At 65.2% G+C, this 56,427-nt stretch carries 56 protein-coding genes, 4 tRNA genes and 1 riboswitch (2 of these 61 only partly in view); of the genes, 27 read left to right on the forward strand and 33 right to left on the reverse strand.

All coding sequences use genetic code 11. The features are described from left to right. Both R4P57_RS14545 and R4P57_RS14550 read right to left on the reverse strand, forming a co-directional pair. Positions 1-243 carry the beginning of an MOSC domain-containing protein gene (locus R4P57_RS14545; protein WP_317803530.1) on the reverse strand. 393 nt of this gene lie to the left of the window's left edge, so only the first 243 of its 636 coding nucleotides appear in the window; it begins with the start codon at positions 241-243; its stop codon lies off the left edge, out of view. Continuing rightward, positions 240-1,361, reverse strand: a complete 1,122-nt coding sequence (locus tag R4P57_RS14550) for a folate-binding protein YgfZ (RefSeq protein ID WP_317803531.1) — start codon at positions 1,359-1,361, stop codon at positions 240-242. The genes R4P57_RS14545 and R4P57_RS14550 overlap by 4 nt, the downstream gene beginning before the upstream one ends. Positions 1,362-1,471: 110 nt before the next feature. Here R4P57_RS14550 and R4P57_RS14555 point away from each other — a divergent pair, with 110 nt between their 5' ends. From R4P57_RS14555 to R4P57_RS14580, 6 genes are all read left to right on the forward strand, one after another. Next, complete coding sequence (locus R4P57_RS14555; RefSeq protein ID WP_317803532.1) at positions 1,472-2,770, forward strand: dicarboxylate/amino acid:cation symporter; 1,299 nt, start codon at positions 1,472-1,474, stop codon at positions 2,768-2,770. A 34-nt stretch (positions 2,771-2,804) separates the two neighbouring features. Next, positions 2,805-3,671 (forward strand): aminodeoxychorismate lyase, encoded by an 867-nt coding sequence (locus tag R4P57_RS14560; protein WP_317803533.1) that lies wholly within the window; start codon positions 2,805-2,807, stop codon positions 3,669-3,671. A 131-nt stretch (positions 3,672-3,802) separates the two neighbouring features. Continuing rightward, positions 3,803-5,320 carry a cytochrome ubiquinol oxidase subunit I gene (locus tag R4P57_RS14565; protein ID WP_317803534.1) on the forward strand — a complete coding sequence of 506 codons (1,518 nt, stop codon included), beginning with the start codon at positions 3,803-3,805 and terminating at the stop codon, positions 5,318-5,320. A gap of 9 nt (positions 5,321-5,329) precedes the next feature. After that, on the forward strand, positions 5,330-6,367 hold the full coding sequence (gene cydB / locus R4P57_RS14570; RefSeq protein WP_317803535.1) for a cytochrome d ubiquinol oxidase subunit II: 1,038 nt from the start codon (positions 5,330-5,332) through the stop codon (positions 6,365-6,367). Beyond that, positions 6,364-8,052: a thiol reductant ABC exporter subunit CydD gene (cydD, locus tag R4P57_RS14575; RefSeq protein WP_317803536.1), complete on the forward strand. Its 1,689-nt coding sequence runs from the start codon at positions 6,364-6,366 to the stop codon at positions 8,050-8,052. Before cydB ends, cydD begins: the two co-directional genes overlap by 4 nt. Beyond that, positions 8,045-9,634: an amino acid ABC transporter ATP-binding/permease protein gene (locus R4P57_RS14580; RefSeq protein WP_317803537.1), complete on the forward strand. Its 1,590-nt coding sequence runs from the start codon at positions 8,045-8,047 to the stop codon at positions 9,632-9,634. Before cydD ends, R4P57_RS14580 begins: the two co-directional genes overlap by 8 nt. Positions 9,635-9,829: 195 nt before the next feature. On the opposite strand, the gene R4P57_RS14585 is transcribed toward R4P57_RS14580, so the two are convergent. Next, on the reverse strand, positions 9,830-10,471 hold the full coding sequence (locus tag R4P57_RS14585; RefSeq protein ID WP_317803659.1) for an FABP family protein: 642 nt from the start codon (positions 10,469-10,471) through the stop codon (positions 9,830-9,832). Positions 10,472-10,855: 384 nt separating this feature from the next. Here R4P57_RS14585 and R4P57_RS14590 point away from each other — a divergent pair, with 384 nt between their 5' ends. After that, a complete protein-coding gene (locus tag R4P57_RS14590; protein WP_317803538.1) occupies positions 10,856-12,412 on the forward strand; it encodes a cutinase family protein in 1,557 nt (518 codons plus the stop codon). A gap of 79 nt (positions 12,413-12,491) precedes the next feature. Here R4P57_RS14590 and R4P57_RS14595 read toward each other — a convergent pair whose 3' ends face one another. The 5 genes from R4P57_RS14595 to R4P57_RS14615 all read right to left on the reverse strand — a co-directional run bounded on the left by R4P57_RS14595 (position 12,492) and on the right by R4P57_RS14615 (position 15,599). After that, entirely contained in the window at positions 12,492-12,797 is a 306-nt protein-coding gene (locus R4P57_RS14595) for a DUF1416 domain-containing protein (protein WP_037194601.1), read from the reverse strand. Position 12,798: 1 nt separating this feature from the next. Then, positions 12,799-13,635, reverse strand: coding sequence for a sulfurtransferase (locus R4P57_RS14600; protein WP_068049880.1), 837 nt, complete (start codon positions 13,633-13,635; stop codon positions 12,799-12,801). A 38-nt stretch (positions 13,636-13,673) separates the two neighbouring features. After that, the gene (locus tag R4P57_RS14605; protein WP_317803539.1) at positions 13,674-14,150 is read right to left on the reverse strand and encodes a DUF4395 domain-containing protein; all 477 of its coding nucleotides are present in this window, start codon (positions 14,148-14,150) and stop codon (positions 13,674-13,676) included. 253 nt (positions 14,151-14,403) lie between these two features. Next, positions 14,404-14,823: a thioredoxin family protein gene (locus R4P57_RS14610; RefSeq protein WP_317803540.1), complete on the reverse strand. Its 420-nt coding sequence runs from the start codon at positions 14,821-14,823 to the stop codon at positions 14,404-14,406. Continuing rightward, on the reverse strand, positions 14,820-15,599 hold the full coding sequence (locus R4P57_RS14615) for an LmeA family phospholipid-binding protein (protein WP_317803541.1): 780 nt from the start codon (positions 15,597-15,599) through the stop codon (positions 14,820-14,822). Before R4P57_RS14615 ends, R4P57_RS14610 begins: the two co-directional genes overlap by 4 nt. Before the next feature lie 130 nt (positions 15,600-15,729). Here R4P57_RS14615 and R4P57_RS14620 point away from each other — a divergent pair, with 130 nt between their 5' ends. From R4P57_RS14620 to pstB, 6 genes are all read left to right on the forward strand, one after another. Then, positions 15,730-16,491, forward strand: coding sequence for a response regulator transcription factor (locus R4P57_RS14620; RefSeq protein ID WP_317803542.1), 762 nt, complete (start codon positions 15,730-15,732; stop codon positions 16,489-16,491). Next, complete coding sequence (gene mshD, locus R4P57_RS14625; RefSeq protein ID WP_317803543.1) at positions 16,492-17,397, forward strand: mycothiol synthase; 906 nt, start codon at positions 16,492-16,494, stop codon at positions 17,395-17,397. A gap of 202 nt (positions 17,398-17,599) precedes the next feature. Continuing rightward, on the forward strand, positions 17,600-18,700 hold the full coding sequence (pstS, locus tag R4P57_RS14630; RefSeq protein ID WP_317803544.1) for a phosphate ABC transporter substrate-binding protein PstS: 1,101 nt from the start codon (positions 17,600-17,602) through the stop codon (positions 18,698-18,700). Between the two features lie 87 nt (positions 18,701-18,787). Further along, on the forward strand, positions 18,788-19,825 hold the full coding sequence (gene pstC, locus R4P57_RS14635) for a phosphate ABC transporter permease subunit PstC (RefSeq protein WP_317803545.1): 1,038 nt from the start codon (positions 18,788-18,790) through the stop codon (positions 19,823-19,825). A gap of 3 nt (positions 19,826-19,828) precedes the next feature. After that, positions 19,829-20,737 (forward strand): phosphate ABC transporter permease PstA, encoded by a 909-nt coding sequence (gene pstA, locus R4P57_RS14640; protein WP_317803546.1) that lies wholly within the window; start codon positions 19,829-19,831, stop codon positions 20,735-20,737. A gap of 36 nt (positions 20,738-20,773) precedes the next feature. Continuing rightward, positions 20,774-21,550 carry a phosphate ABC transporter ATP-binding protein PstB gene (gene pstB, locus R4P57_RS14645; protein WP_037194618.1) on the forward strand — a complete coding sequence of 259 codons (777 nt, stop codon included), beginning with the start codon at positions 20,774-20,776 and terminating at the stop codon, positions 21,548-21,550. A 155-nt stretch (positions 21,551-21,705) separates the two neighbouring features. On the opposite strand, the gene phoU is transcribed toward pstB, so the two are convergent. From phoU to R4P57_RS14675, 6 genes are all read right to left on the reverse strand, one after another. Then, positions 21,706-22,380 (reverse strand): phosphate signaling complex protein PhoU, encoded by a 675-nt coding sequence (gene phoU, locus R4P57_RS14650; protein WP_094679884.1) that lies wholly within the window; start codon positions 22,378-22,380, stop codon positions 21,706-21,708. Between the two features lie 66 nt (positions 22,381-22,446). Further along, positions 22,447-24,387: an LCP family protein gene (locus R4P57_RS14655; RefSeq protein WP_317803547.1), complete on the reverse strand. Its 1,941-nt coding sequence runs from the start codon at positions 24,385-24,387 to the stop codon at positions 22,447-22,449. 118 nt (positions 24,388-24,505) lie between these two features. Then, complete coding sequence (gene dusB, locus R4P57_RS14660) at positions 24,506-25,645, reverse strand: tRNA dihydrouridine synthase DusB (RefSeq protein WP_317803548.1); 1,140 nt, start codon at positions 25,643-25,645, stop codon at positions 24,506-24,508. Positions 25,646-25,769: 124 nt separating this feature from the next. Next, positions 25,770-26,726 (reverse strand): acyl-ACP desaturase, encoded by a 957-nt coding sequence (locus R4P57_RS14665; protein WP_317803549.1) that lies wholly within the window; start codon positions 26,724-26,726, stop codon positions 25,770-25,772. A 271-nt stretch (positions 26,727-26,997) separates the two neighbouring features. Beyond that, positions 26,998-27,073, reverse strand: a tRNA-Lys gene (locus tag R4P57_RS14670). Between the two features lie 67 nt (positions 27,074-27,140). After that, the gene (locus R4P57_RS14675) at positions 27,141-28,394 is read right to left on the reverse strand and encodes a lipase family protein (protein ID WP_317803550.1); all 1,254 of its coding nucleotides are present in this window, start codon (positions 28,392-28,394) and stop codon (positions 27,141-27,143) included. A 652-nt stretch (positions 28,395-29,046) separates the two neighbouring features. Between R4P57_RS14675 and R4P57_RS14680 the strand changes: the two genes are divergently transcribed. The 6 genes from R4P57_RS14680 to R4P57_RS14705 all read left to right on the forward strand — a co-directional run bounded on the left by R4P57_RS14680 (position 29,047) and on the right by R4P57_RS14705 (position 31,245). Continuing rightward, entirely contained in the window at positions 29,047-29,715 is a 669-nt protein-coding gene (locus tag R4P57_RS14680; RefSeq protein ID WP_317803551.1) for a TetR/AcrR family transcriptional regulator, read from the forward strand. A gap of 79 nt (positions 29,716-29,794) precedes the next feature. Beyond that, a tRNA-Glu gene (locus tag R4P57_RS14685) sits at positions 29,795-29,867 on the forward strand. Between the two features lie 124 nt (positions 29,868-29,991). Beyond that, a tRNA-Asp gene (locus R4P57_RS14690) sits at positions 29,992-30,065 on the forward strand. A 56-nt stretch (positions 30,066-30,121) separates the two neighbouring features. Next, positions 30,122-30,198, forward strand: a tRNA-Phe gene (locus R4P57_RS14695). Between the two features lie 84 nt (positions 30,199-30,282). Further along, on the forward strand, positions 30,283-30,858 hold the full coding sequence (locus tag R4P57_RS14700; protein WP_317803552.1) for a DUF6584 family protein: 576 nt from the start codon (positions 30,283-30,285) through the stop codon (positions 30,856-30,858). Positions 30,859-30,942: 84 nt separating this feature from the next. Next, positions 30,943-31,245: a hypothetical protein gene (locus R4P57_RS14705; RefSeq protein WP_220709110.1), complete on the forward strand. Its 303-nt coding sequence runs from the start codon at positions 30,943-30,945 to the stop codon at positions 31,243-31,245. A 13-nt stretch (positions 31,246-31,258) separates the two neighbouring features. On the opposite strand, the gene R4P57_RS14710 is transcribed toward R4P57_RS14705, so the two are convergent. Continuing rightward, positions 31,259-31,558 (reverse strand): ANTAR domain-containing protein, encoded by a 300-nt coding sequence (locus tag R4P57_RS14710; protein ID WP_317803553.1) that lies wholly within the window; start codon positions 31,556-31,558, stop codon positions 31,259-31,261. Between the two features lie 90 nt (positions 31,559-31,648). Then, positions 31,649-32,233, reverse strand: a complete 585-nt coding sequence (locus R4P57_RS14715; protein WP_317803554.1) for an XRE family transcriptional regulator — start codon at positions 32,231-32,233, stop codon at positions 31,649-31,651. Positions 32,234-32,331: 98 nt separating this feature from the next. On the opposite strand from R4P57_RS14715, the gene R4P57_RS14720 reads away from it, so the two are divergent. Next, positions 32,332-33,459, forward strand: coding sequence for a hypothetical protein (locus R4P57_RS14720; protein ID WP_317803555.1), 1,128 nt, complete (start codon positions 32,332-32,334; stop codon positions 33,457-33,459). Here the strand turns inward: R4P57_RS14720 and R4P57_RS14725 are convergent. The 5 genes from R4P57_RS14725 to R4P57_RS14745 form a co-directional block, all read right to left on the reverse strand. Further along, on the reverse strand, positions 33,386-34,336 hold the full coding sequence (locus R4P57_RS14725; protein WP_317803556.1) for a pseudouridine synthase: 951 nt from the start codon (positions 34,334-34,336) through the stop codon (positions 33,386-33,388). The genes R4P57_RS14720 and R4P57_RS14725 overlap by 74 nt on opposite strands. An 89-nt stretch (positions 34,337-34,425) precedes the next feature. Then, positions 34,426-35,421, reverse strand: a complete 996-nt coding sequence (locus R4P57_RS14730; protein ID WP_317803557.1) for an NADP-dependent oxidoreductase — start codon at positions 35,419-35,421, stop codon at positions 34,426-34,428. Positions 35,422-35,430: 9 nt separating this feature from the next. Continuing rightward, on the reverse strand, positions 35,431-35,856 hold the full coding sequence (locus R4P57_RS14735) for an organic hydroperoxide resistance protein (RefSeq protein WP_317803558.1): 426 nt from the start codon (positions 35,854-35,856) through the stop codon (positions 35,431-35,433). After that, positions 35,853-36,314, reverse strand: coding sequence for a MarR family winged helix-turn-helix transcriptional regulator (locus R4P57_RS14740; protein ID WP_317803559.1), 462 nt, complete (start codon positions 36,312-36,314; stop codon positions 35,853-35,855). The genes R4P57_RS14735 and R4P57_RS14740 overlap by 4 nt, the downstream gene beginning before the upstream one ends. A gap of 99 nt (positions 36,315-36,413) precedes the next feature. Continuing rightward, positions 36,414-37,478, reverse strand: coding sequence for an iron-siderophore ABC transporter substrate-binding protein (locus R4P57_RS14745; RefSeq protein ID WP_317803560.1), 1,065 nt, complete (start codon positions 37,476-37,478; stop codon positions 36,414-36,416). A gap of 252 nt (positions 37,479-37,730) precedes the next feature. Here R4P57_RS14745 and R4P57_RS14750 point away from each other — a divergent pair, with 252 nt between their 5' ends. Continuing rightward, positions 37,731-38,822, forward strand: coding sequence for a 3-deoxy-7-phosphoheptulonate synthase (locus R4P57_RS14750; protein WP_317803561.1), 1,092 nt, complete (start codon positions 37,731-37,733; stop codon positions 38,820-38,822). Here the strand turns inward: R4P57_RS14750 and R4P57_RS14755 are convergent. Continuing rightward, the gene (locus tag R4P57_RS14755) at positions 38,819-39,439 is read right to left on the reverse strand and encodes an alpha-ketoglutarate-dependent dioxygenase AlkB (protein ID WP_317803562.1); all 621 of its coding nucleotides are present in this window, start codon (positions 39,437-39,439) and stop codon (positions 38,819-38,821) included. The two genes, R4P57_RS14750 and R4P57_RS14755, sit on opposite strands and share 4 nt — an antisense overlap. Positions 39,440-39,498: 59 nt before the next feature. Between R4P57_RS14755 and R4P57_RS14760 the strand changes: the two genes are divergently transcribed. Continuing rightward, complete coding sequence (locus R4P57_RS14760) at positions 39,499-39,924, forward strand: VOC family protein (protein ID WP_317803563.1); 426 nt, start codon at positions 39,499-39,501, stop codon at positions 39,922-39,924. Here the strand turns inward: R4P57_RS14760 and R4P57_RS14765 are convergent. After that, the gene (locus tag R4P57_RS14765) at positions 39,917-40,942 is read right to left on the reverse strand and encodes an AraC family transcriptional regulator (protein ID WP_317803565.1); all 1,026 of its coding nucleotides are present in this window, start codon (positions 40,940-40,942) and stop codon (positions 39,917-39,919) included. The two genes, R4P57_RS14760 and R4P57_RS14765, sit on opposite strands and share 8 nt — an antisense overlap. Further along, positions 40,939-42,111, reverse strand: a complete 1,173-nt coding sequence (locus R4P57_RS14770) for a pyridoxal phosphate-dependent aminotransferase (RefSeq protein ID WP_317803566.1) — start codon at positions 42,109-42,111, stop codon at positions 40,939-40,941. Before R4P57_RS14770 ends, R4P57_RS14765 begins: the two co-directional genes overlap by 4 nt. 62 nt (positions 42,112-42,173) lie before the next feature. On the opposite strand from R4P57_RS14770, the gene R4P57_RS14775 reads away from it, so the two are divergent. After that, entirely contained in the window at positions 42,174-43,160 is a 987-nt protein-coding gene (locus R4P57_RS14775) for an LLM class F420-dependent oxidoreductase (protein ID WP_317803567.1), read from the forward strand. 23 nt (positions 43,161-43,183) lie between these two features. Here the strand turns inward: R4P57_RS14775 and R4P57_RS14780 are convergent, their stop codons facing one another. The 3 genes from R4P57_RS14780 to R4P57_RS14790 all read right to left on the reverse strand — a co-directional run bounded on the left by R4P57_RS14780 (position 43,184) and on the right by R4P57_RS14790 (position 47,925). Beyond that, a complete protein-coding gene (locus R4P57_RS14780) occupies positions 43,184-43,852 on the reverse strand; it encodes a DUF3239 domain-containing protein (protein WP_317803568.1) in 669 nt (222 codons plus the stop codon). 37 nt (positions 43,853-43,889) lie between these two features. After that, positions 43,890-45,545, reverse strand: a complete 1,656-nt coding sequence (locus R4P57_RS14785) for a DNA repair helicase XPB (RefSeq protein ID WP_317803569.1) — start codon at positions 45,543-45,545, stop codon at positions 43,890-43,892. 88 nt (positions 45,546-45,633) lie between these two features. Then, positions 45,634-47,925 carry a helicase-associated domain-containing protein gene (locus R4P57_RS14790; RefSeq protein ID WP_317803570.1) on the reverse strand — a complete coding sequence of 764 codons (2,292 nt, stop codon included), beginning with the start codon at positions 47,923-47,925 and terminating at the stop codon, positions 45,634-45,636. A gap of 61 nt (positions 47,926-47,986) precedes the next feature. Here R4P57_RS14790 and R4P57_RS14795 point away from each other — a divergent pair, with 61 nt between their 5' ends. Continuing rightward, a complete protein-coding gene (locus R4P57_RS14795; protein ID WP_008719333.1) occupies positions 47,987-48,175 on the forward strand; it encodes a hypothetical protein in 189 nt (62 codons plus the stop codon). A 78-nt stretch (positions 48,176-48,253) separates the two neighbouring features. Here R4P57_RS14795 and R4P57_RS14800 read toward each other — a convergent pair whose 3' ends face one another. The 3 genes from R4P57_RS14800 to R4P57_RS14810 form a co-directional block, all read right to left on the reverse strand. After that, positions 48,254-48,865, reverse strand: a complete 612-nt coding sequence (locus tag R4P57_RS14800) for a resuscitation-promoting factor Rpf1 domain-containing protein (RefSeq protein ID WP_317803571.1) — start codon at positions 48,863-48,865, stop codon at positions 48,254-48,256. An 8-nt stretch (positions 48,866-48,873) separates the two neighbouring features. Continuing rightward, positions 48,874-49,081: riboswitch (cyclic di-AMP (ydaO/yuaA leader) on the reverse strand. Between the two features lie 269 nt (positions 49,082-49,350). Continuing rightward, positions 49,351-49,725 (reverse strand): YccF domain-containing protein, encoded by a 375-nt coding sequence (locus R4P57_RS14805; protein WP_037187421.1) that lies wholly within the window; start codon positions 49,723-49,725, stop codon positions 49,351-49,353. A 2-nt stretch (positions 49,726-49,727) separates the two neighbouring features. Next, on the reverse strand, positions 49,728-49,946 hold the full coding sequence (locus R4P57_RS14810) for a hypothetical protein (protein ID WP_082898830.1): 219 nt from the start codon (positions 49,944-49,946) through the stop codon (positions 49,728-49,730). A gap of 198 nt (positions 49,947-50,144) precedes the next feature. Here R4P57_RS14810 and R4P57_RS14815 point away from each other — a divergent pair, with 198 nt between their 5' ends. Further along, positions 50,145-50,561: a cold-shock protein gene (locus R4P57_RS14815; protein ID WP_008719325.1), complete on the forward strand. Its 417-nt coding sequence runs from the start codon at positions 50,145-50,147 to the stop codon at positions 50,559-50,561. A gap of 12 nt (positions 50,562-50,573) precedes the next feature. On the opposite strand, the gene R4P57_RS14820 is transcribed toward R4P57_RS14815, so the two are convergent. From R4P57_RS14820 to R4P57_RS14830, 3 genes are read right to left on the reverse strand one after another with little or no spacing between them, the layout of a single operon-like run. Then, a complete protein-coding gene (locus R4P57_RS14820; protein WP_317803572.1) occupies positions 50,574-51,086 on the reverse strand; it encodes a DUF2771 domain-containing protein in 513 nt (170 codons plus the stop codon). Next, the gene (locus R4P57_RS14825; RefSeq protein ID WP_317803573.1) at positions 51,083-52,825 is read right to left on the reverse strand and encodes an MFS transporter; all 1,743 of its coding nucleotides are present in this window, start codon (positions 52,823-52,825) and stop codon (positions 51,083-51,085) included. The genes R4P57_RS14820 and R4P57_RS14825 overlap by 4 nt, the downstream gene beginning before the upstream one ends. Before the next feature lie 4 nt (positions 52,826-52,829). Next, positions 52,830-53,660: a glutaminyl-peptide cyclotransferase gene (locus R4P57_RS14830; protein ID WP_411742361.1), complete on the reverse strand. Its 831-nt coding sequence runs from the start codon at positions 53,658-53,660 to the stop codon at positions 52,830-52,832. Positions 53,661-53,719: 59 nt separating this feature from the next. On the opposite strand from R4P57_RS14830, the gene R4P57_RS14835 reads away from it, so the two are divergent. Together R4P57_RS14835 and R4P57_RS14840 are read left to right on the forward strand one after the other, a co-directional pair. Next, a complete protein-coding gene (locus R4P57_RS14835) occupies positions 53,720-54,763 on the forward strand; it encodes a DUF3027 domain-containing protein (RefSeq protein ID WP_411742362.1) in 1,044 nt (347 codons plus the stop codon). A gap of 23 nt (positions 54,764-54,786) precedes the next feature. Next, positions 54,787-56,427, forward strand: partial view of a sacsin N-terminal ATP-binding-like domain-containing protein gene (locus R4P57_RS14840; RefSeq protein WP_317803576.1) — the 5' portion only. 1,080 nt of this gene lie beyond the right edge of the window; the window shows 1,641 of its 2,721 coding nt (coding positions 1-1,641); it begins with the start codon at positions 54,787-54,789; its stop codon lies off the right edge, out of view.

Here is a 56,427-nt window from a genome sequence, read left to right on the forward strand (position 1 = left end):
AGGAACGGGCGTCCCCAGCTGATCGGCCCAGTACCTCGCCTCGTCCTCGTCGTAGGCGTAGACGGCCTGATCGAGTCCGCCGTGGAACTTCGTGTCCCGGCAGTGATCACCGCCGATGCCGAGCTCGTGCACGTCCACAGGCCCGTCGACGGGCCGCTTGTCTATGCCGCTGTCGACCACCGCGCGGCGTCCGAACGGAACATCGGCGTGTACGACGCAGACAGCGAGAACGGTCCCGTTCACCGGCCGCGCAGGCGGTCCACCGCAGCGCGACCGGCCTGGACGTCGTCGTACGACGGGATCGAATCAGGATCGATCGACGCGGCACACGGTCCGGCCTCGAGGGCGGTGTCGACCGGAACGGTCCGCTTGAGAAGCGCCAACGCGATCGGCCCCAGCTCGAAGTGATCGATGACGGTGCCCAGACGACCCACGGACCGTCCGCCCGCGGTGACCGGGTCGCCCGTGCTGGGTCGACCGTCCGCGGAACCGTCGAGATGCAGCAGCACCAGATGCCGGGGCGGGCGACCGAGGTTGTGGACGCGCGAGACCGTCTCCTGCCCGCGGTAGCAGCCCTTCTCCAGATGCACCGCGCCGAACTCCGCGGCGCTGCCGATCCAGCGCACCTCGTGCGGAATGGTCTTCTCGTCGGTGTCCACGCCCACGCGCGGACGCAACGACTCCACCCGCAACGCGTCGAACGTCCAGGTTCCGGCCGGGGCGGCCCCGGCGTCGCGCAGTCGCAGGAACCAGTCGCTCAGGCTCGCGCGGGGGATCACCACGTCGTACGAATTCTCGCCCGGCCAGGGCATCCGCCGAACGAAACCGCCGCCGTCGATCGGCGACGCACCGTAGATCTCGGCAGGAGACGGCAGGCCGGCCTTCTCGAGCACCGACGCCGCGTCGGATCCCAGGACGGTGAGAACGGCGAGTTCGTCGGCCTGACGGGGTTCGGCCTTGGCCCAGAACACCATCTTCTTCAGGAACGAGAGCAGATCCGGTCCGGCTGCGCGCTCGGTGTCGATGTACGTGACGCCGGCCAGGTCGGTCTGCACGAAGTGATGCTCGATGCGGCCGTTGACGTCCAGGCTCAGGTTCTCGGCCGAGCTGCCGTCGGGCAGGTTCGAGACGAGTTGGCTCGAGATCGTGTTCAACCAACTGAGGCGTTCGTCTCCGCTGATGGCGAGCACGAAACGGTGGGAGCGATCGATGACGGCAGCGCCACTGACCCCGTCGCGTTGTTCACCGAACGGATTGCCGTAGTGCCAGGCCACCCCGGCATCGACGCTGTCGTCGGGGGAGGGCACTGCGCCGGGGAGTGTCAGAAGTGGGCTCGGGCTGATCGTGACTGTGTCGGACACATCTCCATAGTAGGAGCCCGTCGGCGAAGCAACTCGGTGACCGGTCCCTTTACACTCTCGAAACGACGACGACACGGCACTGCGACGACGCGGACCTAGCGTTTCTGTCCATGAAGAAACTGGCGCATCCGGCCGCGCAGATCGGCCTCGCAGCGATCGGCGGCATCGTGTTCGGGTTGGTGGTCGGGGAGTGGGCCGCGAATCTGAAGTTCATCGGCGATCTGTTCATCCGACTGATCCAGATGTCGATCGTCCCGCTGGTGATGGCCTCGGTCATCGTCGCCACCGGATCGATGGCAGGGGCGGGAACCGGCAAAATCGCCTTCCGCACCTTCAAGTGGATGATCGGATTCTCGGTCGTCGCGGCCGTGCTGGCCTGGGTGCTGAGCAGCATCATTCGCCCGGGCGCGGGCATGGTGTTCACCCAGCAGCTCGATCCGTCGCTCGAGGAATCGGCGAGCGAGGCGCTCGGCTGGCAGGACACGCTGCTCAACTTCGTCAGCACCAACGTGTTCGGTGCCATGTCGACGGCGACGATGGTGCCGATCATCATCTTCTCGCTGCTCTTCGGTATCGCGCTGCGCAGTCACATCACCAAGACCGGCAACACCCAGGTGCTCTCGTTCATGGATCAGATTCAGCAGATCGTCCTGACGATGATCCGGCTCGTCATGGTCATCGCCCCGGTCGGTGTGTTCTGCCTGCTCGCCGCTCTCGCCGGAGACGTCGGCTTCTCGGTGGTGTCCACCGCCCTGAGCTACCTCGGTACGACACTGCTCGGGGTGATCATTCTGTTCGCGCTCTTCGTCGTGGTCGTGACGATGCGGACCCGGTTGAGCCCGTGGAAGCTGCCCAGCAAGCTCACCGAACAGACGGCCGTCGCGGTGACGACCACGAGCTCGGCCGTCACGTTCCCCACGGTGCTGCGCAACACCGTCGAGAAGGTCGGTGTCAGTCAGAAGGTCGCCAACTTCACGCTGTCGATCGGGTTGACGATGGGCTCCTACGGCGCCGTTCTCAACTACATGATCGTGGTGATGTTCCTCGCGCAGGCAGGCAACATCGACCTGAGTCTCGGGCAGATCGCGCTGGGCATGGGCCTGGCGGTTCTGCTCAACATGGGCACCATCACCGTGCCCGGCGGATTCCCCGTCGTCGCGATGTTCCTCGCGACCTCGCTCGACCTTCCCTTCGAGGCCGTCGGCCTGCTGATCGCCGTGGACTGGTTCGCCGGGATTTTCCGTACCTTCCTCAACGTGAACGGAGACACGTTCGTCGCGATGCTCGTCGCCAACGCCGACGACGAGATCGACCGCGAGGTGTACAACGGCACCAAGGTCGTCGTCGCCGAGGATCTCGACCTCGACGAGTACGCCGACGCGATGGCGACGGCCGATCGAGCGGATTGATCGAACGTGTCCGCTCCCCTCTAGGGTGGCGGGCATGTCGGAGTCGGTAGTGGTGACGTTGGACGGCGGAGTGCACGACGCGAATCGGCCGTTGCTGTTCGCCGACGATCTGGCCGTGGTGCGCGGCGACGGGGTGTTCGAGACGCTGCTCGTGCGCGGCGGCGCGGCCTGTGCGGTCGAGTTGCATCTGGCCCGGCTGGTGGCGTCGGCGAGGGCACTGGATCTGCCCGTTCCCGATCTCGAACAGTGGCGCACCGTCGTGGAACAGTCCGTCGGTCTGTGGGCACGAGCGTCCGAGGACGAGGCGGTTCTCCGGTTGGTCCTCAGCCGCGGACGCGAGAGCGGTGGTGACCCCACCGCGTACGTGACGGTGGGACCGCTGCCCGAGCGAGTGCGAGCAGCGCGCACCGACGGGGTGTCGGTGATCACGCTCGATCGCGGCTACTCGGTGGACTTCTCGTCGGGAGCGCCGTGGCAGCTCGCGGGGGCCAAGACGTTGTCGTATGCGACCAACATGGCCGCGCTGCGGCATGCCGCAGCTCATCGTGCCGACGACGTGATCTATCTCAGCAGCGAGGGGCGGGTGCTCGAAGGTCCGCGCTCGACGGTGGTGCTCGCGCGCGGTAAGACTCTCGTCACACCGTCGGTCGAACAAGGCATCCTGGCCGGAACCACGGTCGCCGGGTTGTTCTCCGTGGCCGAGTCTGCCGGTTGGACCTGCGAACACGGGCACCTGTATCCGGCGGATCTCATTGCAGCAGATGGCGTTTGGCTGGTCTCGAGCGTCACTCTCGCGGCTCGGGTCACGGCGATGAACGGCGTTCCCCTCGGCACGCAGAGGCTCGTCGACGATGTTCCATCGATGGTCGATGCCGCCGTGGAGACGGTCGAAACTCGATAGGAGCCAAACGACCCTGCCGAAAGACTCTTCCCTACTACTACCCGTAGTAGTACTGTCGAATTCGTCGCGGGCCAACGCCCTGACCTGCGGTGTTACCCGTCACAGCACGGGTGGAAGAGTTCGGAGCTTTGATGGACGCCTTGGATGTCTCACGATGGCAGTTCGGTATCACCACCGTCTACCACTTCATACTCGTTCCCCTCACGATCGGCCTCGCTCCGATGGTGGCTGCGATGCAGACCATGTGGGTGATCACCGGCAAGGACTCCTGGTACCGACTGACCAAGTTCTTCGGCAAGCTGTTCCTCATCAACTTCGCCCTCGGCGTCGCCACCGGAATCGTCCAGGAGTTCCAGTTCGGCATGAACTGGAGCGAATACTCCCGCTTCGTCGGTGACGTGTTCGGCGCTCCTCTCGCACTCGAAGGCCTCGTCGCGTTCTTCCTCGAGTCCACGTTCCTCGGACTGTGGATATTCGGCTGGAGCAGACTCCCCAAACTCGTTCACTTGGCCACGATCTGGCTCGTCGCCATCGGAGTCAACGCTTCGGCATACTTCATCATCGCGGCCAATTCCTGGATGCAGCATCCCGTCGGCGCGATCTACAACGAAGAGACCGGCCGCGCCGAACTCACCGACATCTGGGCCCTGCTCACCAACAACACAGCGTTGGCAGCATTTCCACACGCCGTGGCCGGAGCGTTTCTCACCGCCGCCACCTTCGTGGCCGGCATCTCCGGTTGGTGGATGGTGCGCGAGGCTCGCAGAAAGAAGACCGAGAACGAGCTCGGCACGCTCGCGACCACCGGGGTCGCTGCGCAGGCTCCGCTCCCAGCAGCCGACTCGCGTTCGATGTTCAGATCGGCAGCACGCATGTCCTTCATCGTCATGATCGTCGCGGGCGGCGCGCTCGCCATCACCGGAGACATTCAGGGCAAGCTCATGTTCGAGCAACAGCCGATGAAGATGGCATCCGCAGAATCGTTGTGCGACACCGAGACCGGAGCCAGCTTCTCGCTCCTGACCGTGGGTACCCACAACAACTGCGAATCCGTGGTGCACCTCATCTCGATCCCCGGCCTCACCTCGTTCCTGGCGGAGAACGACTTCGGTGCCACCGTGCAGGGCGTCAACCAACTGCAGGAGCAGTACGAGCAGCAGTTCGGGCCGGGTAACTACAAGCCGAACCTGTTCGTCACCTACTGGGCATTCCGGATGATGATCGGACTGGCCGCAGGCTCGGCACTACTCGCGATCGCGGGTCTGTGGGTCACTCGGGGTGGCCGGATTCCCGACCAGAAGTGGTTCTCGTGGTTGTCCCTGTTGGCCATTCCGACGCCGTTCCTGGCCAACAGTGCCGGTTGGATCTTCACCGAAATGGGCCGACAGCCATGGGTTGTGGCACCGAACCTCTCGGGAGTCGATCAGATCCGGCTCACCGTCGATCAGGGCGTTTCCGACCATCCCGTCGGCCTCGTTCTCGCCTCACTGGTGACGTTCACACTGCTCTACGCCGCTCTCGGTGGTGTGTGGTTCTACCTGCTTCGGCGCTACGTCGTCGAAGAGCCTCTCGAACACGACGCGCATCCGCACGTCGACCCACCGGAATCGGAAGACGAAGAGCCCAAACAGCTCTCGTTCGCCTACTAGGGGATAGCAATGTCACTGCCCGAATTCTGGTTCCTCATCATCGCCTTCTTCTTCGTCGGCTACTTCGTGCTCGAAGGGTTCGACTTCGGCGTCGGTATGCTCATGCCCATTCTCGGCCGGCACCCCGACCCCGCGACGGGGGAGAAGCGCAGGCGGGCCGTCCTCAATACGATCGGCCCGGTCTGGGACGGCAACGAAGTCTGGCTCATCACCGCCGGCGGTGCCTTGTTCGCAGCGTTTCCCGAGTGGTACGCAACATTGTTCTCGGGCTTCTACCTGCCGCTGCTGCTGATTCTGGTAGCCCTGATCCTGCGCATCTGCGCCATCGAATGGCGCGGCAAGATCGACGACCCGGTGTGGCGCAAACGCTGCGATATCGGCATCGGCATCGGCTCGTGGGTTCCGGCGGTGCTGTGGGGCGTCGCCTTCGCCAACATCGTGCGCGGCGTCGCTATCGACGAGAACAAGAAGGTCACGGCCGGCTTCTTCGATCTGCTCAACCCGTATGCATTGCTCGGCGGAGCCACGATGGCCGTGGTGTTCGCGCTGCACGGCGCGGTGTTCATCGCGCTGAAGACCTCCGGCGACGTCCATGAGGATTCGGTGAAAATGGCAGTGTGGCTTTCAGTTCCGGCTGTGCTCGTCGGTGGAGCCTTCGCACTGTGGACCCAACTCGCCTACGGGAAGACCTGGACCTGGATACTCGTCGCGGTGGCAGCAGTGGCACTGCTGCTCGTCGTCGCGCTGACGGCGAAAGTACGCGAAGGCTGGGCCTTCGTGTTCACCAGTATTGCCATAATCTCGGTCGTGGTGCTGTTGTTCGCCTCCCTGTTCCCCAACGTCATGCCGTCCAGCACGGACTCCGCCTTCGATCTCACCATCGCGAACGCGTCGTCCAGTGCGTACACGCTGACAGTGATGACCTGGGCCGCAGCCTTCGCCGCACCCGTCGTCATCGGATACCAGGCCTGGACGTACTGGGTCTTCCGCCAGCGTATTTCGAGTGCCCAGATCCCGGACTCGATCGGACTGACGGTGAAATCGTGACCGCCCCTGCTCGATCGCGGGGACCGGTCGATCCCCGGCTGTGGAAATACTCTCGATCTGCCCGGGGCTACCTGATCGTCACGGTCGCTCTGTCGACCGTCGTCACGCTCTGCATCATCGTGGGCGCGTTGACCATCGGACGTGTGCTGGCAGGCGTCATCATCGAACCGACCGCCAGATCACTGTCCGCCTGGACGACGGAACTGGCCGTGCTGGCGGGCGCAGTGGCTGTGCGTGTGCTCGCAACCGGAGCCCAGTCCCGCTACGCGCACCGGTCGGCGTCGCGTGTGGTGGCCGAGCTCGAAGTCGAGGTGCTCACGGCCGCAACGCGATTCGAGCCTCGGGAGCTCGACCGCGAACGGGAAGAGTTGGCCGTCGTCGTGACCCGAGCCATCGGGGGTCTGCGGGCGTACCTGACCGGATACCTGCCGGCGCTGGTGTCGGCGGTCATCGTCACTCCGCTCGTTCTGATCGTCATCGTCACCCAGGACGTGACCTCGGCGGTGGTCATCGCGGTGACCTTGCCGCTCATCCCGATCTTCATGATTCTGATCGGGTTGCTGACCAAGGGGCGAGCCGCGGCGACGCTCACCACGATGACCCGGTTGTCTGCACAGTTGCTCGATCTACTGGCCGGTCTGCCGACCTTGCGCGCGCTGCGCCGCGAACACGGACCGGCCGCTCGCATCCGCGCACTGGGTGACGCCCATCGACGAACCACGATGCGCGCGTTGAAAGTTGCCTTTCTCTCGTCCATGGTGCTCGAGTTGCTTGCGACCCTGTGTGTCGCGCTGGTGGCCGTCGGCATCGGATTGCGCTTGGTCTTCGGGGAGATGACGCTCGAAGCAGGCATCATCGCGTTGATCCTCGCCCCCGAGGTGTACTTCCCGCTGCGCGCCGTGGGGACCCAGTTCCACGCAGCAGAGGACGGCGTCGAAGCCGCGGACCGAGCATTTCGAGTCCTGGATCGGCGTACGACACAGCCGATCGGCGGCCGGACCGCCGACGCGACGACCGCGGACATCGAACTCGTCGGCCTCACCGTCGCGAGCCGGGACGGCGACGCTCCGGCAGAACTGAGTGCGCTGTGCCGAACGGGCACCATCACGGTACTGACCGGCCCCAACGGCTCGGGTAAATCGACTGCGCTGCACGCGGTTCTGGGACTCACGACGCCCACGAGCGGTGCGGTTCTCGTCGGCGGTGTGCCCGTGGTCGATCTCGATCTCGACCGGTGGTGGGCTCAGGTCGCCTGGCTCCCGCAGCGGCCGGTGCTGCTTCCCGGCACTCTCTACGAGAACGTCACCCTCCACGGCGTGCCCGACGCCGATGCTCTGGACGCGGCCTGCCGTGCTTCGGGATTCGATGCCGTACTGCGAGATCACCCGGACGGCTGGAACACTCGCGTCGGGCAGGGCGGAGTGGGGCTGTCTCTCGGCGAACTGCAACGCCTGGCCCTGACTCGAACCTTTGTCTCCGACGCTCCGGTGATGGTGCTGGACGAGCCGACGGCGCACCTGGATGCGGCGAGTGAACAGACTGTGCTGCAGGCTATTCGAGATGCGGCCGACCGAGGGGTCACCGTGGTGATGGTCGGTCACCGGCGCGCGGTGCTGCACGCCGCAGATCGCGTCGTCGAGGTGCGAAGCAGTTCACCGGTGGTACGGGAGTTCGATCATGTCTGACCTACGACGCGCACTGGCCCTGTTCGAGCTTTCTCCGCGTCGGGTGGCACTGGCCGTGGCGGCCGGCGTGGCAACCCTCGGTAGCGCACTGGCTCTCGCCGCACTGTCGGCATGGTTGATCACCCGAGCCTGGCAGATGCCTCCGGTGATGGACCTGACCGTCGCAGTGGTAGCCGTTCGGGCGCTGGGCATTTCCCGCGGCGTGTTCCGCTACCTCGAACGATTGACCACGCACGACGCGGCCCTGCGCGGTACGACGGCAGCGCGCACGAGAATCTACGAGCAACTGGCGAACGGACACGGCGCGCTCGCTCTGCGGCGCGGTGACGTCCTGGCGCGCACCGGGGCGGACGTCGACGTACTCGGCGATGTCGTCGTACGCGCGATCGTCCCCATCTGCGTCAGCGTCGTGATGATGCTCGCAGCCGTTGGCCTGCTCGCCGGTATCGCGCCTGCTGCCGCGTCGATCCTGGCGGTGTCGTTGCTGATCGCCGGGGTGGGCGCACCGATTCTGGCGGCGCGGTCGGCACGGATTGCCGAAGAGGCCGGAGCCGACGCCGACGCGCGGTTCGCCGAGACAGCCGTCCGGGCACTCGATCACGCCGCAGAACTGCGGGTCGCCGGACGACTCGACGCGACGCTCGCCGAAGCCCGCGGGGCAGCACAGGATTCGGTGGTCGCTCGCGACCGGGCGGCGCGGCCGTCGGCGCTGGCCGATGCCGCCGGTCCGCTGTCGATCGGTGCATCGGTGATCGGGTCCTTGCTCGTCGGCATCGGGCTGTACGGACCGACCGGAGGAACCGCAGGCGGCATGACACCGATGGCCCTGGCGATCATCGTGTTGGTCCCATTGGCCGCCTTCGAGGCGACCGCAGGCTTGCCCGCTGCCGCCATCGCACTGATGCGAGGACGAATCGCGGCCACCCGAATCATGGCGATGCTCGATGCGGCTCCGCCGCCCCATGTGAGCGGAACTTCGACCCCTGCTACGAACTTCCGCGCACATGCGCGAAGCGCTCTCATCGGACCCAGCGGATCGGGCAAGACGACGATGCTGCGCGAGTTGGCCGAGGAATGCGGTTCGGACGCCGCACTGTTCGCCGAGGATGCGCATCTGTTCGACACGTCGATTCTGGAGAACCTGCGCGTGGTGCGCGGCGATGTCGACGAAGAACAGGCATCGGAGGCGCTGCGACGCGTGGGCCTCGGCCCGTGGCTCGACGCGCTGCCTCTCGGCGTGCACACCCCATTGGTCGGCGGCGCGCAGGCGGTGTCCGGGGGAGAACGCCGCAGACTGCTGCTGGCGCGCGCCCTGCTCAGTACGGCACCGATCGTGCTGCTCGACGAGCCGACCGAGCATCTGGACCGAATCTCCGGCGAATCGATACTGCGCGACCTGCTCACCACCGACGGAGGATTGTTCGGAGCCGACCGAACCGTGGTGGTCGTCACCCATCAACTGCCGGGGAACACCGACGCCGACCAGGTGATCGACCTCGGCTCGGACCGTGCGGAAAAACTCTTTGCCGACTCGCGAACTCGGGCGTACGTTGTGAAGTACACGAGAGAGGAGGTGGTCTGAAGTTGATGAACTCTAGGACGCGTGAGGTGGCTGTCAGCTAGCCGCAATCGCTGACGGATTCACTCAGAAGACCGCGCGAGCGGCAGGCGAATCCCAGGCAGCTACCCGGCCCCCGAGCCCCCGACCTGTCCGGTCGGGACCTGAAAGCAGGTATGGCTCGGGGGCCGTTCGCGTGCAGTGGGTAGTGAGAGAGAATCAGCCGATGTAGCGAGTCAGGCGCGCGGACAACCGCGGTGCCAGTGGGCCGTCGGCGACGACGCGTTCCTCGACGTATGCAAGGTCTCCGCCGTCGACGATGCCGTAGAGCCGCCTGGCCCCGCCGACCAACGCACCCGATGTGCTGCGAATGACGACATCGGTGGCCAGTTCCCAGGACGACTGGGTGAGCGCATGGCCGTAATACAGTTCGACGACGCCGGTGCTGTGTGTCAGCAGTAGCTCGACGACCTCTTCGTTGTCGGAACCCTTGACGCCGTCCCCTCCGCTCATGCGCCAGAATCCGGTTTCGCGGAGATCGGGATGTGCGAAGTTACCGTCGGAGTCGAGTCGCCACGAACGTGATTCCCAGCTCAGGTAGCTGCCGCCGTCGTGGGTGACGACGATCTGCTGACCGAAGGGGTAGTCGGTACCCGACTCGGGGTCGTGGCCTTCGCCTTCACCACGCCACACGCCGACGAGCGGCAACAGAGCGAGCATCGACGGGTGCAGATCGGGGCCGAGACGGACGTTGGCCGTGTCGTCGGGATGCGGGATGTCCGGCAGGACCGGAACGTTCCGCGTCGACGCGTCGGCGAACTTCTGCTCGGCAGCCGCAATCGCTTCGTCGCCACTGGTGATGGGGGTATCGAGCCCCTCGTCAGCACTGCGGGGTTGCCCCGCAACGGGTTCTGTCACGACTCGTCGTTGACCAGTCGGTAGACCACATACAGCGAAAACGCGATGATGGCTATTGCCGCAAGGACCAGCAACAACTCGAAGAAGATGACCACGAGTGCGAGTTTAACCCGCAGCGATCGTCGTCGAGAACAGCGGCCCGAATCCGGCCTGTGTCTTTGGTGACATCTAACCGAATTTGGGGTCGTGAGTGCGTTGGATCACTCGTATCGGTGGAGAATTCCCGTCGAGCAGGTACCTTCTTCGGGGGGCGTCGGGCGCTCGAGGGTGAATTTCCGACGTTGTTCACTGTGTTCTGTCACGAAGGCTGGGGAGGTCTCCGCAATAATGCTGCGTCGTAAACGGGCTCTGACATCGTCGTTCGGATCCGTGTTGTTCAGGTCGGCGGTGGTGACTCTGGCGTTGGCGCTTGCCGCTCCCGCAGCTGCGCTCGCCGCTCCCGACTCGGGATCGGCAGAGTCTGGATCGTCCGACTCCGGTTCCGCCGACTCCGGATCGTCCGACTTCGGGTCTTCACAGGGCCCGAACATCGACCCCAACAACTATGCGCAGGACTGCCCTGACGTACTGCTGCTCGCTGTCTCCGGTGCCACCGACTCGGACTCCGGTCGCAACCCACTGAACGAAATTTCGTCCACGGTCGCGTCGAATTGGGTCGGCAACGTGACTGTTCCAGTCGGTGAGGCCAATGCCGACAGTCCCGGCACGGTCGGCTGGCTGTACGTCCCGTACGCATCCACGTACGGCGTCGGTGTGATCGACGACGTGTCCACATACCAGCAGTCGATCGCCGAAGGCGTGGCTACGACCAATCGGTTGATGGACGAGTACAAGACCAAGTGCGGAGAGAAGACCAAATTTGCGCTCCTCGGTTACAGCGTGGGAGGCGAAGTGCTCGATCGGCTCTCGACGGAACTGGGCTATCGCGACCCGAATGCTCTGGTCACTGCCGACGACATCGCGGGCGTGATCATGATCGGATCGCCCTACCGCCCGGCCGGTGTGCCGAATTTCGGCGACGAGCCCGGTGAATCGCTCGGCGGATTCATGGACCAGTCGCCCCGGGACTACGGAGCGCTGACCGACAAGGTCACCTGGTCGTGCCGGCCCTGGGACCTCGCGTGCGACGCTCCGGACAACATCGAGTTCCTGCAGCTGGCTCTGGAGATCATCTCGCAGATGCGCCTGACGCTGCTGAACCCGGTGCAGTCGGTGGCGGACTTCGCGCGGGTGGTGACCACGATCGCCACTCGCGCGATCGTCGACATCGCGACCAACAAGTCCTGGCTCGAATCGGACGAGACCCTGCTCCAAGTTCTCGTGAAAGTGGCGGATGTGGACTACACGGTCGCCGATCAACAGGCGGCGGCCGCTCTGACACCGGATCAGTTGCTGGCCGATCTCAACTGGGCTCTCGGGCCCGGTGCCGAGACCGTGAAAGCCAAGCTGCGCGCCGAGGGCGAGGGCCTGCAGGAGAACAACAGGGGCATCGTCGACGTCGTGCTCGGGCCCTACCTCGCGCTGGGCTTCCTCCAGCATCTGTCGTACTGGTACAACGACCCCAACGACGGCTACGAGTGGGAGAGCGAAAAGATGGTCGCCTGGGTCACCGATTTGGCGCGCACCGAACGCGAGAAGAAGAATGCGCCCGGGCAGCAGACGTCGACAACGGAGACTCCCGTGCCACCGACGGCCACACCGGAACCCCCCGCCCCCGAGACCGCACCCGAACCTCGCCTCCTGCCGGAGCCCGGAACGGTCACTCGGGTCAGCGATCTCGGAGCGTTCCTCGAGTCCCAGGGAATTCCGGTACCGGAAGGGATGTTCCCGCCGCAGTACTCGACGGTTCCCGATCCCACCACCTCGGTGCCCGTCCCCAACTAGAGCCTCGGCTGGACCGAAAGAACCCCGCACCTGCCAGCAGGTGCGGGGTTCTTTTCTCGTTCGATGCGAGCGGGCCGAATCAGACTCCGACGGTGACGTTCGCCGAGTGCACGCCTGCGCCCTCGGGCGCGATGACGGTGTCGCCGTTGCCCGATGCCGACAGCGCACGCAGCGTCCACTGTCCGGGAGCGGCGAAGAACCGGAAGTCTCCGGTGCCCGACGCGACGACCTCTGCGGTGAATTCGCCGCTGCCGTCGAGCAGCCGCACGAACGCGCCTGCTACGGGCTCACCGTCGCCTGCGAGGACGCGGCCGGTGATGACCGTTTCCTTCTCGACGTCGACGCCTGCGGGGATGGTCTGGCCTTGTACGGGTGCTCCACACATATCAGTGAACCTCCAGCTCGATGGGTGCTCCGACGAGAGAGCCGTATTCGACCCAGCTGCCGTCGTAGTTCTTGACGTCTTCCTTGCCCAGAAGCTCCTTGAGGACGAACCAGGTGTGGCTCGAACGCTCACCGATGCGGCAGTAGGCGATGGTGGCCTTGCTGTCGTCGTAGCCCTTGGTCTTGTACAGCTCTTCGAGAGCCTCGTCGGACTTGAACGTGCCGTCCTCGTTGGCGGTGGTGCTCCACGGGATGTTGATCGCGGACGGCACGTGGCCACGCTGCTGAGCCTGTTCCTGCGGCAGGTGAGCCGGCGCGAGGATCTTGCCCGAGAACTCGTCTGGCGAACGCACGTCGATCAGGTTCTTGTTGCCGATGGCGTCGATGACCTCGTCGCGGAACGCGCGGATCGACAGGTCGGGTGCCTCGGCGCGGTACTGCGTGGTCTCACGGCTGACGACGTCCTTGGACAGCGCGCGGCCGTCGAGTTCCCACTTCTTGCGTCCACCGTCGATGAGCTTGACGTCCTTGTGGCCGTACAGCTTGAAGTACCAGTAGGCGTAGGCGGCGAACCAGTTGTTGTTTCCGCCGTACAGGACGATGGTGTCGTCGTTGCTGATGCCCTTGGCCGACAGCAGGTCCGAGAACTGTTCCTGATTGAGGAAGTCGCGGCGAACCGGGTCCTGGAGGTCCTTGCGCCAGTCGAGCTTGACCGCACCTTCGATGTGTCCGCCGTCGTAGGCGCTTGCGTCTTCGTCGACCTCGACGAAGACGGTCTTCGGTGCGTTCAGGTTCTGCTCGGCCCAGTCGGCAGAGACCAGGACGTCGGAGCGAGCCATGGTGTTCCTTTCGGTGATTCTCTATGGATCGGTGAAGGTCAAGCAGTGGTGCGCAGCCGCGCGGCGAGGGGGTAGATCATGCAGCCGAGGCACACCGCGAACGCGGCATTGAGGAAGGCCGCGAACAATGCGAAGCCTGCCGCCACGGTGCCGACGACGGGAGCGCCGAGCGCGAAGCCGAGAACTCCCACGGCTGCGAACACGAAGCCCACCAGTTGAGCGAACTTCAACGGTGCCACCGGCTCACGTTCGCTGGTGGGGGAGACCCGCGGTGCGACGAATGTCGCGTAGATCGTGCCGTACGGACTGCGCTTGGGTCCGCGGACGGCTCCGATTCCGAACACGATCGCCTGTAGCCCGAGCAGGATTGCCGCCGCGGGGACCGAGAACGTGGTCAGGAGGAGAACGACGACCAGAACGGCGGTGGTGATCCACGCTGCGAAGCGCGGACCGCGAACGTCGACCTGGTCGATCGTGGCAGTGGGGGTGGTGGTTCGGGTGTCGGGTGTCGACATCGAGAGGTACTCCTGTGCGAGGCCGGGGCACGCCGCATCGGCAGTGCTCGGACGTGGATTTCGATCATCGGGCCGTACATCACGCATGGGCGTGGCGGCAGAAGGAAATCAGCAGCAGCGACAGCAACAACCGCCCAGTCGGCACAGATCAACTGTGCGACGACTGGTGAGCATCAGCTCGCGGCGGGAGAACACGAAGAGCATTGTACCCGCTACCAGCGGCGCGTCCTACCGCCGGTCCGAAGAGGCGAGGTCACAGTGCGTCGAGCGCCGACCGTAGCGCCGCCGCAGACGGCACACCCGCAATTCTGGAGCGCCGTTGCAATGTGGTGTCGAGGACGAAAGTCGTGGGCAGTGACAGCACGCCCAGTTCGCGGGCGAGGATCGGATGGGCGTCGATGTCGAGTTCGAGTTCCCGGGCATCGCTTCGGTCGTCCAACACCTGCTGGACGACGCGTCGCACGGCTGCGCACGGTCCGCACCAGTCCGCCGAGAAGTGCAGCACGGTCGCGGAGTCGGTCGTGGCACCCGCGTCGAGCAGGAGCGGGTACAGAGAGTCGGTCTCGGAGTCGGTGTTCCGCACTTCCCGCACGGCACCCGATCGGCTGCGGAGGAACAATCCGGTAGCGACGGCAAGGATCGCCACGACGACAAGAACTGTGATCCCTGTCACGGCTTCTCGATCTCGTTGAGGTCGATGGTCACGTTCTCGCCCGATCCTTCGACGACGATCTGCGAGCCCTCCGCATAGACGTCGGTCGGCAGGAGCCCGAAGGGCAGGCTCTGACGCTCGATGGTCTTGGTGAACAGTCCGAGCACCGTGGGCTTGGCGAAATCGGGGATCGAGAAGTCTGCCTGACCCTCCGGGCCGAAATAGAAGTCCGACGCCACGATGGCCACGCTGTCGCCCTCGAGCAACAGGTCGGCCTGAACGCTCACCGTCGTCTCGAGGGGGCCGACCGGAACCGTTCCGGTCAGGACGACGCCCCCGGTCGTGGTCTTGCCCGACCCGCCGGAACCGCCGGTACCGTCCGACTTGTCGGCCGGCGGCGCGGAAACCTGCAGGTCGACGATGCCGAGGAACCGGCCGAGGTCCGTCGCTTCGATACGGACGCGGCCGTCGAGCTCGTCCACCGGGATCGCCCGCACGTTGTTGTCGATCAGGTCGGACAGCTCGATGTGCACGCCGCGGAGATTGGCCTCGATCGTCGTCGAGCCGACGTACTCGGTCGGCACATCCTGCGCTCGGATCTCGATGTTCTGGTAGCGGCCGTCCGCCGCCTGGGTGAGGAACGGGAAGCCGTGCACGATCACCTGAGGGTCCGAGGTGAGCTCACCGCCGGCGCGGATCGCGCGGGAGACTCGGTACTCCGAGTACGCCGCAGCGCCGAAATCCACCACGAGCGCGAGGGCCAGCAGGCTGGCGAGTCCGATGAGAAGTGTGCGCACGGATCCATTGTGACCGACGAATCGTCCACTGCCCTCTTCGGCCGGTTGTACGGACAAGCTAGTCTGTGTCCTTGACGATCACTCGAGTCCAGCCTGGGCTTGACCGGCCAGCAGTAAGAATGGAGACGTAGTGGAGCTCCTACTACTGACCTCCGATCCCAATCCGGAGGGCGTTCTGCCGTCCCTCGCTCTCCTGGCGCACCACGTACGCCCGGTGCCCACCGAGGTGTCCTCGCTTCTCGAAGCCGGTTCGGCAGACATCGCACTGGTCGACGCTCGCACCGACCTGGCTGCCGCTCGTGGCCTGTGTCGCCTGTTGGGCAGTACCGGGTCGGCCATCCCCGTCGTCGCCGTCCTCACCGAAGGCGGGCTCGTCGCGGTGAATTCCGACTGGGGCCTCGACGACATCCTGCTCCCCGGTACCGGTCCAGCCGAACTGGACGCTCGACTGCGGTTGCTGGTCGGCCGCAGCGGCGGAGTTGCCAGCCCGGAGACCTCGGGAAAGATCACGCTCGGCGAACTGGTCATCGACGAAGGCACTTACACCGCGCGTCTGCGAGGTCGTCCGCTCGATCTGACCTACAAGGAATTCGAGCTGCTGAAGTACTTGGCTCAGCATGCGGGTCGGGTCTTCACTCGCGCCCAGCTCCTGCAGGAGGTCTGGGGCTACGACTTCTTCGGTGGCACGCGCACCGTCGACGTCCATGTTCGACGCCTACGCGCCAAGCTCGGTACCGAGTACGAGTCGCTCATCGGGACGGTGCGCAACGTGGGATACAAGGCTGTTCGGCCTGCGCGCAATGCCAAGGGTGGACCGGTGGCATCGGACGCTGCCGGTGGGGATTCCGACGATGCGGATTTCGAGTTCGAGCAACAGAGTACTCTCTCGTAGATGAGTTCGGATTCTGCCTTCGACGTCCATTCGATCGACGGCGGCGCACCGTCTTCCCGTGTGTCCTACGAGATTCATCGAATCCTTTCCCGCGCAACGGAAATCGACGGTACTGCGCCCTTGTCGGAGCAGGCCGTGAAGGCTGTCGACGACGGCGACGAGGTCGTTCGTTTCGTCTCCACCGAGGGCGATCGTGTCGTCGGCTACGCCGGAATCGCCGACGGGATGGCCGAGACCGTTGTCGATCCTTCGTTCCGCGGTCGCGGAGTAGGGCGCGAATTGGTTTCTTGCGCACTCGATATCGGCTCCGATACCCGTATCTGGGCGCACGGCAACCTGCCCGCTGCGCAGTCCGTCGCGGCGCGGCTCGGGCTGCAGGTGGTTCGCGAGCTGCTGCAGATGCGTCGCGCGTCCGCGCATCCCGATCTTCCGGAAGTCGTTGTTCCGGATGGTATTTCACTTCGAACCTATCGAGGGCATCAGGACGACGCCGAACTGCTGCGCGTGAACAACGCGGCATTCTCCTGGCATCCCGAACAGGGCGGCTGGACCGATCGCGACATCGACGCACGACGAGACGAACCGTGGTTCGATCCGGCCGGCCTGTTCCTGGCTTTCGAGGAGGGCAGTGACCGCCTCCTCGGTTTCCACTGGACGAAGGTCCACCCGGCCGAAGGTGTGGAACCGGCCATCGGCGAGGTGTACGTGGTCGGGATCGATCCGCAGTCGCAGGGCCGTGGTCTGGGTCGAGTGCTCACGCTGGCCGGCCTGCACTACCTGCGCAGCAGAGAACTGGGCCAGATCATGCTCTACGTCGAGGCCGACAACACCGCTGCCGTGCACACGTATACCAAGCTGGGCTTCGAGAACTACCACGTGGACGCCGCATACGCGCGCAGCAGCTGAACGGACATATCAACTGCGGTGTTCATCTTCCGTTCACCCACGCGGGGGTAAACGTCTACCACCTGCCCTTACCTTTCTCGATGGGCGGCAACCTACGTCGCCTGGTGCGAGGTTTCTTTCGGAGCCGGCACCCACACAGTCACAGCGCGGCCGATCAGGTCCGAGCCGTGGACACGGCCTACAGATTCCCCGGAGGAAACAGGTGAACCTCAAGCGCAACGGTGCTCTCATGAGTGCAGTGGCCATCAGTGCCATGTTGCTGACCGCATGCGGTAGCGACGCGAACGTCGCCACCACGGACGGCGCATCCGAATCCTCGGCTACCTGCGAGGGCAAATCTCCGCTGACCGGCGAAGGCTCTTCTGCGCAGCAGAACGCAATGTCCAACTTCACCTCGATCTACTCGGGCGTGTGCGCCGGCAAGGCCGTCGAGTACACCACCAGCGGATCGGGCAACGGCCGCACGCAGTTCGTCGCCGGACTGGTCGACTTCGCCGGCTCCGACTCCGCGATCAAGGACGAGCAGGCAGTCGAGGCAGCCACCCGCTGCGCCAGCAACCCGGCGTGGAACCTGCCGCTGGTCTTCGGCCCGGTCGCAGTGGCCTACAACCTCGACGGCGTCGACAGCGTTTCGCTGAACCCGGACGTCATCGCGCGCATGTTCACCGGCCAGATCACCACCTGGAACGATCCCGCAATCGCCGCACTCAACGAGGGCGTCGAACTGCCGGCCACCGCGGTCACCCCGGTCTACCGCTCCGATTCCTCGGGCACCAGCGACAACTTCCAGCGCTTCCTCGCAGCTTCGGCTCCCGAGGCGTGGACCCTGGACCACAGCTCCGACTGGGCCGGCGGCGTCGGCGAAGGTGCCAACGGATCCTCGGGCGTAGCCCAGGCCGTGGCCGCTACTCCCGGCTCGGTCACCTACGTCGAGAAGGGCTTCGCCGACCAGGAAAGCCTCGGCACAGCTGCAGTCGACTTCGGCAACGGACCGGTCGAGCTCACCACCGAGTCGGCTGCCGCAGCGATCGACGCGGCAACGTTCTCCGGTGAGGGCAACGACCTCGTCATCGACATCGACGCGCTGTACGCCAGCAACGAAGCCGAGACGTACCCGCTGGTTCTCGCAACCTACGAGATCGTCTGCTCGGCGGGCTACGACCCCGAGACCTCGGCAGCAGTCAAGTCGTTCCTGCTCAGTGCAGCCAACGAAGGTCAGCAGGGCCTCGAGGAAGCCGGCTACGTGCCGCTTCCCGAGTCCTTCAAGGAGCGTCTGACCACCGCTATCGAAGCAATCGCCTGATTCGATGAGACGTGATCCTGCTTCGGCTCGCGGCAACGCGAGCCGAAGCAGGACCGTCCTCGACCTCGACACGAGACAGTGAGCGGTATGAGCGACACCCACTCGATGACCGGCGTCCCCTCCGCGGCTACCGTGCCCTCCGCGGGTGCCGCGCACAAACCGGAAGAACCACAATTGTCAGACAAGAAAAAATCGGGGACCGTCACACGTCCCGGTGACCGGATCTTCTCCGGCCTCGCCACGGGCTCGGGTATCTTCATCATCGCCCTGATCGCCGCCGTGGGTATCTTCCTGGTCTGGCGTGCCATCCCCTCGCTGTCGAACAACACGGTCAACTTCCTGACCTACAACGGTGCCTGGGACACGTCCAACACCTCGGCCATGGTGTTCGGTGTTCTCGATCTGTTCCTGGTCACCGTCACGGTGTCCTTGTTCGCGCTGATCCTCGCGATGCCCGTCGCACTCGGCATCGCCATCTACCTGACGAATTACGCACCCAAGCGAGTAGCGGGACCGCTCGGTTACGTCATCGACCTGTTGGCCGCAGTTCCGTCGATCGTCTTCGGTCTGTGGGGCCTGTACGTCCTCGCCCCCGCCATCAGCCCGTTCGCGGAATGGCTGAACTCGTCCTTGAGCTGGTTCCCGCTCTTCAGCACCGGCTCGGTCTCGATCGCCGGCGGCGGCACCATCTTCACCGGCGGCATCGTGCTCGCGGTCATGATCCTGCCGATCATCGCCGCCGTCACCCGCGAGGTCTTCATGCAGACGCCGAAGGGGCAGATCGAAGCAGCTCTCGCCCTCGGAGCCACCCGCTGGGAGGTCGTGCGCACCACGGTCATTCCGTTCGGCAAGTCCGGTTACGTCTCCGGTTCGATGCTCGGTCTCGGTCGTGCACTCGGTGAGACCATCGCGCTCTACATCATCATCCGCAGCACTCAGGCAACCTTCGGCGGAACATTGTTCGACGGCGGTTCCACATTTGCGACGAAGATCGCGCTGGCCGCGGGCGAATTCAACAACCCGCTCCAAGCCGGTGCCTACATCGCCGCGGGTCTGGTGCTCTTCATCCTCACCTTCGTCGTCAACGCCGGTGCCCGCGCCGCCATCGCCGGAAAGAAGGACTGACCCATGACCGCAACGATGGACAAGCCCGTCAAGGAACCCACGTTCCAGGGCGTCAGCGCTCGGCGTAAGGCGTCCAACCTCTCGGCGACGATCCTCGTCAGCCTCTCGGTTCTCGTCGCACTCGTGCCTCTCGTCTGGGTGCTGTACACGGTGGTCTCCCGCGGCCTGTCGGCAGTGGTCTCACCCACCTGGTGGCAGAACTCGCAGGCAGGCGTCACCCAGTTCATTGCGGGTGGCGGTGCTTACCACGCCATCATCGGAACGCTCCTGCAAGGACTGTTCTGCGCTGTCATCTCAATCCCGATCGGCATCTTCGTCGCCATCTACCTCGTCGAGTACGGGGTGGGCACGCGACTGGCCCGAGTCACCACGTTCATGGTCGACATCCTCACCGGTGTGCCGTCCATCGTCGCGGCCCTGTTCATCTACGCACTGTGGATCGCCACCTTCGGCTTTCAGCGCTCCGGCGTGGCCGTCGCATTCGCTCTCGTACTGCTGATGATCCCCGTGATCGTGCGCTCGGCCGAGGAAATGCTGCGTATCGTTCCCCAGGACCTGCGAGAGGCGTCCTACGCGCTCGGCGTGCCGAAGTGGAAGACCATCGCCAAGATCGTCATCCCCACGGCCCTGTCCGGCATCGTCACCGGAATCATGCTCGCCCTGGCCCGCGTGATGGGTGAGACGGCACCTGTGCTGATCCTGGTGGGATCGGCCACCGCCATCAACTTCAACATCTTCGAGGGGCCGCAGACGTCTCTGCCGCTCATGATGGTCGACCTGCAGAAAGCAGGAACCGGCGTGCTCACCGCTGAGCGCATGTGGGGAGCAGCCCTGACGCTGATCCTGATCGTCGCAATACTCAACATCGGCGCGAAGTTGGTCTCGAAGTTCTTCTCGCCCAAGAACTTCTGACCCACCCGACTCCAGCGAATTCTAAGGAACCAGAACATGGCAAAGCGTCTCGATCTCAAAGACGTCAACATCTACTACGGCAAGTTCCATGCCGTCTCCGACGTCACTCTGGCCGTACCGCCGCGCAGCGTCACCGCGTTCATCGGGCCGTCCGGTTGCGGTAAGTCGACCGTCCTGCGTTCGCTCAACCGCATGCACGAGGTCACCCCCGGTGCCCGCGTCGAAGGTTCGGTGCTGCTCGACGGCGAGGACATCTACGGCAACGGCGTCGACCCCGTGGGCGTGCGTCGCACCATCGGTATGGTCTTTCAGCGCCCCAACCCGTTCCCGACGATGTCGATCCGGGACAACGTCGTCGCCGGCCTGAAGTTGCAGGGCGGCCGCGGCAAGAAGGAACTCGACGAGATTGCCGAGCGCTCGCTCAAGGGTGCCAACCTCTGGAACGAGGTCAAGGATCGCCTCGACAAGCCCGGTGGCGGCCTCTCGGGCGGACAGCAGCAGCGTCTGTGCATCGCTCGCGCGATCGCCGTCTCGCCCGACGTTCTGCTGATGGACGAGCCGTGCTCGGCTCTCGACCCTATTTCCACCCTCGCGATCGAGGATCTGATCCAGGAACTCAAGCAGGACTTCACGATCGTGATCGTCACGCACAACATGCAGCAGGCCGCCCGCGTGAGCGATCAGACCGGCTTCTTCAACCTCGAGGCCACCGGTAAGCCCGGCAAGCTCATCGAGATCGACGACACCGAGAAGATCTTCTCCAACCCGACACAGAAGGCCACCGAGGACTACATCTCCGGCCGCTTCGGATAGCCACACACGAACCACAGAAGCCCCCGCTGAGCGAAAGCTCGGCGGGGGCTTTTTTCGTATCTGCGCTCTCTGCCCCGATACGGCTGGTGACTCCAGTACGAAAGCCGAGTAGCGCTGCAGCGCAGCGCTACTCGGCCTCGAGGAGTTCGAGGTTCCTACGAGGTGGGAATGTTGTTGTGGCTGAGGTCGACGGGCAGCTCACCTGTCACCAGGAAGATCACTCGCCGCCCCACCTCGACAGCATGGTCGGCGAACCGCTCGTAGAAGCGACCCAGCAGGGTCACGTCGACTGCAGCCGCAACGCCATGGCTCCACTCGCGGTCCATCAGCACCGTGAAGAGGTGACGGTGCAGATCGTCCATTGCCTCGTCCTCCTCCTGCAGCTTTGCCGCGCGCTCGGGATCGCGGGTCTCGAGGACCTCGCGAGCCGAAGCGCCGATCTGAACGGCGAGGCGACCCATCTCGGCGAAGTACCCGTTGACCACCTCGGGGAGGGCGTGGTTCGGGTGCCTGCGGCGGGTGATCTTGGCGACGTGCAACGCGAGCGCGCCCATGCGGTCGATGTCGGCAACGATCTGAATGCCGGCCACCACCGAACGGAGATCGCCCGCGACCGGAGCCTGCAGGGCGAGAAGCGTGAAAGCCTTCTCCTCGCACACAGCGCTGAGTTCGGTGATCCTGTCGTGTTCGGAAATGACCTGCTCGGCGAGCACCAGGTCGGCTTGGAGGAGTGACTGAGTGGCCTTTTCCATGGCCGAACCAGCCAGGCTCGCCATCTCTCCGAGGAGATCGGCAAGCTCGTTCATCTGTTCGTTGTAGGCGACGCGCATAGGCGAAGTTTAGTAGGTCACACCGACCAGTTCTCTGTCCCGAGGGTTAACGGAGCATGAATGAAGTCAGGCGCACGTGTCGTCGGCGGCATTGGTGAACGAGAGATCCTCCGGCAGAGGTGCGCCCTCGGTTGTGCCCTCCACCTGGGTGGGATCGATCTCGTTGCCGAACGCCGTCGGGAACTGCGTGTATCCGGGGTAGTTGGAGCCGAGCACCACCTCGACGACGTTGTTCAGGCTCGGTGCCAGTTCGATGGCGGCACCGGGGATCGCCGACGCGACGGTCGCCGCGGCCGCTTCCTGATCCTGCGAGTAGCGCACCACCGTCTGGGCAGCGCTGCCGGAGAAGTTGCCTACCGTCAGGATCTGGAATCCGTAGGTAGCCAGCTCGTCGGACGCAGTTTGAGCCATCCCGGCGATGTCGGACGCGTTGGACACGTGCAAGGACACGGTTCCCGGTTCGACGGCGAGCAACGATGCGTCGGGAGCGTCGACGGGGGCCGAGGATTCGGGCGTGACCGGCTCGGCTCGTTCCTCACCGGGAAGTGGATCGTCGTCGATGATGGCCTGGAAGATGGCACCGATCGCCTCGTCGTTGGGGATCTCGTTGCCGTAGTCGTTGGTGCCGGTGGTGGGGATGGTCAGGAAGGTCACTGCGCCGGCATCGACGTTCTGCAGCGATCGGCCCAGCGTTACCAGGTCCTGAGTCTTGACGTTCTCCACGAACGTGTCCGAGGTGAACGCATTGACGAAGCCGTTCAACTTGCCCGGGTCGAGCAACACCTGGTTGGACAGTGCAGATCTCAGCAGGGACGACAGGAATCGCTGCTGTCGCTTGATCCGGCCGTAGTCGCCGTTGCCCTCGGACTCGACGTTGCGTGCCCGAACGTAGTTCAGTGCAGTTCGGCCGTCGATGCGCTGTGTTCCGACGGTGGGGAGGACGTCTCCCAATTCGTAGTCGATCAGCGGTTGCGCGGTGCAGACCTCTACGCCACCGACCTCGTCGACCATGGACTCGAACCCAGCGAAGTCCATCCCGACGAAGTGTCCGATACGCAGGCCCGAGATCTTCTGGATGGTCTTGACCAGACATTTCGGGCCGCCGAGGGCGTAGGTGGCGTTGAGCTTGTCGCCGTAGGCCTCGGGGAACATCTCCCCGGTGTAGGTATTGGTGTCGTTGTCGAACTGCTCGCACTCGGGGCGCGTCACATCGAGATCGCGGGGAAACGAGACGGCGACGACGCGGCTGCGATCGGCCGGAATGTTGACGAGCATGACCGTGTCTGAGCGGGCTCCCTCGGCGTCGGCGACGGTTCCGGCACCCACCTCGCCGCTGGCCCCGGTGCGGGTGTCGGTGCCCACGATCAGATACGTCTCGTCGCCGTATTGGCCTTCGGCGTCGACGACGTCGGTCGAATCGGGGTCGAGAGCGGCGACCTGCAGAAATCCCTGATCGGTATTGCGTAGGTATCCCCACACCACTCCGGTCAACGTCACCGCCAGGATTGCGACGAGAGAGACCAAGCTTCGGCCGATCATCCGCACCCGACGGCGTCGCCGCACCCGACTCATCGCCAACCGCGTCAGGGCCGGGCGATCCGTTGCGGGCGCACCCACCGGTTCCGGTGCCGCATGCGGCGGCGGAGTCGGCGGCACTGCTCGGGCAGGCGGGGGAGTGGAATCGGTGATGGGAGCGATGACCTCGGTCGGCTCTTCGACTTCGGGACGTTCGGCCGGCACCCGCCGCATCGATCCCGAGCGCGACATCTTGTCCACCAACTCGGCGACCGAGACGGTGTCGGCGTTACGCGGTGATCGTTTGCCGAGCCTGCCGCTGTCTCCGGGCTGCGGCGGTTGCTCCGGATCCGGTGTTGCAGGGCGCTCGGAGCGAGGTGGGCGCTGCCCGGATCGTCCGATTGCGCCGGGTTGCCTGATTGAGGACAGCGGGCGCTCCCATGGGGCGCGACCCTCGGGCACAGACGGGCCCGACTCTCGATCGTCTCCCACGAATTCGAACCTGGCCTTCCATCACACGCACGCGTCGCCTACTCGGCAATCCCAGCCATAGTACTGACTCGAGCGGCATGGTCCACTCGTGCGAGGTAGGCGGCTGGTCAGCTGGGAATCAGCCGCCGGAATGCATCAGGTCGGCACCGGCGGGGACGCAGACGTCCTCCGGATCGTCGAGCCAACCGTCGGGCAGCGAAACCGCGCCCGGCGAGCCCTGCCGACCACGGGGGCCTTCGGCGTCCTTGGGAAACGGAACGGTCGGATCGAGTTGCGCCAGAAGGTCGTCCAGTTCGCCGAGAGTGGACACCAACGCCATCGAGACCCGGAGGTCCGACCCCGCCGGAAACCCGCGCAGGTACCAGGAGACGTGCTTGCGCAACTCGCGCAGGCCCTTCTTCTCCCCGTGATGCTGAGCCAGCAACTCGGCGTGGCGAGCGATGATCGTGGCCACCTCGCCGAGGGTGGGGGGAATGGGCTCGGGGCGGCCGTTGAGGCGGGCGCTGAGTTCGGCGAACAGCCACGGCCTGCCGAGGCAACCTCGCCCGACGACGACGCCGTCGCACCCGGTCTCCGCCATCATGCGAACCGCGTCGGACGCCGAGAAGATGTCACCGTTGCCCAGAACCGGGATGCCGGAGACATGTTCCTTGAGTCGAGCGATCTCGTTCCAGTCGGCGGTGCCGGAGTAACGCTGCGAGGCAGTTCTGGCGTGCAATGCCACTGCCGCCGCGCCCTCGTCGGCGGCGATTCGACCTGCATCGAGATGAGTGTGGTGGTTCTCGTCGATGCCGACGCGGAACTTGACGGTGACGGGAATGTCGGTGCCCTCGGTCGCCTTGACGGCCGCAGCGACGATGCGGCCGAACAGGTTCCGCTTGTAGGGCAGCGCAGCACCGCCGCCCTTTCGGGTGACCTTCGGAACCGGGCAGCCGAAATTCATGTCTATGTGGTCGGCCAGATCGTCGTCGACGATCATCTTCGCCGCGGCGTACGTGGTGTCCGGATCGACGGTGTAGAGCTGCAGCGACCGCGGGGTTTCGGTGGGTCCGAAGGTCGTCATGTGCATCGTGGCCGGCTGCCGTTCGACGAGCGCGCGTGCGGTGACCATCTCGCATACGTACAGACCCGAGGTACTGCCTGCCCGCTCCAATTCCTGCTCCCTGCACAGGGTGCGGAACGCCACATTGGTGACGCCGGCCATCGGCGCGAGGACGACGGGGCTGCGCAACTCCAGCGAGCCGATCTGCAGTGTCATGAGGGAAGCCTTTGGAACGGAGGGAACGTGATCGTGGTGACAACGGTGGGTCGAGAACGGCGATGCCGGAAAACAGTGGTGCCCGGCACCGAAGTCGGTACCGGGCACACCAGCCGATCTGAGCTTACGACGCGCGTGCTTCGGCCTTCGCGCGTTCGCGGGCGAGGGAGCGGTCTCGCATCTCCTCGAACTTGGTGGCCTGCCGCTCGAGGTCTTCGAGGAAGACAGCGAGTTCTTCACGCGTGTTCTCACCGCGTGCGGTGAAGTCGTTGCGCTCGAACACGCTCCACTTGCGCAGGACCGGCCAGACGACGTCCTCGAGGTGCTGACGCAGGTCGTAGATGCCGTGCTTGGCCATCAGCACACCGTTGCGACGGAAGTTCGGCATCCCGGCACCGGGCATGACGAAGTTCGTCACGATGTCCGAGACCGCCTGCAACGTCTGATCGGGCGAGATGTCCATCGCCGCGCCGGTGATGTTGCGGTAGAAGATCATGTGCAGGTTCTCGTCGGCGGCGATGCGCTGGAGCATGCGGTCGGCGATCGGATCGTCGCAGACCTTGCCGGTGTTGCGGTGCGAGACGCGGGTGGCGAGCTCCTGGAAGGTCACGTACGCGACCGAGTGCAGCAGACCGACCTGAGTGCCTGCAGGTGAGGCGTAGCCGTTGGTCATGTGGATCATGCGGGCTTCTTCGAGGGCGACGGGATCGACGCCGCGGGTGACGACGAGGTAGTCGCGCATGACGATGCCGTGGCGGTTCTCCTCGGCGGTCCAGCGACCGACCCAGGTTCCCCAGGCACCGTCGCGGGAGAAGTTCTCGGCGATCTCACGGTGATAGGACGGCAGGTTGTCCTCGGTGAGCAGGTTGGTGATCATCGCGGCCTGTGCGACGTCGGAGAGTTTGGACTGCTCCGGGTCGTAGTCCTGGCCACCGAGTGCGGCGAAGTTGCGACCTTCGTCCCACGGAACGTAGTCGTGAGGGTGCCACTCCCGCGCCATCGTGATGTGACGGTTCACATTGTCCTCGGCAGTGGGCACCAGCTCTTGCAGAAGCTCGAGCTGTGTCAGATCCCTCGCCATTAGATCGCCTCCATAGATTGCGTACGACCGGTCCAGCTTACGGCACCGTAGGTTCGGTGTGAACCTCGTCGCGCCTGTTCACTTGCTGTTCCGGCGGTCGTGATGTTCGGTGTCGATCGACGCGAAGTGCCCCCGTAGCGCTGATCTTCCGGCCGGCCTTCGCGAGTTCACGACCGATGCAGTTCCCCCTGCACGTCGCTCGGTCTCGGCCGATCGTTACGCCCGAGTGTACGTTCCGAACAGGTGTGATCACTGTTACCCGGACGGTGTGTGGTGCCCCCAGTAGGACTCGAACCTACGACCTGCGGATTAAAAGTCCGTAGCTCTACCAACTGAGCTATAGGGGCGCGGCTCGAAAGTGTAATGGGCCGCGCAGCACCGACGGGCAGTACCCCCGGCAGTGGTGCCGACCGGTCAGCGTCCGAAGCTGCTGCATCCGCTCGACACCGGAATGCCGGCCAGGCGGTCGTCGATCCAGGCGTATGCGCCCGGAATGCCGCTGAATGCGACGATCAGGTGCTCACCGAGATACTCCTCGAGTCTGACGTTCGCACCCTGAGCGCACCATTCGTCGTAGAGGGTCTCGGCTCCTCGTCGAGGAATCCAGAACTCCTGTTGACCCTGGTAGATCATGGTGGGGATGGTGGGCGCGAGGTCGCCGCCGAGACGGGTCGCGGCGATGACGCTCTCGGCGATCTCGGTGCGATCGACGTTGGGAATGTCCGAGAGTGCCTGCACCGGAATCGGGGCCACCACTCCACCGGGTGCGAGAAGACTGACGCACATGTCCTTGGCGACCGTGGCCAGACGTAGTCCGTTGGCGTTCATCAGCGAGAACAGTTCGGGGTACTCGCGTGCCACCCCGAGCGCTGCGGACAGGAAGAGCGTGGATGCTGCCGTTCCGTTCATCGACGTCAGCAGAATCCTGTAGTCGGTCGGCGGACCACCGAACGCCGCGCCCACCAGATTGACGTCGGGCGCGTACGTGGGGGCCAATTGTGCGGCCCATCCTGTGGCGATCGCCCCACCCGAGTACCCCGTCACGGCGATCGGAGACGACGCGGGCAAGCCGAGCTCGGGCAGTCGAACCATGGCTCGGAGGGCGTCGAGCACCGCGTGCGCGGCCATGCGTCCGGCGGCGTAGGCCTGCCGTGGCCCCTCGTGATCGGTGACGACGACGGCGTAGTTCTTGGCCAGGAAGGCCTGAACAGCCGGTATCTCCCGGGCGAGCCCGCGAGGGAGCAGCCAGGACGGCGCACATGTGTTGCCGAGTGAGTTGATGGCCATGTTGTACGCCACGACGGGCCGGCTCCCGGCCCCGGTCCACGGTGCGACCGGCACGATCACGGTGGTGGCGGCAGCAACGGGACGGTCCTTGGAATCGTTGGTGCGAAACAGGATCTGAGTCGAAGTAACCGGCGTGAACAGCGGTCCGACGGTCACCTGTCTGGTTGCCAGTACCGACCCGGGAGGTTGTTGCTCGTAGCCTGCAGGGGGATCGAACCAGGGCTCGCCCAGTGGGGTGGGTAGGTAGAGAGCCGGATCGGCGACGGGGGCCACGAAGTTGCCCAGGGGGTCTGCCGACGCCCTGCCGGTTGTCGACAGAGCGAGCACGGCTACCGCGAACAAAGTTGTGATGGAACGACATGCGCGGATCGATACCTTCATGGCATTCACTCGTCTCCGGTCGGCCGAACTCCCCATGTGGTGCGTTTCACAGTAGGTCAGCGCAGGCGCGAGCTCGGTGCGAGACTGGGAACGTGTCGAAAACGTTACCGACCGGTCTCTCTCATATCGATTACCGTGCAATGGATTTGACCGATGGGCAGAAACGGTACCGGCGTATTCGATTGGTGAGCAATAGATTTGAACTGCTAACGAGCAAGGCGAAACAGTCTGAGCTCGAGATCCCTTACCGTGAAATGTAATTCGGTTTTCAACCGAAAGTAGTCGTGTGCCCGAAGCGGCCTCGAGGATGCGTCGACCATTCGGTTCGCGGAACTCGGCTGCGCATCGGATGCCGCCGAAGGCGAGTCGGCCGGGGATGCGATTCGGCGAGGGCGGGTCCGAAGAAGTGCCGCGTTGCCTGCGGTCGCGAGCCCGGTCGAAAGCGGCTCGAGTGCGCACCCCCTGCAGCGCACTCGAGCCGCGCAGATCATACCATCCGGCTTGTTTCGGTTGCCTAACCGATTTTTCTGTCGGGTGTGTGTGTCGAAGCGAACCGTAGGTGAGTCGACTCGCGTGTCGTTCGGGTGAAGTACTCTCTGTCAGTACTACCTGCGGATACGCAGGGCGCTTGGGGCTCGGAGGCACGGAGTAAATGGCACAACAAGAGCGCGCACGGCGGACCCGGGCGGCCATCGTGGAGGCGGCGGCGGCGGAATTCGCCAAGCGTGGATACGCAGCGGCATCCGTCAACACCATCTTGGAGGGCTCCAATGCCACCAAGGGTGCGATGTATTTCCATTTCCAGTCGAAGGAAGATCTGGCCCGAGCTGTCCTCGGGGCCGGACTGGATCGGTACGTCGCCATCTCGGAGAAGTGGGCCGACACCACCGCACATCCGTTCTACGTCATACGCGGGATCGTGGACGACATAGCGCAGAACTTCCAGAACGACGTGATCGTGCGCGCCGAGTTCCGGCTGATAGTCGAGCCGGAGTTCTACGCGGAGGTGCATGCGGGCGGCGGTCGAGTCTGGGGTGCCCAGGGGCTCGCGCAGGCCGAGCGTGCGCTGGCGATGGGTGACCTGAAGCCGGAGTTCGACGCGACCAAGTTCGTACGAGTGCTCGCCGCGTCGATGGCGGGTCAGCGCTACATGTCGGATCTGGTGGCCGACAACGCAGATCTGCGCGAGCGGTTCGAGGAGTCCGTGGAAGTCGTACTGCTCGCCATGGCGTCGGAGCATTGGCTCGCCGAATTGAAACTGCACGGATGGGAGCACTACGGCGAAAACTGTGCGAAAACCACCTCTGACCTGCCGGTTTGAGATTTGCAGCGAAAGTGTCCTAAGCTATCCCAGCTCCCAACGGAACGCCGTTGAGGGTAACGTCGAAGCAGTTCGGCGGGCCCCCTTCGTCTAGCGGCCTAGGACGCCGCCCTTTCAAGGCGGTAGCGCGGGTTCGAATCCCGTAGGGGGTACGTAGGAACAGATCGGTGTGACAACCCGGTCGGCAGTACAGCAGTCTTCGTCTCGCTCTTCACGAGATGCGGATTTGCAGTTCGGAGAGTTACTGCGCTAGAAATAGCGCGGTAACAACAGCAAGGCCCTGTGGCGCAGTTGGTTAGCGCGCCGCCCTGTCACGGCGGAGGTCGCGGGTTCGAGTCCCGTCAGGGTCGCAACATCGGTGAGAAATCACCGACATTGCGATGGCATTGTTTCACCGGTGCCGCCCGGCCAGGTAGCTCAGTTGGTACGAGCGTCCGCCTGAAAAGCGGAAGGTCGTCGGTTCGATCCCGACTCTGGCCACCACGGTTTTGGATCCACATGCACGATGAAAGCCCCTTCCGGTCGTCCGGCAGGGGCTTTTTCGTGTGCACGAGTTATTGTCGACGCGTGGACGTGATCGATCGAGCGCAGGAAGATCTGGCGCGCGGAGACAGCATCGCTGCTCGAGATCGGCTGGTCGGCGCATTGGTTCGGAACCCGACGTCGCCCGGCATTCTCGAATTGCTCGCGTATACGTATCTGGTGCTCGGCGATCGTGCGGCGGCCGGAGCAGCATGGTTCCTCACCGACAAGTCCGACGACGATCCGACGGCGTCCGCTGCGTTCGCCGCCCTGGAGAAGCAGTACAGGTCGCCTCTGATGATGGCGCTGGCCCTGCCCATCCACGCGCCCTCCGATTGGTATCCCACCCGCGCTCGGATACGGCTGGAACGGCTCGGAGCCGCGATCGAAGCCAACGGTCAGCAATGGGTGCCGCCGCGAGACGTCGTCTACTTCGACGAGGACGGGCTGAATTCCGACGACTTCTACGACGTGGACAGCGATTCCGACGATGCCGATTTCGACGGTGCTCGGACGGGGGCGAGCTACCGCTCCGTGCGGCAGCGTGCGATCGCGGCGACCATCGTCATCGCCATTGCTGCCACCTCGGCATCGGTGGTCCTGGCACTCGTCTTCGGCTGACGCCGGTTCACGGACGAAGCGTTCGGCACCGAGCGTAGAGTCGCGAAAGAATTTCCGGCCGACGATCGAGGGTGACGAGTTTTCATGGGCACAGCGAACGGCGCGGCGTCACCGGCTCCGCGAGACGACAACTATGCCGTCAACCTCGAGCAGGCGAGGGTGTTCGCGAGGGGACTGGCCGAACACATCGAGACGTGTTCGGCATCCATCGAACAGGCGCAGTCCAAAGCATTTCGTGCTCGCGCGGATCGCGCCGAATCCCGTGCCCGAGCGTTCGAGTCCGAGGCGTCGAAGCTCCGGACCGAGCTCTACGAAATGTACCGACACATCGATGCGATGACGGCACGCTTTCCGGAGCTACGCAGCGATCCATCCGTTCGCGGCTAGCTCCCCGGTTCGATCAGAGCGCTGCGGAATCGGTGACCAAGCCGAAGGTCGTTTCTGCGCCTCGACGGCCGAGTGCCGAGCCCCACACCTCGTACACCGCATCGGTGGCGGAGGATCGCTCGATATCGCGGCCCTCCGCGACGGTGATGAGCGTGCGAGAGAGCTCGAACAGACTGACCCGGTGATTTCTCGCGGTCGTGAACAGCTCGTCGATGGCGTCGGCGACGGATCCACCGTGGATCCCGATGAGCACTCCGGTTGCGATGTCCACGTGAGTGCGAGATGCAGGCGATTCGGGCAGTCTGTCGGTCATCTTTTTCCTCGAGATGTTGTGGTCGGTGCGGATGACCGAAGCGGATCCTGGCGTCGAGCGGGCTTCACTGTCTCACACGGACATGACATTTCATACCGTCGGTTTTGCCCGCACGTGCATCCGCTCGCCCTGGGGTCCGAACAGGCTCAGAAGCTCGACAGGCCGGTTTCCGACGGCACCGAACCAGTGCGGCACACGAGTGTCGAATTCGGCTGCCTCACCGGCCTTCATCGTCAGATCGTGCTCGCCGAGAATCAGGCGCAGGGTGCCGTCGAGGACGTAGAACCACTCGTACCCCTCGTGGGTCCGGGGCCGCGGCTCGGAGCTCTCCGGGCGGATCAGGAGCTTGTACGCCTGCAGGCCGCCCGGGCGCAGCGTCAGGGGAAGGATCGTGACGTTTTCGCGGACGGTGGCCGTGGTGCGCACCCGCGGGTCCGCTACGGGCGGCGCGGTCACCAGATCGTCGAGCTTCATCTGATGGGCCCGAGCGATGGGCCACAGCAATTCGAGGCTGGGCTTGCGGTCACCGGACTCGAGTCGCGACAGGGTGCTGATCGAAATTCCTGTGGTGTCCGACAGCGATGCCAGGGTGGTGTTCTTCTCCATCCTGATGCGCTTGAGGCGGGGACCGAGGCCCGCGATGACCTCGTCCAGGCTGGTGTTCGATTCTTCCATGACTCTATTGCAGTTTCGGCAATCAGATTTGTCAACCCAGGAAACTTTGGACGTGCGAAAACGGCCCGTGGGCACGGCAGGCGGCACATACTCGATCGATGACCGGCCGTCCGGGCACCACATATCGCAGTGGCATGATCCGCGATGCCTACGGAAGTGCCGCATCCGAGGCATTCATGGTCGTCGCCATTGCGACGATTCTGATCACCAGGGCTTACCTGGAGTTGACCCATTATCCCCAGGTGGGTGGTAAGTCGCTCCACATCGCTCATGCCTTGTACGGCGGAGCGGCGATGATGTTCGCGCTGTTGATCGGGTGGATGTTCATCGGGTTCGGTGTTCGGGTGTTCACCGTGCTGCTCGGTGGGATCGGATTCGGACTGTTTCTCGACGAAGTCGGCAAATTCGTCACCAAGGACAACGACTATTTCTACGGACCCTCGTCGGAGATCATGTATGTCCTGGTGGTCCTGCTGTTGGTGTTCAGCAGGATCGTTCGGGAGTTCCGCCGGCCCTCGGTCGACGAATCGCTGGCCAACGCGGCTGCGATCGCCGCCGATGGCGTCGCGCACGGCCTACCCGAGCATCGGCGCGAGTGGGCGCTACGGATGGTCGCGCGGGCCGAGTCCGAGGGTGCCGACGCGGACACCGTGGCCGGGATCAGACTGTTGCTCGGTCGCTGTCGTCTGTCGACGTCGCGGACCCACTCGCTGCGGAACTTCGTTCCCCGGCTGATTCCCGCCTTCTTCACCAGCGCCCGGTGGATTCCCGTCGTCGGCTGGGGGTTGGTTCTGCTCTCCGGGGCCGGGGTGGTGTTCGGGGTCGTCGAACTCGCCATCGGGGACCTGCACATCGATCGGCGCGACCTGACGATCGACATCGACAGAATGGGAATTGCCAGTGGGATCCTGTTCGTCAGTGCCTGCCTCACCTTCGCCACGGCGCTGCCGTCCATGCTGCGGCTACGTGCTGGAGGACCGCTCTGGCCTCTGCGCACCCTCCGAGTGTCCGCGTTGATATTCACTCTGCTCAACGCCCTCGTGGACTTCGCTCAGGAAGGATTCGCCGCGCTGGTGAACGTTGCGATCGGACTGTTCGCGCTCGCAGTCATCTCGCATCGCATCACGGTCCGTACCGCCGAGATCGCCGACGTCACGGCCGAATCTGCTGCATCACAGGTGGATCGAGACTCCGATTGCTCTCGAACCGTCGAACCAGGCCGCTGAGCGGATCGACGAATTCGATCGAACGCGCCAGCAAGCGGAGCGGGTCGGAGTAGTCGTCGTCGGCGACATCGCGGAACGAGGGGTAGAAATTGTCGCCGACGATCGGAATTCCCAACGAGCACAAATGAACTCGAAGTTGATGCGTCTTGCCGGTTCGGGGATGCAATCGGTACAGGCCGTGGGCTCCGAACGTGTCGACGAGCTCGACGAGTGTTTCCGCGTTGGGCTCGCCGGGTACCTCACGGGCCTGAAGAACGCCGCGCTCCTTGATGATTCGGCTGCGTACCGTCAACGGAAAGTCCAGATCGGGAGTGGAGCCCGCGGAACGACCCATGATATCGGTCGCGAGCGGGGCAATTGCGTCGTACTGCTTGGTGATCGCGCGTTGAGCGAACAACTCCTGGTACGGTCGGCGCGCCTGCTGCCTGACGGTGAACACCAGAACCCCGGCGGTGAGTCGGTCCAGGCGATGCGCCGGACTCAGCTCGGGCAGGTCGAACCGGCGTCGGAGCAGAACGAGTGCAGACCGCGCGACGTAGGCACCGCGCGGGGTGGTCGCCAGAAAATGCGGCTTGTCGACGACGAGCAAGTTCTCGTCGCGATGAAGGACGTCGAGGGTGAACGGCACCGTCGGCTCCACCGGTGGGTCGCGGTAGAGGTAGATGTCCGCTCGCGGTCTCGCGACCGTCGTCGAATCGATGGGTACGCCTGCCGCGTCGACGATCTCGCCGCCGGCGACCTTCTCGGTCAGCCTGGCCGCGTCCTGGGGGAACCGTGCGCGTAGATACTCGAGCACCGTCGCTCCGGTCGCGACGTCGGGCATCCGCACCCGAGTGGGGTCGAGACCGTCGCGCAACGGCAGGGGAGCGGCGGGCATGCACCGACTGTAATCGGTGGGGCATGGAAACACCCCGGTCGGAAATGCCGACCGGGGTGTGGACTGCGGTACGCCCCTTCGGGTCCGACTCAGATGGTGACGACCATCTTGCCGGTGTTCTCGCCCTTCATCAGTCCGATGAACGCTGAGGGAGCGTTGTCGAGACCGTCGACGACCGTTTCGTCGAATTCGATTGCGCCGCTGGACAACCACTCGGTCATCTTCGCGCGGAATTCCTCGGTGAGATGCGCGTAGGACCCGACGATGAAGCCCTTCAACGTCAGTTCCTTGCCGATCACCAGGGCGAGGTTGCGCGGAGCAGGCGTCGGTTCGGTGGAGTTGTACTGTGCGATGGCTCCGCACAGTGCAATCCGGCCGTACTTGTTCATCGATCCGATGGCGGCTTCGAGATGCTCGCCGCCGACGTTGTCGAAGTACACGTCGATACCGTCCGGCGCTGCCTTCCGAAGCTGCTCGGCCACCGGTCCGTCGTGGTAGTCGAACGCTGCATCGAAACCGAGTTCGAGCAAGCGGGCCACCTTCGCCGGAGATCCGGCACTGCCGATGACGCGCGAAGCGCCGAGCGCCTTGGCGATCTGACCGACGAGTGACCCGACGGCACCGGCCGCGCCGGACACGAACACGACGTCACCTTCCTTGAACGACGCCACGTCGGTCAGGCCTGCATACGCTGTGGTGCCGGTCATTCCGAGCGCGCCCAGGTATGCCGACGCTTTCGCCGCACCGAGGTCGACTTTGCCGGCTCCCTTGGCCGGGACGATGGCGAGATCGCGCCACCCCTTGCCGTGGACGACCGTGTCGCCGACGGCGAAGCCCTCGGCCTTGGATTCGACGATCTCGCCGACCGCGCCGCCGTCGAGAGGGGCGTCGATCTGGAACGGCGGGACGTACGACTTCGCGTCGTTCATCCGGCCGCGCATGTACGGATCGACCGACATCACGATGTTGCGGACGAGGATCTGCCCGTCCGCGAGTTCGGGGAGTTCGACGACCTCCGCGCGAAAGTTGTCTTCGGTCGGCCAGCCTTCTGGGCGGGACGCGAGGTGAATTTCGTGTGCCTTCATGGTGTCTCCCTACTCGTCTTCGGTGACGGTGACGGTGACGTCGATGTTGCCGCGGGTGGCGTTGGAGTACGGGCAGACCTGGTGGGCCTTGTCGGCCAGGGCCTGGGCGTCCCCTCGGCTCAGGTTCGGCAGCGTCACCTCGAGGGTGACGGCGAGCTGGAAGCCGCCTGCGTCGTTGGGGCCGATGTCCACTCGTGCGCCGACCGCCGAATCGGTGACATCGGCCTTGTCCTGCCGGGCAACCATCTGCAGTGCGGAGTGGAAGCACGCGGCGTAGCCGGCTGCGAACAGCTGCTCGGGGTTGGTGCCGTTGCCGCTACCGCCCATGGCCTCGGGGATGGCGAGGTCGAGATCGAGCCGACCGTCGGACGTGCGAGCGTGGCCGTTGCGGCCCTCTCCGGTGGCCAAGGCCTCGGCGGTGTAAATGGTCTTCATGATGATTCTCCTTCTGTCGTGCCGGAATCGATGTGGTGCAGAGCGCTCGTCAACGCGTCGAGTGCGTCCTTGAGCTTGACGAGATCGTCGACGTCCATGCCGGTCTTCTCGGCCAGCTTGCGCGGAATGTCGAGTGCCTGTGCGCGCATGGCACTTCCGGTCTCGGTGAGGTGGATTTCGACGCGGCGTTCGTCGGTGCTCAGGCGTCGGCGCTCGATGAATCCGAGACCTTCGAGCCGTTTGAGCAGCGGCGACAGAGTGCCGGTGTCGAGATCGAGTTCTGCGCAGATCTCCTTGACCCCGCGCCCGTCTTTCTCCCACAGCACCAGCAGTACGAGGTACTGCGGGTACGTGACGCCGAGCGCGTCGAGCATCGGGCGATACACCGCAGTGGTAGCCCGCGAAGCGGAGTACAGCGCGAAGCACACCTGACGGTCGAGTGCGAGTTCGTTGGTCACGAAGAGAACAGTAGTGCACGGTTAAGTTGTGCGCAACCTATCTGTGCGACGTGCATGGAACTTCGTAGCCTGCTCCGAAGTTCCATGCACGTGTGTGAGTCAGCTCTGCAGGGCGCTTTTCAGGCCGTCGAGCACGATGGTTGCCGCCGTCGGGCCTGCATTGAGGTACCACGGATCGTCGTCGACTCGGACGATGTGGTTCTCGGTTGCCGCGCTCATTCCGGTCCACAGCGGGTTGGTGGTGTACGACGCGGCGCTCGAATCGGCTCCGGCGTCCTGGCTGGAGACGAACACCCAGTCCGCGTTCGCCAGTTGAATTTCTTCCTCGCTGAAGTCCTGTGAGGTCTTGTCGAACTGCTGGCTTTCCGGGCGCGCAAGCCCGGCGTCCCAGGCGATGTATCCCGCGAACGACGGGATACCGAACACGCGTGCTCGATCGGCGGTGAAGCGGACGAGCGAGACCGTGGGTGTGCCGCCGCCGGAAACTGAATCACCCAGTGCCGCAGCGTCGGACGCGAAGGTGTTGACGAAGCTCTGTGCTTGCTCGGTGCGGCCGAGCGCATCGGCGAGAAGTAGGAAGTCCTGCTTCCAGTTCACTCCGGTGCCTTCGGTGAGTACGGTCGGCGCGATGGTCGACAGCGTCGAGTAGATGTCCTCGGAGCCTGCCTTGTTCGCGAGGATGAGGTCCGGTTCGATGGCCGCGATCGCCTCGATGTCGACTTCCTGCCGGTTGCCGACGTCGACGAACTGCGACATGCGATCCGCGTACTGCGGGAACGAGAAGCTGATGTAGTCCGGTACGAGTGCGGCACCGTCTCCGTAGGCGACTCCGGTGGGTACGACGCCCAGGGTGAGGGCCGCGTCGAGCTGACCGGTGGCGATCACGACGATCTTCTTCGGTTCGGCGGGAATCTCGGTGGAGCCGCCGAAGTGGCCGACCGTGCGGGGGAACACTCCGTCTGCGGCACCCGAACCCATGCCGTCGGGGATGCCGGTCGGGCCGGGTGCGTCCGTGGCAGCGTCGTCGGAGGCAGCGTCGTCGGAGGAGGTGTCCGACGCCGTGCTGGTGGAGGGAGCGGCCGTCTGCTCGGCGGTGCCGCCACAGGCAATGGTGGTCAGTGCGGTGACCGCGGCGATCGTGGTGGCCAGGAGTAGACGTTTCACTTCGTTCTCTTTCACAGGGCGGGCGTAAACAGGTAACCCTAGCCTAAATCCGACTGGGCTGAGGTCGGCGATCCACGCATCTGCTACGGTGCTTTTCATGCAGCGCACGTATTTCTGGTTTAGCAGGCCGGCCCCGGGTGGGTCAGCCAGCGACGCCATGCGCTGACCTTCCACCCCACGAGCCGGATACAGACCGGCTCGAAGTGCGTGTGGAGCATGAAGAGTCGGCCTGGGAACAGGAACTTTCCTCTCATGACACTCTCTCTCGACACCCCACCTCTCGACGATCAGCGGACCATCAGCATCAGTCCGCTGGTTGCTCCGTCGGTGCTGCGCCGCGAACATGCGGTGGACGACGCCATCTCGGCCACCGTCAGAACCGGCCGCGCGGGTGTGGTCGACGTGCTGGACGGCCGTGACGATCGACTGATCGTCGTCGTCGGGCCCTGCTCGGTGCACGACACCGAGGCTGCCCTCGACTACGCCCGACGCCTCGCGGCCACGGCATCCGAACTGGGCGATCGCCTGCACATCGTCATGCGGGTCTACTTCGAGAAGCCGCGTACGACGCTGGGCTGGAAGGGTTTGATCAACGATCCGCACCTCGACGGCAGCTTCGACATCAATGCCGGTCTGCGCGTGGGACGTCAACTGCTGCTGGACATTTCCGCGCTCGGTCTGCCGGTCGGGTGTGAGTTCCTCGACCCGATCACCCCGCAGTACATCGCAGACCTGGTCAGCTACGGCGCAATCGGTGCGCGAACGGCGGCCAGCCAGGTGCATCGCCAGCTGTGCAGTGCGTTGTCGATGCCGGTGGGGATCAAGAACTCCACCGAGGGCGACATCCAGGTCGCGGTCGACGGCACCCGCGCTGCCGCCGCGAGCCACGTCTTCCCCGGCACCGATCTCGACGGCCAGGCGGCTCTGATCCGCACCGTCGGAAACCCGGACTGCCACGTCATTCTGCGCGGCGGCGTCGACGGGCCGAACTACGACGCCGAATCGGTCGCCGATACCGTTGCCCGACTGCGTAAGTCGGGTCTACCGGAGCGAGTGATCATCGACGCCAGCCACGGCAACAGCCGCAAGGACCACAACAAGCAGGTCGACGTGGTCACCGACGTGGCAGCGCGGGTCGCGGCAGGCGAACACGGCATCGTCGGTCTGATGCTCGAGAGCTTCCTGGTTGCGGGGCGTCAGGATCTCGAACTCGGCCGCCGTGACGATCTGGTGTACGGGCAGTCGATCACCGACGCCTGCCTCGACTGGGACACCACGGCAACGCAATTGGACGTACTTGCGGCAGCGGTCGAGGAGCGTCGACACCCGACGGCCTCGCGCTAACGGACCCCGCGCGGTCGGAACTGGACGCTGATGCGGGGTCCGGTCGCGCGGGTGGACTTGGGTACGGCATGTTCCCACGTCCGTTGACACGAGCCACCCATCACCACCAGGTCCCCGTGACCGAGCGTGAACTTCAACGACGTTCCGCCCCCGCGCGGTCGGAGCATGAGTTGCCGTGTGGCACCGAGCGATACGATCGCGACCATGGTGTCCTCGGTGGCGCTGCGGCCGATGTTGTCGCCGTGCCAGGCGACACTGTCCGATCCGTCGCGGTAGTAGCACAGTCCGGCGGTGGCGAAGGATTCGCCGAGTTCGCTGCGGTAGTGATCGTCGAGGGCGTCGCGTGCGTCGTACAGTGCTGCGTCGGGCCAACGCTCGCGCTCGGCGTAGAACCGAACCAGGCGCGGCACATCGACCACGCGGTCGTACATCTGCCTGCGCTCGGCTCGCCAATCGACGGCGTCCACCAGCGAATCGAAGAGGTGGGTATCGGCCAACCAGCCCGGGCGAACGTCCACCCACGCCCCGAGCGTGAGTTCGCGACGGGTGACGGACTCGAGCGACCCGACGCCACCGTCGGCGTCACCGAACAACGAGCCCTGCATGGCGAGCGACATGACCGTCACTGTATCGAACGTGTGTTCCCATTTCCACTGAACGGCGGTACCGTGCCGTCATGGGATATCGATTTCAGGTCGTCGTCGACAGTGCGAACCCCCATGCGCTGGCGAAGTGGTGGGCGCAGACTCTGGGCTGGCAGGTCGAATCGAGCAACGAGGACTTCATTCGCGAGATGGTCGCCGCTGGGCACGCCCGCGACGAGGACACGATCACGTTCGAGGGCGTTCTCGTGTGGCAGGCGGGCGCGGGAATCGTCGATCCCGAGTCGCCCGGCAACCCGCGAGTGCTGTTCCAGTCGGTAGCCGAGCCGAAATCGGTGAAAAATCGGTTGCACCTCGACATTCGCGTCGGCGACGAGCGCGAGACGGTGGTCACGCAACTGGAAGCACGGGGTGCATCGGTACTGCATCGAGGACATCAGGGCCCCAGTGTCTGGATCACGATGACCGATCCCGAGGGCAACGAGTTCTGCGTCAGCTGAGACGGTATGCGCCGGGAGTCTGACCGGTCCATCGCTTGAAGGCCCGGCGGAAGGCGCTGGGCTCGGAGAACCCCAAGCGGGTCGAGATGTCGTCGACGCTGTCGCCGCGGCTCAGCCCGGAGATCGCTGCATCGCGCAGCACTTCTTCGCGCAGTTGGTTGATGGAGGTGCCCTCCTGCCGAAGGATGCGTCGCAGGTGCGGTGGGCTGATGTTGAGCATTGCTGCGATTTCTTCGGTTCCCGGTGCGCCACCTTTGAATCCGGTTTCCAGGGCGCGGCGAACCTGGCTCGACGCAGTGCTGTCGTAATCTCGGGACGAGAACAGCAGATTGGGCGACTCCGCGAGATACTCGGCCAGAGTCGCCTCGGTCTGTACGATCGGTGCCCGCATCACCGCGCTGTCGAATTCCAGTGTGGCCAGATCGGTTCCGAATTCCACGTGTGTTCCGAAGATGGCGTCGTACATCTTTCCCGCTTCGGGGCCCGGCAGCGGGTAGGGCAGTTGCACCGACAGAAGTTTGACCCGGTTGCCGATGAGCCACGCCGCGAATCGGTGCAGCAGAATCAACAGGAAGTCGGTCAGCAGTCGCTCGGCGAGTTCGTTGCCTTCCGGGCTCAGGTGGGTGGTGGGAGTGACGTGCACCGTCAACACCGTGGATTCCTCGGTTCGATCCATCGTCATCGGGCGCACCGGAATCAGCACCCGCATGGTCTCGGACATCCGAACCAGCGCAGCCCACAGGTTCTCGGTGTGTATGAGTGTCTGGCACACCACGCGAAAGCTCCCGCGCCGCACCGGTACTGCGGCGAGACCGAACAGTTCGTCGCCGGTCATCGCCCAGACCGCCTGGGTGAACACGGTGACCTGCCGGGTGGTCAGCCGCTCAGCCGGGTTGTCGAGGATGGTGGATCCGATGCCGGCCATCGACAGCGGGTAGGTCAAGTCGACCCCGCTCTTCGTCGCGAGGTCGACGGCCTGCCTGACGAAGTACGCCGGAATCGTCGGTTGCGCAGTCACAACTTCCGTAGCCTCTCGGCTGCGTCCGCGAGAACCTCGTCCTGCTTGCAGAAAGCGAAGCGCACCAACGATGTCCACGGAGCGGGCTCGTCGACGAACGCCGTCACCGGAACCGCCGCGACGCCGACCAGGTCCGGTAGGGCACGGCAGAATTCGTAGGCGTCACCGCGCCTGATCGGAGCGATGTCTGCACAAACGAAATACGTACCCGCGCTGTACTTCACATTCGCTCCCGCGGCGGCGAGAGCAGCCGAGAGCGTGTCCCGCTTGCGTTGCAGGCCGTCGCGCATGGCCGCTATCCATGCCTGCTCGTGCTCCAACGCGTAGGCGACGGCCGGTTGGAAGGGAGTGCCGCCGACGAAGCTCATGAACTGTTTGGCGGCGCGGACGGCGTCGATCAGTTCGGCAGGCCCCAGCGCCCAGCCCGTCTTCCACCCGGTGGCGTTGAAGGTTTTCGCGGCACTCGACACGGTGACGGTGCGCTCGAACATCCCGGGCAGTGTCGCGATCGGCGTGTGTACGCGGCCGTCGAAGACGAGGTGCTCGTAGACCTCGTCGGTGAGGACCAGCAGATCGTGTGCCACCGCGATGTCGGCGATGCGGATCATGGTGTCGCGGTCGAAGACCGTGCCGGTGGGGTTGTGCGGAGAATTGACGATCATCATGCGCGTGCGGGGCCCGATGGCGCGTTCGAGGGCGTCGGTGTCGACGGTCCATCCGTTGCCGTCGGAGACCAGTGGCACGGCGGTTCGAGTGGCGCCGGCGAGGGCTATCGCAGCCGCGTAGGAGTCGTAGAACGGTTCGATCAGCAGGACGTCGTCGCCCGGCTCGATCAGACCGAGGAGGGACGCCGAGATCGCCTCGGTGGCACCGACGGTGACGAGTATCTGCGAATCGGGGTCGTAGCGCAGACCGAATCGGGCCGCTCGGTCGTCGGCGATTGCCGCGCGCAGCACCGGCATACCCGGGCCGGGGGAGTACTGATTGAGTCCGTTCGCGATGGCCTCACGTGCCGCCTCGAGCATGGCAGGCGGCCCGTCGGTGTCGGGGAAACCCTGTCCGAGATTGACAGCCTTCTTTTCGACGGCCAGAGCGGTCATCTCGGCGAAGATCGTCAATGCGAACGGGCGCAGCCGTGCCACTGTGCGCGAGGGGAGCAACTCGGACATCCCTGCAGCGTAGTTCACAGACCGGAACCAGTCCTTCGCGCTGCGTCTGTACTGTGCCTGTCATGCGATTCGGATTGTTCGTGCCACAGGGGTGGCGTCTCGATCTCGTCGGTATCGACCCTGCCCAGCACTGGAGTGCGATGCGCGATCACGCGCTCGCCGCCGAGGCCGGTCCGTGGGAATCTCTGTGGGTCTACGACCACTTTCACACCGTTCCCACCGCGACCGACGAGGCAACGCACGAGGCCTGGTCGCTGATGTCCGCCTTGGCCGCATCCACGTCACGCATCAGGCTGGGGCAGATGTGCACGGCGATGGCGTACCGCAACCCGGCCTACCTCGCCAAAGTTGCTGCCACCGTCGACATCATCTCCGGTGGCCGCGTCGAGATGGGCATCGGCGGCGGCTGGCACGAGCACGAGTTCCGCGCATACGGCTACGGGTTCCCCTCTGCCGGAGAACGATTGGGCAGACTCGACGAGGGTGTGCAGATCTTCAAGCAGGCATGGACGGCCGGAGAGGTGTTCCTCGACGGTAAGTACTACGAGATCGACGGTGCCGTGGTGCGACCCCTACCGTTGCAGGAGGGAGGCATTCCGCTGTGGATCGCGGGCGGCGGTGAGAAGGTGACTCTGAAGATCGCCGCGAAGTACGCGAACTACACCAACTTCGACGGAACCCCCACCGGTTTCGCCACCAAATCTGCTCTGCTGCGCGAGCATTGCGCGACCGTGGGTACCGACTTCGATGCCATCGTCCGCTCGGCGAACTACAACGTCGCCATCGGCGCAACCGAGGCCGAGGTGGAAGACAGGCTTCGTGCCCTCGAAGCTCGCCTGACCGAGTACGTGGGTGCCGAGAAGGCCCACAGCGCCCTCGACGCGTACCGCGGCATGCCCGCAGTGGGAACTCCGGAGCAGATCGTGGCGAATCTGACGTCGCTGCAGGAGCAGGGGATGACCTACGGAATCTTCTACTTCCCCGAAGCGGCCTACGACCGCTCCGGTATCGAACTCTTCGAGCGCGAAGTGATCCCCGCCCTGACCTAGGCCTGCGCCGGCTGCGGTTCGGTTCAGCGCAGGTCGTCGGGAAGATCCGCCGGGTCGATGAGCAACTGTTGGTTCTTGGCCCTGCGGACCTTCTCCGACAGGCCGATGTTGGCGTGCAGCAATGCCCACTCGCCCTCGGTGATCTCCTCGACCGCGCGTGCGATGACCACCGGATCGGTGGTTCCCCATGCGATGGGCATCGCCGAGGCCAACTGCCACGTTCGCCCGCCGGTGTTTCGGCCACGGTCCGCGAGAACCGTCACCGCGGGCACCTGTGCGCCCAGCTCGACGACGTGGCCGGGGAGCGCCCGTACGACGCGGGTGATCAACACGTAGTGCGGCTCGTCCGCCTCTGGCTTCGCGATGTCGACCAGGGCCAGCAGTATCGCTCCACCCGGTAGCTTCTCGGCCACCACCGCCGGCACCAGATCGCCTGCGGCATATTGGGATTCGATGGAACCCATCTTTCGGGGTGCCCACAGCATCACCCAGAGCGAGGTGGCCGCGCCGATCAGGAACACCGCGCCGAGGATGTACGACCACGGGGCCGCGATCCAGAGGAACCAGGCACCGAGCGCGAGGAGGAACACGGCGGTGAGCGCTGCGGAAGAACGCAGCCGACGAAGCTCGGTGAACGTCTCGTTGACCGACTTCGCGTGGGCTACGTCTACGGAGAACTGGAATCGGCGCACACGACTATTCCTAGCACGACGGAAGATGCTCGACGCCTCAGATTGCAGGACCGAGCAGATCGTCCGCGTCGGTGATGCGGTAGGCGTAACCCTGCTCGGCGAGGAAACGCTGACGGTGCGCCGCGTACTCGGCGTCGAGGGTGTCGCGGGAGACCACCGAGTAGAAGTGGGCCTGACCGCCGTCGTGCTTCGGTCGGAGCAGGCGACCCAGGCGCTGAGCCTCTTCCTGCCGGGATCCGAACGTTCCCGAAACCTGCACTGCGACAGATGCTTCCGGAAGGTCGATCGAGAAGTTCGCCACCTTGCTGACCACGAGGGTCTGGATCTCGCCCTTGCGGAACGCGTCGAACAGCACTTCACGTTCCTTGTTCTTGGTCGAGCCCTGAATGACCGGAGCGTTCAGCGCCTCACCGAGTTCGTTCAACTGGTCGAGGTACGCGCCGATCACCAACGTCGGGGCGTCCTTGTGCTTGGCGAGGATCGACTTCACGACGGCGATTTTCGTGTGCGCCGTCGAGCACAGCTTGTAGCGCTCTTCGGGCTCGGCGACGGCATACGACATGCGCTCGGCATCGGTGAGGGTGACGCGAACCTCGATGCACTCGGCCGGCGCGATCCAGCCCTGTGCCTCGATGTCCTTCCACGGTGCGTCGTAGCGCTTGGGCCCGATCAGTGAGAAGACGTCTCCCTCGCGGCCGTCCTCGCGGACGAGCGTCGCGGTGAGGCCGAGGCGTCGACGCGACTGCAGATCGGCTGTCATGCGGAACACCGGAGCGGGGAGCAGATGCACCTCGTCGTAGATCACCAATCCCCAGTCGCGGGAATCGAAGAGCTCGAGGTGCTTGTACTCACCCTTGGTGCGACGCGTGATCACCTGATACGTGGCAATTGTCACAGGGCGAATCTCTTTGCGCTCTCCCGAATACTCGCCGATCTCCTCCTCGGTGAGCGAGGTGCGTGCGATGAGCTCGCGCTTCCACTGCCGACCGGCGACGGTGTTGGTCACCAGAATCAGCGTGGTCGCCTTGGCTCTGGCCATCGCTGCTGCGCCGACCATCGTCTTGCCCGCGCCACAGGGCAGTACGACGACGCCCGAGCCGCCGGCCCAGAACGAATCGGCCGCCATCTCCTGGTAGTCGCGCAGCGTCCAGTTGCCGCCCTCGGTGTCGAGCTCGATGGGGTGGGCTTCCCCGTCGACGTAGCCGGCGAGGTCCTCGGCAGGCCAGCCGATCTTGAGCAGCATCTGCTTCACGTGGCCGCGTTCGCTCGGATGCACGATCACCGTGTCCTCGTCGACCATCGCACCGAGCATGGGCGCAATCTTCTTGTGGCGCATCACCTCTGTGAGCACCGCGCGGTCCAGGCTGATCAGCACCAGACCGTGCACCGGGCTCTTGACCAACTGCAACCGGCCGTAGCGCGCCATGGTGTCGACGATGTCGACCAGTAGGGGCTGCGGCACCGCGTAACGCGAGAAATTCACCAGCGCGTCGACCACCTGCTCGGCGTCGTGGCCTGCGGCACGTGCGTTCCACAGTGCCAGTGGGGTGATGCGATAGGTGTGCACGTGCTCGGGCGCACGTTCGAGCTCCGCGAACGGTGCGATGGCCGCCCGCGCTGCACCCGCGAGTTCGTGATCGACCTCGAGCAACAGCGTTTTGTCGGACTGGACGATCAGCGGGCCGTCGGTCACGGTTCCTCCTAGAGACATCTGTTGCGCCCGAAAGAGCGCAACTTCTCCATTGTCCACAGGTAGGGGCGTGCGTGCACGTGAGCCCGGTCTACTCGACCAATGCGACCGAGGTGATCCGATGCAGGGTGAAGCGCCGAACCCCACCGGTGGCGGGGTCGAACGCGTCGAGTTGGCCGCCGCCGATGCTGATCGGATCGACGATGCGATGGGTCGCCACGCCCTGTGCGTCGACGTAGCCGATGCTCACGCTCCGTTTGACCTTCGCTGCGGTCTGCAGCAGCGTCATCGTTGCGGTGCTGCTGGCTCGAGAGCCGTCGGCCCGCACCACTGCGCCGCCGTTGCCTGCCGCTCTGTCGGCAGCGCGCATCCCGCGCACCAACGAGCCCAGCTGTTCCTCGGTCGGGACGGCCGGAGTGCGGAACGCCTGGCGTGGCCGCCTCGCCGATACCCGCGACCCGCGGGCACGCAGATCGACGATGGTGCCGGACGAGTCCTCTCCCGCAGGCGCGAAGCCCGCTCCGGCCAGGACCGTGAGCACCTCGGCGAGCGGGGCCTGTGAGATCGCGACGGTCGGAGCCAGTGCTCTCAGGGCCAGCGATTCGGCTGCCGGGGACGCCATCACCTCGGCCAGCAATGCCGGGTCCTCGCACCGAACGAACGACGCGGCGACGCCTGCTCGTAGGCGGCCGTGCCGACGAGCCACGTCGTCGATCAGGTAGCTCAAGGCCTGCGGCACCGGCGTTCGCGAGTGGGTGGCGAACAACGTGTGCAGCTCGGAGGCGGTCAGTCCCACATCGAGCGCGCGGCGCAGGCTGGTGTCGCTGATCCGGTACATCGTGGCTGCGCCCGCGGATTCCACATCGGCGACCAGTTCTATCCGATCCTGTAGGTCCGGCTCGAGCGGGCCGGGTGCCACCAGCGTCAGATCGGCTTGCACCAGGACGTAGTCGATGGGCTCGGGCAGTGCCGCACGCATGTCGGCCTCGGCGTTGCCGTCGTGCAGCAGGGACCGGCCCGGGGTCGAGATCGCCCCACGGGCGACGATGCCGAGAGCCGTCGCTTCGGCGAGAACATGTCCGACGGGCGTGACGCCGAAGCGCCCGGACCACCGGGGTCGACGCCACGCCAGGGTGCGGGCGAGGTCGGCGGGCTGCGCTGCGTGCCCACTGCCGAGTTCGGCGAGCAATTCCAGGATCATGCGTCGATCCCGCGGTGCGGCCGGAGAGCGGACTTCCTCGGACAGGGCGGCGATGGGCTTGTCGTTGGGGTCACGCATCCCGATGACCCACGGTGCCCGCGGCACTTCGAGCCAGGCGGAGGCGAGGGTGTGCCAGCGGGCCGCCGGGGCTGCGGTGAGCCATGCGTCGATCGCCGGGGTCGGTGCCCAGTAGTCGTCGCCGTTGTCGGACGCAGGAACCGGGTCCGGTGTTCCGCTCGAGATGAGATGGGCGGCGGCCAGCAACTCGACAAGGACGCTCACTCGATCGTCGTCGAGGCCGGTGGCCTTGGTGATCTTGCGGAGCTCGCGCACTCCGAGGCCGCCGGCCTTGAGGGCGGGTGCAGGAGAACCGGAGAGTGCCTCGATCACTGCGACGCAGTGCCGACCCAGCTCGAGTGCCTCTCCTGCGGCAGCGGCGTCTACATCGGCGAGCGAATAGGTGCCGGTGGCGAGCTTGGGTTCGGCGAGCGAGCGCGGGTCCGACATCGGCTCGCCGCGCAGGATCTGCCCTACCTGGACGGGCAGCTCGACGGTTTGCTCGTCCAACCAGATCAGTAGGCCTGCGGCGAGCAGCTTCTGGACGGGTCGATCCGGCGGCGTGCCCGGTGCGGCGTCTCGGGTGCGGCCGGTCGGGGACGATCGGGCGAGGGTGTCGAGAAGGCTGCGTTCGCCGTCACCGAGTTCGGCGAGGGCCGCGGTGATGTGTGATTCGGTGAGGTTGTCCACCGGGTCGAGTGCGCGGCCGATGCGCCACGGCACCGCGTCCGCCGCGGCAGCGCTGATCCGGAAGCCGGCTGCGTCACCCCACACCAGCAAGCGTTCGCGCAGCTGGGCCAGTGCCTTGTCCACGCTCTTGGCCGGTGCCCGTTTGGCGACCACTGCCAGTAGCGCGGCGCGAGTGACGGGCCGCTCGTATGCCTCTTCGGTGGCAAGAATCTCGAGCACCGTCAGGGCGAGGGTGTCGAGGGTGTCCGCGGTGTGCAGGATCGACCGGCGTTGCTCGGCCCGTCCGGCCAGCACGGCCAGGGATGCGGGCGGCGGCGCGGTCAGATCCGGACGCAGCGACATGGCCTTGATCAGCTCGGCGTCGCTGCGAGCTGCGATCCACTGAGGCAGATCCGGGGGCGTGTCGGTGTGTCGGTGCGCAGTCGTGTCGGTCATCGCCTATCAGATTAGAGACCTGGGCTGGTGCTTGCCGCAGGGCAGGTGTCAAAATAGGCGCATGGTGAACAAGTCGAAGAAGCCCTATGTCGATCCAGGCTGGCCGGAAACCGCTCGCGGTGACCACGCGGTGACCGAACTCTCGTCCGCTCGATCGGGTGGCTTGTCACCCTTCGGCGAGGACACCGAGTTCCCGCTGCCCGTCGAAGACCTCCCCTATGCCCATCCGGTGACCGTGGTCAATCGCTAGCTGCGGCCCTCGATCACGAAAAAGCCCCCGACCATCCGTCGGGGGCTTTTTTCGTACGAGCTGAACCGTCGCGGGCGCTTACTGGGGCAGGAATGCCTTGTTGGCCTGGTAGAAGTTCACGATCTGCGGATCGAGCTGGATGCCCTGGGCTGCGTTCTGCACGAACGAGGCGATCTGAGGATCGTTGGTGATGTTCTGGACGGCGGTGACGATGCCCTCGACGACCTCGGCCGAGTTGTCGACTGCCGGGATGGACGTCAGGTCGGGCAGCGCGGGAACTTCCGGTGCCTTGGGGGTGACCGGAACGCTGCGCTCGGTCGGCGAGCTGTTCAGTCCGAGGCTCGAGGAGCAGGACGGCCATGCGCCCCAGCCCTGCGAGTCGAGAACCTTCTCTGCGACTGCGATCTGCTCTTCACGGCTGGCCTGGTTGGCCGTGGCCGCGTACTGCTGGCCGCCGTGCGAGTTCCAGGTGCTGGGGGAGAACTGCAATCCGCCCTGGAAGCCGTTGCCGGTGTTGATGCCCCAGTTGCCGCCGGCTTCGCACTGTGCCAGGCGATCCCAGTCGGAATCCGGTGCCGCGTTGGCCGTGCCGGTGAAGGCCAGTCCTGCGGTGCCCATGATGGCTCCGGTGACTGCGACCTTTGCGACGGTCTTGCCAGTGGTGCTCGGCTTGCGATGACGTCCGCTCATACGAGTTGAAATCCTCTCCACACGCGCCTGCGAGGTCAGCTGTCGGGTTCGGGCTGAGAGGTAGCCCGGCCTTCTCGCTCACTCCTGAGAGTGGGCAATTGGGCTTCACCCCAAGGGAAGTCGGTGCGACTTCGTGAGTCGCTACAACTTCCCGGTTGTCCGTGGAGGACGTGGGTCCCCCGTCCTCGTCCCCTGGGTGATCGTCGAGGGTGTTCCGGTTCCCGCGGGACGAGGTTTGGCGCTGCGGGCCGGAATTCGGCCGAACTTTCCGGCCGCTGCTGACCGTACTGAAATTCCCGCCTTACGTCACTATTTGGTAACTGTCGATTTCGGGGTGTTGTCGAGAGCGCATTTTGTACCCCTTTCGGGTCTCTCGAGTCGGCCCAGCTAGTGGACGTGCCGGGCATTGAACCCCTGTCCGTTGCCTGTCCGTTACCGGAGCGTGATGTGATGGAAGTCACATAGGCTGGAACCGGTTCGGGAGGTCACCGAACGGCAACGATGTCCTTGCCGAGGGGCATCAGGGATACGGGAATCATCTTCAGGTTCGCGATCGCCAACGGGATGCCGATGATGGTGATCGCCATCGCGACGGCGGTGACCACGTGAGTCAGGGCCAGCCACCAACCGGCCAGAATCAGCCAGAGCACGTTCCCGACGAGCGCGCCGGATCCGGACCCCGGCTTGTCGACGATCGTCGACCCGAACGGCCACAGCGCGTAGACGCCGATGCGGAACGACGCAATGCCGAACGGGATGGTGACGATCAGGATGCACAGCAGTAGTCCGGCCAGGAAGTAGCCCAGTGCCAGCCACAGACCGCCGAAGACCAGCCAGATGACGTTCAGTATCAACCGCATGGTCAGCGCGCCCGTCGTCCGGATGCCAGCGCGTACCCCAGGGCCAGCACGAAGCCGGTCGGCGCGGAGAACATGGCCGTCAGGTACAGCCCGAGTGGGGGCTTCGCGTCGGAGAAGATCGGAAACATCAGGATCGCGACGATGGCGACGAGGCCGATCGCGAACAGGGCCAGCGCGATGCGCAGCAGAGCGGTGCTGCTCTTACGGGTCGTTGTGTCCACGTACACCACGGTAGTGCGAAGCGGGGCGCTGTGAAGCGCGCGGTGCGGGGAACAACTCGAATGCTCTATCCGGGCTCACCGCGCTAGACTGACGTATTCGCGTCCTACGTTCTCGTGGGGCGCGAAACTTGTGCGGGCCGAACATCGGTCCCACGAACAACGCAACTATCGACAGCAACAGATGAACGGGTGAGCTCAGTGCCGACCGGCAAGGTGAAGTGGTACGACGTCGACAAGGGATTCGGATTCCTCTCGCAGGAGGAAGGCGAGGACGTCTACGTGCGTTCCTCGGCGCTGCCCGAGGGCGTCGAGGGCCTCAAAGCCGGTCAGCGAGTCGAGTTCGGTATGGCCGCGGGCCGTCGCGGACCGCAGGCACTGAGCCTGAAGGTGCTCGAGCCTGCACCGTCGGTGCGCCAGAACACCGGCAGCACCCGCCGCGAACCCGTCGAGCGCAAGCACACACCCGACGAGCTGCACGGGATGGTCGAGGACATGATCACGTTGCTCGAAGCGACCGTGCAGCCCGAGCTCCGCAAGGGCAAGTACCCGGACCGCAAGATCGCGCAGCGCATCTCCGAGGTGGTCCGGGCCGTGGCCCGCGAGCTCGACAGCTGATCTCGGGGACGACTACGGGCGCGTGCCGATCGACCAGATGGCGTGGCTGACGAAGCCCTCCTGATTGGTGTCGGTGTCGATGATGCCGGTGGGCAGACGAACTTCGATCCCCAGCAGGGTTCGGTCGCTGTCGTCGGTGGTGGGCACCGTGACGCTGAGCCTGGTTCCGGGTTCGTTGAATCCACTGGTCTCGATGACGTTCCCGGCATCGTCGCCGTAGACCAATGCGAGTACCCACGGCGCCGAGTACACGGCCTCGGGTAGCGAGAGCTGCACCGTTGAGGCCTTGCCGACCTCGATCTCGCTGGTTTCGCCGACGTTGGTGCACAGCGGGTCGCTGACGGCGCAGTACAGGTAGGGCTCCACCTCGACAGTCCTGCCGTTGGCGTAGGTGGCGATGGTCGGTTCCTTGTCCGGTGCGTTCCCGATCAGCAGGGCGAGCACCGCGACGAACGCAACGGCGACGACGAGCAGACCCGCACCGGTCAGGGCGGCGATCTTCTTGGTGTGAGGAGCGAGATTCACTTGGTCACGTTTTCGCCGAAGGAACCGTCGAACACTTCTTGTTCGACGTGGTCGGGGCGGTTGCCGCCGAAGCCGGGCAGAAGCGATCTGCCGCGGTAGGTGAGGAATGTCTGCACGAGCCCGATCGTAAGCAACACCGAGACCACGGTGAAACCGAGCCAGTACTCGGTGGGGAGCAGCACGCCGAGTGTGCCGCCGAGGACCCAGCACAGCTGCATGACGGTTTCCGATCTGCCGAATCCCGACGCGATCGACTCCGGCGGCAGATCGGCCTGCAGGGACGCGTCGAGGGAGACCTTGGCGAGTGCACTGGCGCTCGACGCAACGAGCGCGGCCACCGCTGCGGTGAGCAGGCTGTCGGTGACCGCGGCGACGACGGCCACCACCGTGACTGCGAGGGTGCAGCGAAGAACCACAAGGGATGGCCGGCCGAGCTTGATTCTGGCACCGAGCGCGTTGCCCGAGAAGTTGCCGAGACCGGCGGCGGCTCCGACGAGTCCGAGCATCGCGGCCTGCTGAAGCGGCTCGTGTTCGGTACGGGATTTGGCGACGAATGCGATGTAGAGCGTCAGGAAACCGGTGAGGATGCGGATGGTGCCGTTACCCCACAGTCCCACGATGACGGCCCGACCCAGGGGCTGTCTCCGGTTCTTGGTGCTGCTCGGCGGCGTGCGGCGCAAATTCTCTGTCGGGGCACTGCTTCCGGCGAAGTCGCTGCCGCTGTGCTGGTCGGCGTGGTAGCTCAGGGTGGCCGGCACTTCACCCTCGGTGATCTCGACCCAGGACGGGATCTGCATGCTGAGGTAGCCGCCGAGCACGGTGATCGCGGCGACGAACCACAGCGCGCCGGGTGAGCCTGCGAAAAACGCGATGCCGCCGGCGACGGCCCCTGCCGCGATGGTGCCACCGAGCAGACCGAACACCGTCAGACGGGAGTTGACGCGAACGAGGTCGATCTCCGGCGGCAGTACTCGCGGCGTCACCGCGCTCTTGAGCACCGCAAAGGACTTGCTGAGGACGAGCATGCCGAGCGCGGCCGGATACAACACCCAGCTGTCGAAGTTGAACACCAGCACCACCGCCAACACGGTGCGCAACCCGAAGGACGTGGCGAGCGCGATGCGTCGTCCTTGCTGCAATCGGTCGAGCAGCGGTCCGATGAGCGGCGCTATCAGCGCGAACGGCGCAATGGTGATGACGAGATACAGCGCGACCTTGGTCTTGTCCTCACCGGTGGCGGCGGAGAAGAAGAGGGTGTTGGCCAATGCGATCGCCAGCGCGGCGTCCGATGCGAAGTTCGCCATGGTCGCGTAGGTGAGTGCCGTCAGACCGGACTTGTCGGCACCGTCGGCCTTCGCGGCTCGCTGGAACGATGCGATTCCCTTGCCGGTCAGCTCGCGTCCGCGCATGGCGGCGACGCGGGTGACGGTCAGCTTCTTGGGCATCGGGGGCGGCTTGCGTGCGCCGGACTTGCCGCGCGCCGCAGTGATCTGCTCGGTACGTGGCGGGTGCAACGGCGGCAACGGCTGACGCCGACTCGGAACGTGGGTGGACGTCAGAGGAACAGCGGGCGGGTAGTTCGCCAGACCTGGGTGCTCGAGCGGGTCAGGAGCGGAGCCTGCGGAGTGACCGGGTTGGTCAGGAGCGGAACCTGCGGAGTGACCGGGTCGGTCAGGAGCATCGTTCTGCTCGGGGTCGTCCGCACCCGGTGGGGTGTGGGGAAGACGTGGATCGGTCACGGTGTCAATTCTGTCCTACCGGCGCGGTATCGGTGAATCGCACCTCGAAGATTTTGGGCCAGTATTTGCCGGTCACGAGGAACCGGTCGGTGCCGGGGATCTGCGCGATGCCGTTGAGCACGTCGGCGCGGCCTCGTTCGGAGGCCGACATCGAATTCCACAGTGGGGTGCCGTCGATGACTGCGGTCACCGCGCCGGTGGCTGGGTCGATGCGCATGATGTCGAATGTCTGCCACACGTTGGCGTACACCGATCCGTCGTCGGCGCATTCGAGTTCGTTGAGCCGCTCGACCGGATTGCCGTCGAGCGTGACGTTCACGGTGGACTCGGCATCGAACGACGTGGGGTCGCGGAAGGTGAGGGTGGACGAGCCGTCGCTCATCACGAGGCGGTCATCCGGTCTCTGTGTGCACAGCCCCCAGCCTTCGCCGTCGTAGTTCACTCGGCGTTGCTCGGCGAGGGTGTTCGGGTCTCGGGCGATCGCGACACCGTCCTGCCAGGTGATCTGCCAGAGGGTGTCGCCGTCGACGGTGATGCCTTCGCCGAACACATCGGCCGGCAGATCCACGCGACCGAGTTCGGTCATGGTCTCGAGCGATGTCCGCCTGACGAACGAGGAGCCTTCCAGTCCGGTGCCCTCGTAGAGCACGCCGCCGTCGATCTCGAAGCCCTGAGTGAATGCGTCGTTGCTGCGGTCGTATTCGCGCACGATCTCGGTGGTCAGTGTCGGAACCGAATCGGACGTCACCGGGGTCGGCTGCGTCGTCGACGAGCATGCGGACGCAGCCATCAGTGAGGTCACGAGGGCAGCGTAGGTGCGAGCGCGGACGGTCATTGCACCCATGATGGCAGCCCGAACTGGGCGTCACCGAGTCGATGCGGCAAACTGAATGTGTGAGTTTCGTATCTTCTCCAGAGCTCGATTCCATCCGCCCCGTCTTGGCCGATGCCGTGGACCTCGCGCGGCAGGCTCTGCTCGACCTGGGAGAGGGCGGTATCGGCGAGTACCTCGGGGTCACCGCCGAAGACTCCAGTGCTGCCACCCACCGGTTCGCCAGCGATCTCGAGGGGTACCGCGGATGGCAGTGGGCCGTCGTGGTCGCTGCCCCGGAGGACGCGGATCACGCCACGGTCAGTGAGCTGGTTCTGCTTCCGGGCCCCGATGCTCTCGTGGCACCGACCTGGGTGCCCTGGGACGAGCGCATCCGTCCCGGCGACCTGGGACCCGGCGATCTGCTGTCTCCGCGCCAGGACGATCCGCGGCTCGTGCCGGGGTACGTCGAATCCGGTGACCCTGCCATCGACGAGGTGGCGGGCGAGATCGGTCTCGGCCGAACCAAGGTCACCAGCCTCGAAGGACGCCTCGACGCCGCCCAGCGCTGGTACGACGGCGACTTCGGTCCCGATACCGAGATGGCCAAGGCTGCGCCGTCCACCTGCGGGCTGTGTGGTTTCTACCTCCCCATCGCCGGTTCGCTGTCCGCAGCATTCGGGGTGTGCGGCAACGAATTCGCGGCCGACGGACACGTGGTGCATGCCGAGTACGGCTGCGGAGCGCACTCCGACACCGAACTCCCCACCGGAGCCGGATCGCCGCAATTCGAGCCGTACGACGACGCAGCACTCGACGTCATCGCATCGCCGGTCGCCTCGGTCGAGCCGGCTCCTGTTGCCGAGACAACCGACACCGCCGAGACAGTCGACACCGCCGAGACAGTCGACAGCGTCGAGACAGCCGAGACAGCCGACAGCGTCGAAACGACTGATTCCGTCGAAACGACTGACACCGTCGAGACAGCGGGAGAGGCCGAGGCTGCCCCGGCAGAGTCGGCGGCTGCCGAGGTCGTTGCGGCCGACGAGGCCGAACCTGTCGCCGATGATGCGTCGAGTGCCACCGATCTTGCTGCGCAGGAAGAAGCTTCGGCATCTCCGAGCTGATCGATCCGTTCGACACCGGGTCGTTGCGGGAGTCGATTCTCGCGGCGTGGGGCTCTTCTCCCACCCGGCTTCGAGAGGATTCGGCGTCCGAGTCCGATCTGGTGCGTGGGGGCTATCGCGATCGTCTGTTGACCGAGCTGGCGCAGAATGCTGCCGACGCCGCTCAGCGCGCCGGGGTCCGGGGTCGACTGGCCGTGTGGATCGACGCCGCCGGGGCCATGCATGTTGCCAATACCGGTGCTGCGCTTGATATCTCCGGTGTGCATGCGTTGACCGCGTTGAGGGCGTCGGGCAAGACTGCTGCGGATTCGGGCGTCGGGCAGTTCGGGGTCGGGTTCACCGCCGTGCGTTCGGTGTCCGACGAGATAGAGGTGCGATCCCGCAACGGCGGCGTGGCGTTCAGCGCCCGGCGCACACTCGAGGCGCTGCGTGAGCGAGACATGCTCGCGCCCGATACCGGCGTGCCGGTGCTGCGGCTCGCGTGGCCGGTCGCCGCCCCGCCCGCTGATGGGTTCGATACCGAGATCGTGTTGACATTGCGAGCCGATGTGGCAGCGGATTCTTTTGCCGCGGGTTTTGTGGACGAGGCCATGGACCTGCTGCTCGAACTGGAGGCCCTGAACTCCATCGAGATCGACGGCGTCGTGATCGACTGCACCAGAACGAAACTCGATGAAAACACCGCCGAGATCGCGATCGGATCGCGAACCTGGCGGCAGTTCGTCACCCCGCCCGCCCGCTGGCTCGCTCCAGTTGTCGACGGTCTGCCCGTTCCCGCGCCGCCCGACGTGTTGCGCGCTCCGACTCGCTCGGACGAGCTGATGTCGTTGCCCGCGTTGGTCATTGCCGATGTGCCGATGCAACCCGATCGGCGACGCGTGTTGCCGGGTGTCTCGTTCGACGCGGTAGCGCACGGCTACGTGGACTTCGTGGCCTCGCTGCCTGCCGCATCCAGGGTGTCGTTCGTGCCCGAGGTCGGATTCGCTCGCAGTGCGGTCGACGGCGCACTGCGTGAACTCGTATTTCGGCGACTGTCCTGCGCGCCATGGCTTCCCGGTGCCGACGGACGCGACCTCGTGCCCGAGCGGGCGAACGTCATTGCGGACGCCACCGAGGAACTCGTCTCGGCGCTGGTCGATGTCGTACCGAATCTGGTCGACGCATCACTGTCGGGTGCGCGGCATGCGTCGGCGCTCGCGGCAGTGGGTGTGCACCGGATCGGGTTGGCGGGGCTGGCGGAGATGGTCGGTGGGCTCGATCGCGAGCCGAGTTGGTGGCGGCGACTGTTCGACGCGTTGGTGCCACTCGTGGTCGACGGTGTGGCTGCGGAAGAGCTTGCTGCGCTGCCTGTTCCGCTCGCAGACGGTCGTACGGTGACCGGTCCACGGACGACGGTGATCGGCTCCGACGCCTCGGCTGCGGTCACCTGGGTCCGGCTGGTGCACCCGGATGCGGTGAGTCCGCTGCTGACGCGTCTGGCGGCCCGTGAGGCGACTGCGGCCGAACTGCTCACCGACCCGGCACTCGAAGCTGCTCTGGACGATCTCGACTGGGACGAGAGCGAGGAGGTCGACGAGCTGGTCTCCGCCGTACTCGCGCTGGCGGGAGAGGCGGGCGAACTACCGGGTTGGCTCGGCGGCCTGCCCCTCGCGGACGACGAGGGC

Source organism: Rhodococcus sp. IEGM 1330 (genome assembly GCF_033142445.1).
In the GTDB taxonomy this organism is placed as follows: domain Bacteria; phylum Actinomycetota; class Actinomycetes; order Mycobacteriales; family Mycobacteriaceae; genus Rhodococcoides.

What these genes read in the sequence shown, in the direction of transcription:
- pstA (WP_317803546.1), top strand. Translation starts at nt 19,829, where the DNA reads ATGACCGCAACGATGGACAAGCCCGTCAAGGAACCCACGTTCCAGGGC.
- R4P57_RS14705 (WP_220709110.1), top strand. Translation starts at nt 30,943, where the DNA reads ATGGGCACAGCGAACGGCGCGGCGTCACCGGCTCCGCGAGACGACAAC.
- pstC (WP_317803545.1), top strand. Translation starts at nt 18,788, where the DNA reads ATGAGCGACACCCACTCGATGACCGGCGTCCCCTCCGCGGCTACCGTG.
- R4P57_RS14675 (WP_317803550.1), bottom strand. Translation starts at nt 28,394, where the DNA reads ATGAAGGTATCGATCCGCGCATGTCGTTCCATCACAACTTTGTTCGCG.
- R4P57_RS14680 (WP_317803551.1), top strand. Translation starts at nt 29,047, where the DNA reads ATGGCACAACAAGAGCGCGCACGGCGGACCCGGGCGGCCATCGTGGAG.
- R4P57_RS14710 (WP_317803553.1), bottom strand. Translation starts at nt 31,558, where the DNA reads ATGACCGACAGACTGCCCGAATCGCCTGCATCTCGCACTCACGTGGAC.
- R4P57_RS14595 (WP_037194601.1), bottom strand. Translation starts at nt 12,797, where the DNA reads ATGTGTGGAGCACCCGTACAAGGCCAGACCATCCCCGCAGGCGTCGAC.
- R4P57_RS14580 (WP_317803537.1), top strand. Translation starts at nt 8,045, where the DNA reads ATGTCTGACCTACGACGCGCACTGGCCCTGTTCGAGCTTTCTCCGCGT.
- R4P57_RS14715 (WP_317803554.1), bottom strand. Translation starts at nt 32,233, where the DNA reads ATGGAAGAATCGAACACCAGCCTGGACGAGGTCATCGCGGGCCTCGGT.
- R4P57_RS14760 (WP_317803563.1), top strand. Translation starts at nt 39,499, where the DNA reads ATGGGATATCGATTTCAGGTCGTCGTCGACAGTGCGAACCCCCATGCG.
- R4P57_RS14555 (WP_317803532.1), top strand. Translation starts at nt 1,472, where the DNA reads ATGAAGAAACTGGCGCATCCGGCCGCGCAGATCGGCCTCGCAGCGATC.
- R4P57_RS14565 (WP_317803534.1), top strand. Translation starts at nt 3,803, where the DNA reads ATGGACGCCTTGGATGTCTCACGATGGCAGTTCGGTATCACCACCGTC.
- R4P57_RS14755 (WP_317803562.1), bottom strand. Translation starts at nt 39,439, where the DNA reads ATGTCGCTCGCCATGCAGGGCTCGTTGTTCGGTGACGCCGACGGTGGC.
- R4P57_RS14750 (WP_317803561.1), top strand. Translation starts at nt 37,731, where the DNA reads ATGACACTCTCTCTCGACACCCCACCTCTCGACGATCAGCGGACCATC.
- R4P57_RS14775 (WP_317803567.1), top strand. Translation starts at nt 42,174, where the DNA reads ATGCGATTCGGATTGTTCGTGCCACAGGGGTGGCGTCTCGATCTCGTC.
- cydB (WP_317803535.1), top strand. Translation starts at nt 5,330, where the DNA reads ATGTCACTGCCCGAATTCTGGTTCCTCATCATCGCCTTCTTCTTCGTC.
- R4P57_RS14830 (WP_411742361.1), bottom strand. Translation starts at nt 53,660, where the DNA reads ATGACCGTCCGCGCTCGCACCTACGCTGCCCTCGTGACCTCACTGATG.
- R4P57_RS14805 (WP_037187421.1), bottom strand. Translation starts at nt 49,725, where the DNA reads ATGCGGTTGATACTGAACGTCATCTGGCTGGTCTTCGGCGGTCTGTGG.
- R4P57_RS14735 (WP_317803558.1), bottom strand. Translation starts at nt 35,856, where the DNA reads ATGAAGACCATTTACACCGCCGAGGCCTTGGCCACCGGAGAGGGCCGC.
- R4P57_RS14605 (WP_317803539.1), bottom strand. Translation starts at nt 14,150, where the DNA reads ATGTCGACACCCGACACCCGAACCACCACCCCCACTGCCACGATCGAC.
- R4P57_RS14600 (WP_068049880.1), bottom strand. Translation starts at nt 13,635, where the DNA reads ATGGCTCGCTCCGACGTCCTGGTCTCTGCCGACTGGGCCGAGCAGAAC.
- R4P57_RS14730 (WP_317803557.1), bottom strand. Translation starts at nt 35,421, where the DNA reads ATGAAGGCACACGAAATTCACCTCGCGTCCCGCCCAGAAGGCTGGCCG.
- R4P57_RS14795 (WP_008719333.1), top strand. Translation starts at nt 47,987, where the DNA reads ATGGTGAACAAGTCGAAGAAGCCCTATGTCGATCCAGGCTGGCCGGAA.
- R4P57_RS14770 (WP_317803566.1), bottom strand. Translation starts at nt 42,111, where the DNA reads ATGTCCGAGTTGCTCCCCTCGCGCACAGTGGCACGGCTGCGCCCGTTC.
- dusB (WP_317803548.1), bottom strand. Translation starts at nt 25,645, where the DNA reads ATGACACTGCAGATCGGCTCGCTGGAGTTGCGCAGCCCCGTCGTCCTC.
- R4P57_RS14790 (WP_317803570.1), bottom strand. Translation starts at nt 47,925, where the DNA reads ATGACCGACACGACTGCGCACCGACACACCGACACGCCCCCGGATCTG.
- R4P57_RS14665 (WP_317803549.1), bottom strand. Translation starts at nt 26,726, where the DNA reads ATGGCGAGGGATCTGACACAGCTCGAGCTTCTGCAAGAGCTGGTGCCC.
- R4P57_RS14590 (WP_317803538.1), top strand. Translation starts at nt 10,856, where the DNA reads ATGCTGCGTCGTAAACGGGCTCTGACATCGTCGTTCGGATCCGTGTTG.
- R4P57_RS14800 (WP_317803571.1), bottom strand. Translation starts at nt 48,865, where the DNA reads ATGAGCGGACGTCATCGCAAGCCGAGCACCACTGGCAAGACCGTCGCA.
- mshD (WP_317803543.1), top strand. Translation starts at nt 16,492, where the DNA reads ATGAGTTCGGATTCTGCCTTCGACGTCCATTCGATCGACGGCGGCGCA.
- R4P57_RS14725 (WP_317803556.1), bottom strand. Translation starts at nt 34,336, where the DNA reads ATGCCCGCCGCTCCCCTGCCGTTGCGCGACGGTCTCGACCCCACTCGG.
- pstB (WP_037194618.1), top strand. Translation starts at nt 20,774, where the DNA reads ATGGCAAAGCGTCTCGATCTCAAAGACGTCAACATCTACTACGGCAAG.
- phoU (WP_094679884.1), bottom strand. Translation starts at nt 22,380, where the DNA reads ATGCGCGTCGCCTACAACGAACAGATGAACGAGCTTGCCGATCTCCTC.
- R4P57_RS14560 (WP_317803533.1), top strand. Translation starts at nt 2,805, where the DNA reads ATGTCGGAGTCGGTAGTGGTGACGTTGGACGGCGGAGTGCACGACGCG.
- R4P57_RS14720 (WP_317803555.1), top strand. Translation starts at nt 32,332, where the DNA reads ATGACCGGCCGTCCGGGCACCACATATCGCAGTGGCATGATCCGCGAT.